This is a genomic window from Anaeromusa acidaminophila DSM 3853, assembly GCF_000374545.1.
Classification (GTDB): domain Bacteria; phylum Bacillota; class Negativicutes; order Anaeromusales; family Anaeromusaceae; genus Anaeromusa; species Anaeromusa acidaminophila.
The window spans coordinates 1-41,249 of sequence record NZ_KB894609.1; the positions used below are offsets into that span (position 1 = coordinate 1).

34 protein-coding genes, 1 tRNA gene and 2 riboswitches are annotated in these 41,249 nt (G+C 50.6%); of the genes, 24 read left to right on the forward strand and 11 right to left on the reverse strand.

Annotated features, from left to right (window positions below; translation table 11 throughout):
• A partial coding sequence (locus tag C508_RS20575; RefSeq protein WP_018704503.1) for a hypothetical protein occupies nucleotides 1–187 on the reverse strand: 187 nt, incomplete at its 3' end.
• Between the two features lie 40 nt (nucleotides 188–227).
• Between C508_RS20575 and C508_RS0115590 the strand changes: the two genes are divergently transcribed.
• Nucleotides 228–518, forward strand: coding sequence for an HD-GYP domain-containing protein (locus C508_RS0115590; RefSeq protein ID WP_018704504.1), 291 nt, complete (start codon nucleotides 228–230; stop codon nucleotides 516–518).
• A 253-nt stretch (nucleotides 519–771) separates the two neighbouring features.
• On the opposite strand, the gene C508_RS0115595 is transcribed toward C508_RS0115590, so the two are convergent.
• The 3 genes from C508_RS0115595 to larAH10 form a co-directional block, all read right to left on the reverse strand.
• Nucleotides 772–4,038: a DEAD/DEAH box helicase gene (locus C508_RS0115595; RefSeq protein WP_018704505.1), complete on the reverse strand. Its 3,267-nt coding sequence runs from the start codon at nucleotides 4,036–4,038 to the stop codon at nucleotides 772–774.
• Nucleotides 4,039–4,130: 92 nt separating this feature from the next.
• Nucleotides 4,131–5,843, reverse strand: coding sequence for a diguanylate cyclase (locus tag C508_RS18925; protein WP_018704506.1), 1,713 nt, complete (start codon nucleotides 5,841–5,843; stop codon nucleotides 4,131–4,133).
• A gap of 144 nt (nucleotides 5,844–5,987) precedes the next feature.
• Nucleotides 5,988–7,301 carry an NPN-dependent 2-hydroxyacid racemase, LarAH10 family gene (gene larAH10, locus C508_RS0115605; RefSeq protein WP_018704507.1) on the reverse strand — a complete coding sequence of 438 codons (1,314 nt, stop codon included), beginning with the start codon at nucleotides 7,299–7,301 and terminating at the stop codon, nucleotides 5,988–5,990.
• Between the two features lie 312 nt (nucleotides 7,302–7,613).
• Between larAH10 and C508_RS18930 the strand changes: the two genes are divergently transcribed.
• From C508_RS18930 to C508_RS0115635, 6 genes are all read left to right on the forward strand, one after another.
• On the forward strand, nucleotides 7,614–8,639 hold the full coding sequence (locus tag C508_RS18930) for a uroporphyrinogen decarboxylase family protein (RefSeq protein WP_018704508.1): 1,026 nt from the start codon (nucleotides 7,614–7,616) through the stop codon (nucleotides 8,637–8,639).
• 228 nt (nucleotides 8,640–8,867) lie between these two features.
• On the forward strand, nucleotides 8,868–9,617 hold the full coding sequence (locus C508_RS0115615) for a hypothetical protein (RefSeq protein ID WP_018704509.1): 750 nt from the start codon (nucleotides 8,868–8,870) through the stop codon (nucleotides 9,615–9,617).
• A gap of 210 nt (nucleotides 9,618–9,827) precedes the next feature.
• On the forward strand, nucleotides 9,828–11,801 hold the full coding sequence (locus C508_RS0115620) for a methyl-accepting chemotaxis protein (protein ID WP_018704510.1): 1,974 nt from the start codon (nucleotides 9,828–9,830) through the stop codon (nucleotides 11,799–11,801).
• A gap of 361 nt (nucleotides 11,802–12,162) precedes the next feature.
• Entirely contained in the window at nucleotides 12,163–13,047 is an 885-nt protein-coding gene (locus C508_RS19660) for a cupin domain-containing protein (RefSeq protein ID WP_018704511.1), read from the forward strand.
• 396 nt (nucleotides 13,048–13,443) lie between these two features.
• Nucleotides 13,444–15,417: a methyl-accepting chemotaxis protein gene (locus tag C508_RS0115630; RefSeq protein WP_018704512.1), complete on the forward strand. Its 1,974-nt coding sequence runs from the start codon at nucleotides 13,444–13,446 to the stop codon at nucleotides 15,415–15,417.
• Nucleotides 15,418–15,567: 150 nt separating this feature from the next.
• Nucleotides 15,568–16,251, forward strand: coding sequence for a type 1 glutamine amidotransferase domain-containing protein (locus C508_RS0115635; protein WP_018704513.1), 684 nt, complete (start codon nucleotides 15,568–15,570; stop codon nucleotides 16,249–16,251).
• Between the two features lie 60 nt (nucleotides 16,252–16,311).
• Here the strand turns inward: C508_RS0115635 and C508_RS18940 are convergent, their stop codons facing one another.
• Together C508_RS18940 and C508_RS0115645 are read right to left on the reverse strand one after the other, a co-directional pair.
• Nucleotides 16,312–16,623 (reverse strand): hypothetical protein, encoded by a 312-nt coding sequence (locus tag C508_RS18940; protein WP_018704514.1) that lies wholly within the window; start codon nucleotides 16,621–16,623, stop codon nucleotides 16,312–16,314.
• 315 nt (nucleotides 16,624–16,938) lie between these two features.
• On the reverse strand, nucleotides 16,939–18,102 hold the full coding sequence (locus tag C508_RS0115645; RefSeq protein WP_018704515.1) for a CdaR family transcriptional regulator: 1,164 nt from the start codon (nucleotides 18,100–18,102) through the stop codon (nucleotides 16,939–16,941).
• A 236-nt stretch (nucleotides 18,103–18,338) separates the two neighbouring features.
• Between C508_RS0115645 and C508_RS0115650 the strand changes: the two genes are divergently transcribed.
• The 8 genes from C508_RS0115650 to C508_RS0115685 all read left to right on the forward strand — a co-directional run bounded on the left by C508_RS0115650 (nucleotide 18,339) and on the right by C508_RS0115685 (nucleotide 26,548).
• Complete coding sequence (locus C508_RS0115650; RefSeq protein ID WP_018704516.1) at nucleotides 18,339–19,484, forward strand: glycerate kinase family protein; 1,146 nt, start codon at nucleotides 18,339–18,341, stop codon at nucleotides 19,482–19,484.
• A 124-nt stretch (nucleotides 19,485–19,608) separates the two neighbouring features.
• Nucleotides 19,609–21,234, forward strand: a complete 1,626-nt coding sequence (locus C508_RS0115655) for an L-lactate permease (protein WP_018704517.1) — start codon at nucleotides 19,609–19,611, stop codon at nucleotides 21,232–21,234.
• 180 nt (nucleotides 21,235–21,414) lie between these two features.
• A complete protein-coding gene (locus C508_RS20875) occupies nucleotides 21,415–22,263 on the forward strand; it encodes a methyl-accepting chemotaxis protein (RefSeq protein WP_018704518.1) in 849 nt (282 codons plus the stop codon).
• Nucleotides 22,264–22,619: 356 nt separating this feature from the next.
• Nucleotides 22,620–23,198, forward strand: coding sequence for a DsbA family oxidoreductase (locus tag C508_RS0115665; protein ID WP_018704519.1), 579 nt, complete (start codon nucleotides 22,620–22,622; stop codon nucleotides 23,196–23,198).
• A gap of 541 nt (nucleotides 23,199–23,739) precedes the next feature.
• Nucleotides 23,740–25,638, forward strand: coding sequence for an ABC-F family ATP-binding cassette domain-containing protein (locus tag C508_RS0115670; protein ID WP_018704520.1), 1,899 nt, complete (start codon nucleotides 23,740–23,742; stop codon nucleotides 25,636–25,638).
• Nucleotides 25,639–25,730: 92 nt separating this feature from the next.
• Nucleotides 25,731–25,901, forward strand: a complete 171-nt coding sequence (locus C508_RS20410) for a hypothetical protein (protein WP_018704521.1) — start codon at nucleotides 25,731–25,733, stop codon at nucleotides 25,899–25,901.
• Nucleotides 25,902–25,966: 65 nt separating this feature from the next.
• A tRNA-Val gene (locus C508_RS0115680) sits at nucleotides 25,967–26,041 on the forward strand.
• 123 nt (nucleotides 26,042–26,164) lie between these two features.
• Nucleotides 26,165–26,548, forward strand: a complete 384-nt coding sequence (locus C508_RS0115685; RefSeq protein ID WP_018704522.1) for a YkvA family protein — start codon at nucleotides 26,165–26,167, stop codon at nucleotides 26,546–26,548.
• 70 nt (nucleotides 26,549–26,618) lie between these two features.
• On the opposite strand, the gene C508_RS19665 is transcribed toward C508_RS0115685, so the two are convergent.
• Complete coding sequence (locus tag C508_RS19665; protein WP_018704523.1) at nucleotides 26,619–28,886, reverse strand: EAL domain-containing protein; 2,268 nt, start codon at nucleotides 28,884–28,886, stop codon at nucleotides 26,619–26,621.
• Nucleotides 28,887–29,236: 350 nt separating this feature from the next.
• Between C508_RS19665 and C508_RS0115695 the strand changes: the two genes are divergently transcribed.
• The 6 genes from C508_RS0115695 to C508_RS0115720 all read left to right on the forward strand — a co-directional run bounded on the left by C508_RS0115695 (nucleotide 29,237) and on the right by C508_RS0115720 (nucleotide 33,040).
• Nucleotides 29,237–29,635: a rhodanese-like domain-containing protein gene (locus tag C508_RS0115695; protein WP_018704524.1), complete on the forward strand. Its 399-nt coding sequence runs from the start codon at nucleotides 29,237–29,239 to the stop codon at nucleotides 29,633–29,635.
• Nucleotides 29,636–29,649: 14 nt separating this feature from the next.
• Nucleotides 29,650–29,928, forward strand: a complete 279-nt coding sequence (locus tag C508_RS18950; RefSeq protein WP_018704525.1) for a CC/Se motif family (seleno)protein — start codon at nucleotides 29,650–29,652, stop codon at nucleotides 29,926–29,928.
• A gap of 198 nt (nucleotides 29,929–30,126) precedes the next feature.
• Nucleotides 30,127–30,648, forward strand: coding sequence for a hypothetical protein (locus tag C508_RS0115705; protein ID WP_018704526.1), 522 nt, complete (start codon nucleotides 30,127–30,129; stop codon nucleotides 30,646–30,648).
• Nucleotides 30,649–30,833: 185 nt separating this feature from the next.
• Nucleotides 30,834–31,106, forward strand: a complete 273-nt coding sequence (locus C508_RS0115710) for a CD3324 family protein (protein ID WP_018704527.1) — start codon at nucleotides 30,834–30,836, stop codon at nucleotides 31,104–31,106.
• 115 nt (nucleotides 31,107–31,221) lie between these two features.
• A complete protein-coding gene (rsgA, locus tag C508_RS0115715) occupies nucleotides 31,222–32,295 on the forward strand; it encodes a ribosome small subunit-dependent GTPase A (RefSeq protein WP_018704528.1) in 1,074 nt (357 codons plus the stop codon).
• Between the two features lie 40 nt (nucleotides 32,296–32,335).
• Nucleotides 32,336–33,040: an alpha/beta hydrolase gene (locus C508_RS0115720; protein ID WP_018704529.1), complete on the forward strand. Its 705-nt coding sequence runs from the start codon at nucleotides 32,336–32,338 to the stop codon at nucleotides 33,038–33,040.
• Nucleotides 33,041–33,249: 209 nt separating this feature from the next.
• Here the strand turns inward: C508_RS0115720 and C508_RS0115730 are convergent, their stop codons facing one another.
• Complete coding sequence (locus C508_RS0115730) at nucleotides 33,250–34,941, reverse strand: methyl-accepting chemotaxis protein (RefSeq protein ID WP_018704530.1); 1,692 nt, start codon at nucleotides 34,939–34,941, stop codon at nucleotides 33,250–33,252.
• Between the two features lie 233 nt (nucleotides 34,942–35,174).
• On the reverse strand, nucleotides 35,175–36,866 hold the full coding sequence (locus tag C508_RS0115735; protein WP_018704531.1) for a methyl-accepting chemotaxis protein: 1,692 nt from the start codon (nucleotides 36,864–36,866) through the stop codon (nucleotides 35,175–35,177).
• Between the two features lie 121 nt (nucleotides 36,867–36,987).
• A riboswitch (cyclic di-GMP riboswitch) is annotated at nucleotides 36,988–37,073 on the reverse strand.
• A 163-nt stretch (nucleotides 37,074–37,236) separates the two neighbouring features.
• Here C508_RS0115735 and C508_RS0115740 point away from each other — a divergent pair.
• Together C508_RS0115740 and C508_RS0115745 are read left to right on the forward strand one after the other, a co-directional pair.
• Nucleotides 37,237–37,644 carry a hypothetical protein gene (locus C508_RS0115740; RefSeq protein WP_018704532.1) on the forward strand — a complete coding sequence of 136 codons (408 nt, stop codon included), beginning with the start codon at nucleotides 37,237–37,239 and terminating at the stop codon, nucleotides 37,642–37,644.
• 1 nt (nucleotide 37,645) lies between these two features.
• Entirely contained in the window at nucleotides 37,646–38,080 is a 435-nt protein-coding gene (locus tag C508_RS0115745; protein WP_018704533.1) for a DUF3887 domain-containing protein, read from the forward strand.
• 38 nt (nucleotides 38,081–38,118) lie between these two features.
• Here the strand turns inward: C508_RS0115745 and C508_RS0115750 are convergent, their stop codons facing one another.
• Nucleotides 38,119–38,736 carry a DedA family protein gene (locus C508_RS0115750; RefSeq protein WP_018704534.1) on the reverse strand — a complete coding sequence of 206 codons (618 nt, stop codon included), beginning with the start codon at nucleotides 38,734–38,736 and terminating at the stop codon, nucleotides 38,119–38,121.
• 198 nt (nucleotides 38,737–38,934) lie between these two features.
• A riboswitch (cyclic di-GMP riboswitch) is annotated at nucleotides 38,935–39,018 on the forward strand.
• Nucleotides 39,019–39,148: 130 nt separating this feature from the next.
• Between C508_RS0115750 and C508_RS0115760 the strand changes: the two genes are divergently transcribed.
• Complete coding sequence (locus C508_RS0115760) at nucleotides 39,149–40,915, forward strand: methyl-accepting chemotaxis protein (protein WP_018704536.1); 1,767 nt, start codon at nucleotides 39,149–39,151, stop codon at nucleotides 40,913–40,915.
• A gap of 94 nt (nucleotides 40,916–41,009) precedes the next feature.
• Here C508_RS0115760 and C508_RS0115765 read toward each other — a convergent pair.
• The coding region (locus C508_RS0115765; protein WP_018704537.1) for an IS3 family transposase at nucleotides 41,010–41,249 on the reverse strand (240 nt) is incomplete at its 5' end.

The following is a 41,249-nucleotide window of genomic DNA, read 5'->3' on the forward strand; positions in this document are numbered from 1 at the left end:
TAGGGTGATCCGGTTTGTTATTCCATTGCCTCCTTGAAGCTTTTATTCTGGGTGGCAAATCTCTTTCTGCTATCCAGTTATATAATGCCTTCCTTGTTGGAAACCCCAAGCACTGAATAACTTTAGTCACGGATTTGCATTGGTCATACAGTGTTAGCGCTCGTTTTTTCTGGCCTTCTGAATACATTTTTCTTGCCCCTTTCAGAATGCCACCCGAGTCCAACTTTTTGTCCGCATCCCCAGGCCACCATGAAAAGTGGGACGGCAGCGGCTATCCGGATGGCTTGGTTGGCGAGTCGATTCCCTTATCCGCTCGCTTGATGGCGCTGGCGGATGTGTATGACGCCTTAATCAGTCGGCGGGTATATAAGGACCCGTATCCCCATGCTACGGCGGTGCGCATGATCGAGGCCGAATCAGGAACGCATTTTGATCCGGTGGTGGTGGAAGCCTTCTTGGCCTCGGAAGAGCGTTTCTTGGAAATCGCCGAAGCGATGCGGGATATAAAACTAGACTAAGCATCGCCTTAGCGCGGTATCTTTGTCGAAACAAGAAGATTCTCGACTCAAAAAAAGACGACTTGCAGGGAAATACGGAAACTCGTTGTGCTCAAACAACCGTATTTCTACTCCTGCAAGTCGTCGCTTTTTTGTCCTGCGGACCGTCTCGCCTCTAAAAGTTTCGCCAAGCACACCTTGCCGGGGCTGGCTTTTCTAAGACAGTATGTTTCTGCGAGCATTAGCTCTCTGGTGTCATGAAAAGTATGGGAACTTACAAGAACAGTTCGCGCAGTTCTGCTTCGCTTAACTTGCCCAGGAAATTTTCGCCCGGCTGAATAACGGAGTCGATCATTTCCTTTTTGCGTTCCTGTAGGGCGTAAATTTTTTCTTCGATGGTGTTTTTGGCGATAAGCTTATATACTTGGACGGATTGCTTCTGGCCGATGCGGTAGGCTCGGTCGGTGGCCTGGTCCTCAACGGCCGGGTTCCACCAGGGATCATAATGAATGACCATGTCCGCGCCGGTGAGATTGAGACCGGTGCCACCGGCTTTTAAGGAGATGAGGAAAACCGATTTTTCACCGCCGTTGAAGGCGTTCACCAGCCGCAGGCGTTCTTGGGCGGGGGTGGCGCCGTCCAGGTAGAAGCAGTCGATACCTTCCTTGGCCAGATGCTGGCGGATAAGATCCAGCATGCCTGTGAACTGGGAGAAGAGCAGCACCCGGTGGCCGCCGTCCAGGGCGTCTTGGAGCAGCTCGTGCAAGAGATCCAGCTTGCCGCTGCCGCCGCGATAATCGTCAAGAAAGAGAGCCGGATGGCAGCAAAGCTGGCGCAGGCGCGTGAGGAGCGCCAGAATTTTGATGCGGCTTTGCTCAAAGCCCTGTGCGGTAAGCTCTTCTTGCATTTCCTGGCGGGCTTTAGCCAGCCAGGCGGCGTAGACCTTGCTTTGGCGCGGCGTCATTTCAGCGCTCATCTTGCTTTCTACTTTCGGAGGCAGCTCCTTGAGTACTTCTTTTTTCAAGCGACGCAGCAAGAACGGACGGATGTGGCGGCTTAGGTTTTGCAGCGCCTCTTGATCCTGGTCTTTGACGATGGGGGTTTCAAAGTGATCCTGGAAGAATTTATGGCTCCGCAAGTAGCCGGGTAAAATGAAATCAAAGACGGACCACAGTTCGGTGAGAGAATTTTCCACCGGCGTCCCGGTGAGGGCAAAGCGCACTTGGGCGGGAATGTCTTTTGCCGCCTGCGCCGCCTGGGTGCCGGGGTTTTTGATATGCTGCGCTTCGTCGAGAATGGCGCAATAAAAGTTGAGTTCCTGGTAATTTTCGATGTCCCGGCGCAGTACGCCGTAAGACGTGATGAAAAGATCCGTATCTTCTAGGTCTTGCAGCGCCTCTTGACGGCTGCTTTGTTGGCCGGCAAGGACGCGCACGCGCAGGTCCGGCGTGAAGCGAGAGGCTTCCTCCAGCCAGTTATAGACAAGAGACGTAGGCGCAACGACCAGAGACGGTCTTGTTTCGCCTTGTTCCTTGGCGTATTGCAAGAACGTCAGCATTTGCAGCGTTTTCCCGAGTCCCATGTCGTCCGCCAGAATGCCGCCTAATTGATGCTGCGCCAGGGCGGTTAGCCAGCGGTAGCCTGTTTCCTGGTATTCACGCAGTTGGGCGTTGAGCTGCTGCGGCAATTCGCATTCGCTTTCTTCAGGGCGGCGGATATCCCGTACTAACTGGCGGAAGCTCTTTTCCCGTTCGACATGCAGAGATTGGCTTTCACGAGCGAGTAAATCCAGGTATAGCGCGCGGTAACGGGGCAGCGTTAAATTGTCTTGCGCTAGTTCTTGTTTGCTCAGTCCCAAGCTGTCTACCATCGCCAGCATCTCCTCGGCAGCGCCTTCGAGTTTTAGAAAAGCGCCGTCTTTGAGACGGTGGTACTGCTTTTTTTGTCGGTACGAAGCTAGAATATCCCAGAGTTCCTTGCGGTCCAGTCCTTCGTGCTCTAACGACAGCTCTACCAAGCCGGTGCTGCTTAATCGAACACCGGCGCTGGCGCTCATCGGGCGTATCTTGAGGCGCAGATCATCAGCGCCGAAGACTTCGGCTTGTTGCTGCAAGGCGGCTAGGCCTTCGTCGGCAAAATGAAAAAGCGCGTCCGGGTGCTCTAGCTGCCAAAACAGGCCGCTTTCCCGAAAGCCTGCCTGGGAAAGCGCTTGACGTACGGCGCTTTCCGCTGCTTCATCCCGCAGCCAGATGGCTCCGGTCTCATCCCGACGCGTCGGAGCGCCTTCTTCCAGGAGCTGCCCGGCGTAGCGGCATTCCAGCCGCGCCGCCAGGCCGGAGCCGTAGCGATCAAGATAGATCTTGGCCTCCAGCGGCTCCCGGCGAAAGCGCTGCTGCAGCGTTGCCGCCACTTGCACCGAACCAGCCGCTTCCAGTTTAGGCATCATGGCGCTGAAAAGAGGCTCTGATTCTTCCAAGGGGATGCGGAGTTCTCGGACTTTATGTCCTTGAAAATGTTCTAACAGCGGCGTCCAGGCCAGGCGAAAGTCTTCGGGAACGGCGTAAATGCTGCCGCCGCAGTAAAGATGGCTGCCGTTACCGGTCAGAAGTTCCCAGGAGGCTTCCGGAGCGTCCAGGCGTACGCTGACGCCTCCCGGAATATCGTCTAAAACAGTGGTGAGAGGAGGCTTGCCTGCAAGGACGGGCGCCGCGTCGTATTCCTTGTCGTTTAAAAGCAGCCGGATAGGAACGTGGTGCTGCTGGGCCCATTGCCAAAATTGACGCTGTTGGGCGCTGTCCAGGGAGAAGCCTCGTTTATTGTGGAACGAAGAGAGCGTATCGTTGGCGGTGAAAAAGCTGCCGCTCCAAGCGCGGCGTTCGCGCTCGCTCTGATAGGCCTCGCGAATCAGCGTGAACAGCTGCCCCGAAATACTGTCAAAGCGCATTGTGCCCGGGGTGAAAGTGAAATTTTTGCCGAACGGATGGGGCTGGCCCCAACAGAAATGCTCCAAAAAGGCAGGTAAGTCTTTCAAGACGTACAGACGGCCTACGCCAATGCTCAGCTCCAGCCAAGTTTGGGAGAGGACGCCGCTTTGGCGGCGGCAGTAAGTAACCGCTAGCTGTACTTCCTGGCTGCCTTTAGTCGTTGCTGCTGTTTGGGCCTGGGGGCGATAATGGGCCAAAAGGGCCGCTTCGGCAGGAGTCAGATTGGGGCTGTGTTGGCTTGCCGCGTCTTCGCCGTCAGGAAGAGAGAGCGCTTCGCGGTGTTGGATGGCTTTAAGAACGGCGACGATGTGCTTGCAGGCGCTATAGCCGTCATAGGCGGGGCAGTTGCATTGGTAATGGAGCATACGCGTGTCGCCCCATGCTTCAACCTTATAAGAGCGGGTGCCTCGGACAACCGCATAATAGCGCTGCTGGGCTGCGTCAAAGCGCAGTCTATCTACGCGGCCTTGGCGGTGATAGGTACAGCCGCGTTGGTAAGCGCTTTCCCAAGAGGCTTCTTGGGAAATGGCTTCGTCGGTTAAATGGAGATTTAGCATGAAATAATCCTCGTTTTCGCAGAATGGGTATCTTTTTATTATAACAAAAAAGCAGACGCCCGTAAGCGTCTGCGAGGAGAAAAGATAGAATTTTAGACAGGGGTGTTGTTATCATGGATATGCTGCCGCAGGAACGAAAAAAACTTCACGTCTTCTTTGAGCATATGATCCATGATTAGATCGTCAATAATAAAGGAAAAGAAAGCCGAAGTGCGGACAGATCCGTTATGGTACGCTTGTATCAACTGGTCGAATTTTGACAAAAGCTTATGGTGAAGCTGGGCGTGCTCGGTTGCTCCCTCGTAATGCAATTTGGTAAGCAGCCGTCCTTCGGAAGAAAAATGGAAATCGATATGTTCGGTAAGTTCTTCCAAATTTTTTTCCGTTTCTATCGAACCGCGTTGGTTCAGAAGACGCGTGGCCAGTTCCAGCAGCTTGCGATGCTGCGTATCAATTTCCCGGCTGCCGCTGTTCCAGGCCTCTTGCCAGTGCAAGTCGACGTTGGTTAACGAGTGGGCATCTTCTACCGAACTAGGCATGACGCGGTTGCGACCGCTTTCTTTGGCGATGTACATAGCTTGGTCGGCGCGTTTGTACCAGCGCTTGAAGGATTCGGCCCGCAAACGCTCGGCAACGCCGAAGCTGGCGGTCGTGCAGCCTGCTACGGCATGGGGATGGGTTTCTAGTTCCTTCCGTAGCTTTTCGGCCACTTGAATAGCCCCGTTGAGATGGGTCTGGGGCATGAGAATGGCGAATTCTTCACCGCCCAGTCGAATTAAAATATCCGCTTGGCGCAGTTGGTTTTTCGCTAACCGCACCGTATGTTTCAACACTTCGTCTCCTACCGGATGCCCCCAAGTATCGTTGACTTTTTTAAAACGGTCCAAATCGAAGATAACCAGTGAAATGGTTTCGTTATAGCGGTCAGCGCGGTCCAGCAGCTCGTCGAGGGTCTGATCCAAGAAATAACGGTTGTAGACGTTGGTTAATTCATCAGTGGTGGCTTGCAGTTTCAGACGATGATTTTGGGCAGTTAAGAGGGCCGTTTGTTCGGATAGCTTTGCGTTGACTTCTTGCAATTCCTTTTCTAAGCGGCGACGCTCACTAGTATCCCGGGCAGAGGCGTAAATGTATTCCCCAATAGGATGAGCGCGCCATTCCAGGTATTTATACTCACCGGTTTTGCAGCGGTAGCGGTTGATGAATTGGTTAAGGGGGATTTCTTCTTTTAACGTTTTAAGCGCGGCAAAGGTGGCGTCTAGATCGTCAGGATGAATGAACTCAGTGACGGATTGTCCTTCTAGTTCGTCCGTGCTGTAACCGAGAATATTTTCGAATTCTTGATTGACCCGTATAAAGCGTCCGTTCTTATCGCCAACGGCAAGCATGTCCAAGTTGGACTGCAAGAACCCTTTGAATTCGATTTCCTGCATCACTTCCTGCGTGATGTCCGTAGAAATGGAAGCGACCGTGTCGGCGTCTAAAGTGAAAAGCGTCGTGCGCAGCCATTTGTCGATGAATTGCGCATGAAAGCTCAGGGTAATCTCTGTTTGGCTTCGGGATGCCTCATCCAAGCTGGAGATGAAACGTTGAGTTCTCTCGCTATGATGGGGGTAAACCTCCAAGAAGCGTCGGCCGATTAACTTGTTGGCGGGTCGCTGGAATAAACGTTCTAGCGTAGGATTTACATGTAAGAGAAGGCTGTCACAGACAGCGCCGGTATCATCGCGGAGCAGCCGGTGGTACGCAATGGCATTGGGAGATCTTTCAAATAGAGTGCGATGATAATGGGACGAAGTGGACATCGTGACGGCCTCCCTTTTGATTGTATGCAATAAAAACGTATATAGTCATTATAGCAGTCTTGCAGGAGAGGATATACTGTTTTTTCCAAAAGGGGGAAATAATAACGCCAAGGACCTAGCAAAGAGGCCTTGGCGTTATTAGGTTTAGCCTACAGAGACTTTGCCGTCTAAAAGGGGCACGGTATTAGCGCCTTGCGGCATGACAATATAGCGGGGGGCGTCGCTGGCACAGCGTTCTTTGGCGATGGCTAAGGCTTCCTCCATGGTGCTTACAGGAATCATGTTGGCTTTTTTTACTAAATTCGCGTTTTGCGGCAGCGTTACCATGATAAAGGTGGCTATGTCGCCGCATTCCATTTCCTTGAGGACTACCCAGCCGGGGATGCCAAAGTTCTTGCGCAAAGCCGCCTCCATTTCCTGGCGGCTGCCGTATTTGAACCAGTCGCTGAATTCCGGCGGCTCGTAGATGTCCGGGCATTCGCTGAGGAGGATCACCACGCCGCCGCGCTTGACGGCATAGTAGGCGTTATCCATGGTTTTGCCGGTTTGGTACAAATTGATGTCCTTAGGAAACCCGCCGGCAGTGGTAATGACGATGTCGCCCTTTTCCGGGATCTCCACGCCGTAAATTTCATCGACCAATTTGGTCCCTTTTTGCCAGGCGGAGACCCAGTTGCCTGCAAAAATGCCCGCAAACTCGCCTTTGGGAGTGGGCACGACATTAAGAATGAAGTCGGGCTTAACGAAGGCGGCAATTTCCATCATGTCTTCATGACATTCATTGCCTTCGGTGCGGCCGGAAAACGCATTGGGGTTCGAACCGGAGGCGCCGCCGGGTGCCAGCGCCCACAGATGGTTCTGGCGGATGGTCTTAATGGAGCTGCAGCCGGGCAAAATGCTTTTGCGGCCGCCGCCGTAGCCTACCATGTAGTGGTAGATAATGCCGCCGGTGAGAATGACTCGGTCGGCTTCCGCCACCAAGCGGTTGACGGAAACTTCGGTACCCCGGCTGGTCTTGCCGAGATACACCATGTTGGCGTCGTCCCAGGCGTCATGATTAAGGACGCGTACGCGGTGGCAGACCGTTTCACCGCAGAGGGTGACGAATTCGCTTTCCGTATTTTGCCGGTGACCGCCGACGACAATAAGCACGGTAATGTTTTCATCCGGCACGCCGGCTAGATTCAATTCATCCAGCAAAAGGGGCAGGACCTGGTCCATATTTTGCCAGGCGCGGGTAATATCACTTACGGTGATGACGACGGTTTCTCCCGGACGAACCAGTTCGCGCAGCGGCGGGCTGTCGATGGGATGAGCCAGTGCCTGGCGTATAGCGCTGGAGACATCTTCAATCGGCGGATAATCGCGGCCTAAAACTTCACAGGCTACCTGTTCGCTGGGCAGAGAAAAAGCAAGTTCTCCTTTGCCGTACTTTAGGGAAAAGGATTTTTGACTCATAATAAAGGCCTCCTTTTTGGGAAAAATAAACGAAAATAATACAGCCAGTCTTCTCGCTGCATTTGCGAAAATCCTGCCTTTTAGAAGGAATAAATACTGGAAGAAGAACCGTATAAAAACGAATGAACTTTCAGTGCGGGAAGTAGACAAAGAAACGGTGCTGGTTTTTTACAGTTGACAGAGGGTTTGACAATATGCTATTATTTGCAAAACCTATAAAACACAGCGCTGATCAGAAACCTGAAGGCCTGACCATCTTGTAAAAGAGATGCTCAGGCCTTTTTCTTTTTGGCAGTGGAAGGAGTGGTAGTCATGCAAAAAGTGGAGAGAGTAAAAGCGGCTCTCAGAGGCCTCCCTGTAGACCGGCCGCCGGTGTCCTTATGGAAGCATTTTCCCGCCGCGGATCGGGATCCGCTGCAACTGGCGCAGGCGCATGTGTCATTTCAGGAGAAATTTGATTTAGACTTCATCAAACTGACGCCATACGACTCCTATCCGGTGCATGACTGGGGCTGCGAAATTCGTTTTTTTGACACTCCTACGGAAGTAGCGGTTCTGCGGCGTCCGGCGATAACGCAAAGCAGTGATTGGCTGAAGATCAAGGCCGTGGATGCAACGCAGGGAGCCTGGGGGCGTCAGGTGCTGACTACGCGCTGCGCCGTGAGCCTGGCCCAAAAGGATGTGCCGGTAGTGCCGACGGTGTACAGTCCGCTGACGGTGGCCCGTAAGCTGGCCGGGGAGCGGGTGGCGCGCGATCTGCGGGAGTATCCGCGTTTAGTTCACCAGGCCTTGGAGGCCATTACGGAAACGACGCTTGCCTTTGTTAAAGAAACACTGCGCGCCGGAGCGGCAGGCATCTTTTTTGCTACCGCCTGCGCCACGCACGATTTTCTGAGCCAGGCGGAATATGAAGCCTTTGGCCGCCGTTACGATTTGCAGGTGTTGGCCGCAGCCGAAGAAGGCTGGTTCAACACACTGCACATCCATGGCCGCAAAATTTTCTTTGATGAATTTCTCGATTATCCGGTACAGGCGCTGAACTGGCATGACTGCCACGAGTATCCGCCGCTGCGCCGAGCCAGAGCCTTAACCGATAAATGCATTTTGGGAGGCTTGGATGAAGAAGGAGCGATTTCCTACGGTTCGCCGAGCGAAGTGATGGAAGAAGTAGCTTATTTCCTTAGTGAAACCGATCTGCGCGGTGTGATGGTGGGGCCTGGTTGCGTAACTATTCCCAACCCGCCGGACAACAACGTAGCCACGGCGCGGCTGGTCGTGGAACGGTATGCTCAAAAAGATCTGTGGAAATACCTTTCCTTTGATTCCGCGGCCTTGTAAAAGCAGCTTGCCAACGAAGCGAAGCCGGGGATTGAACAAGAGTTGCAAGGAGAATCGTAGGGCGTACCCCACAATCCTTCTTGGGATCCTTCCGTGACTCTGGTTCTTTTGTTCAAAAACCGGTTTTCGTGTTTCTCCTGCGGACCCTCTCGTTTCTCCTGTCTTGGCGTTTTCTCCAAAATGCTTTAAAATGAAAATATTGGAAAGCAAATACAAGGAGGAGATGGGATGCTACGGAGATCATGGCGTATTTTTACAATTTTTCTATTGGTGACTTGGCTGCTGCCGGCAGCCTTGGTTGGCGCGGAGGAGCGCAAAGATGAATGGAAGCAAAGCGGTTTTGACTTTAAGACCGTGAAAATGCTGGTAGTAAAGACGGAATTTGGACCGGATGCGGCTGTAGATGATATGCGGAGGCTGGTTTTAAGCGATAGAGTGAGAAATCAGTTTTCCATCAATGAGCGTTTTGCTAAAGCCGGGTTGGCGTTTTTAAGCTATCCAGATTTGGTGAAGAAGGCGGGCGCCAATAACAATGAAAATATGGCGGAACTGGAAAAGAGCGATCCGGCGCATTTTAATCAGCTAATGCAAGATGCTATTGCTTTTTATGCGCAAGGTTTGTTGCAAGTTCGCTTTACGGTGTATAATGATACAATTCGTCATATTCCAGCCTATATGGAGACCTACACTACGACCGAGCGCGTATGCCGGAATAAAACAATAACCGGACCGGATGGAAGACAGACGACGATTGAAGAGTGGGTGGATATTCCGGTGACGAAGATTCGCGAAGTTCCCGCTCATGATGAAATAACGGCGCACACAGGGATCGAAGTGACTTTGTTGGATGCTAAAACCAATCAGCCGGTATGGAAGATGGTCGATAGCCGTGACGCTGTAGGTAAAGATAAGGACGGCATGGTAGATCGGACTTTAAAGCGGGCGGCGGAGCGGTTGGAAGCGCTGAAAAACGGCTGAACTTTAGGGATAGTTGATTATATTAAAGATAAATAATGAATAAAGATTCTAACTGTGTTAAAATAAAAGAAAATAGCAATTAATGCAAAAGCTTGACGAAGCTCAATTTTGCCAGGGTTACTCGCTAACGCTAAGGACTTTTCCTTGTGGTAGGTGTGCCCTGGCTTTTTATTATACAGGTGAAAGGATGAGCAGAAAGGGTGATGCAAGATGAATTTGCGAAATCGGATGATTTTAACCATTTTCTTCCCGGTCATGGCCATTCTCGTTGTGCTTTCTGGGTTTGCTTATTGGCAGGCTAGCACGATGTTGCGAGAAGAGATCAAACTAGAAATGGAAGCCATGGCGGCGCATCGCAGTGCGGAAGTAAATACGCTGATCGTCGGCAAGATGGATCAAATGCAGGCGCTTGTTAACACCTGGAGCGTTGCATTGCCGAATGAAAACGAGTTGCGAGGCGTGCTTACGCAATTGACGAAAAACACTCCTGGCGTGCAGGATGTATTTGTGGCCTTTCCGGACAAGCGCTTTATCGACGGTACGGGCTGGGTGCCGCCGGCCGATTATGACCCGACCGGGCGCGGCTGGTATACGGACGCCGCTAATTCTCAAAAGGTAGTGATGTCTAAGGTTTACATGGACGCCATTACCAAGAAGCCCATTGTGAGCTTATCTATGGCCATCCGGCAGCAAGGTAAAGTGGCCGCAGTGGTCGGCATGGATTTATCGCTGCAGCAAATTAATGACGCCGTGCTCGGCATCAAAATCCGGGATACGGGATATGCTTACTTGCTCAACCAGGAAGGATTTTTTGTAGCCCATAAGACATTGAAGCTAGAAGATAACATTATGCAAATCGAAAATGGAAGCTTGGCTGCAGGGGGGAAAGTATTTTTAAGCGGGAAGCCTTCCTTTAGCGAGTATGTCTTTGGCGGAGTGGAACGGTTTTTAGCCTCCATGCCTATAGGAGACAGCGGCTGGGTGATTGTTTTGGGCGTTCCTAAAGACGAAGTATTTGCCAACGTAAATCGCTTAGCGATGACGATGCTTGGCATTGGCGTGCTTTCGCTGGTGCTTTTGCTGGCCATCGTTTTCTTCATCGCTCGCTCCGTCGCCAATCCGGTGGCGGAAGTGGCGGCGGCGGCCAAGCAGGTGGCTGAAGGCGACTTGCACATGACCTTGGAGCCTACAGACCGCAAAGATGAAATTGGCATTTTGCACAGCAGCTTCGAAGCTATGACTAAAGGGCTGCGGCAGATGGTCGGACAAACGCTGCAGTCGGCGGAACAGCTGGCGGCTTCATCGGAAGAACTGACCGCCAGCGCTGGTCAGTCTGCGGAAGCGGCGCAGCATGTGGCGCAATCGGCCGTTGCCATTACCGAAGGCGCCGGACGGCAGAGCACTGCTGTGACCGAAGCGGCTAAAGTGGTGGAATCCATGTCGCGGAAGATGGAAGAAGTTGCGTCTGTTGCCAGTGCGGTAGCGGCGGCGGCCAATGAAACGACGAAAACCACAGTAGAAGGGCAAAAAGGCTTGGCTTCGGCCATTGAAAGTATGCAGGCGATCGGTACCGGAGCTGAACAGGTGGGCGGAGCCATTCAGGCTCTTGACGCCAGTTCGCAGCACATTTCGGAAATGGTGGCCATGATCACGGCCATTGCCGGTCAGACCAATCTTTTGGCCCTTAACGCCGCCATTGAAGCGGCGCGGGCGGGCGAGCACGGCAGGGGCTTTGCGGTAGTGGCGGATGAAGTCCGCAAGCTAGCGGAGCAGTCGGAAACAGCCGCTAGGGAAATTACCAATTTGATCGCGGAGAATAATGGCAATATCCGGCAAACCGTTGACGTGATGGGCGTGCAGAAGACCCGTGTCGGCGAAGGCGTAGATCGCGTGAATGAAGCGGGCAGGCAATTTGCGGAGATTGCCCGTTTGGTGGAAGATCTGTCCAAGAAGATTATGGGCATTACGACGGTAGCGGAGGCGGTCGTAGCGGACAGCCGCAACACCGTCCGCTCGGTGGAAGAAGTGAAGACCATTTCCGTAACCGTTGTGGGCGAGGCGGAAAGCGTTTCCGCGGCTACGGAGCAGCAAGCGGCGTCTATGCAGGAAATTGCCTCGGCCAGTCAGACGTTGGCTCATTTGGCGCAGGACCTGCAGGCGTTGGTGGGGAAATTCCGGATGTAACGGCAGCTTAAAACAGACCGGGAGTGCAGCAGGGAGGCGCTCCCGGTTTGTTTTTGTTCCTAAGTTTGCAGGTGATTAAATATACAAAAAATTCCTCAAAACTATTAGACAAATGGAAATATATAGATTATAATAAAAACTGCGCACATAGAAACCGGTTTCTAAAAAATATGCTTAAGAAATTACTAACGGAAGCGTGCTGCGTCGCAAAAGAAAGAACCATAGGCGCAGATTATACATAATTAGGTGATTTCTTGACTAGAGAAGGAGGCGGGAAAACGGTTTTTTTCTTTTTTGCTAGTAAATCGGTATACTAAAACGATAAACTAATGAACCAGCTAAAAAAGAGAGGATGAATGAAATGAAGCGTATATTCTTATTCGGCGTATTGTGCCTGATGATGATGACGGGAACCGTTTTTGCCGCGCCAGGGCCGGTAGTAGGAGATAAAGGGCTTTTGGACGCTTCGGCGGACAAAGGACTTTTAATTAATTTGGATGAGTTTTTTGCGGCCCATCAGCCGACCAACGCAGGTCCGCGCGGCGATGAAGTGTTCAAGTCTCCTCGTGTGCAGGCCAGCTTAGTGACAAACCAGGGCAAGTTAATCGGTTTACATTACCATGCGACAGCCGATGAAATTGTTTATGTGCACAAAGGCCAAGGCGAAATGTTTATCGGCGGCAAATGGGTGCCGGTAAAAGCCGGTGAGATTCATGTCAATCCTCGTGGCGTAGTTCATGGAACCCGGGTGACCGGCGATGAGCCTATGGAAGTGATCGGCTTCTTTACGCAACCTCAAGAAAGCGGCAATGATAAAGTATTTTTCCCTGATAATTTCCAAGGCGTAGTGGGTGCGCCGTCTTTGCCGGACGCTTCGTCCAAGGAAGGAATGCTGATTAATCTGGATTCTTTCTATGCGGAACATCCGCTCCAAGCCGGTGCGGCCACTCGTGGCGATTCGGTCTACAAATCTCCTCGCAGTGAACTGGTGTTAGTGCAAAATCACGGTCCTTTGATTGGCCGTCATTTCCATAAATCGGCCGAAGAAATTGTTTTTGTCTATAAAGGCCAGGGTGAAATGTACATTGATGGACAGTGGGTGCCTGTGAAAGCTGGCGATCTTCATATTAATCCTCGTGGCGTATATCATGCTACCCGGGTAACCGGCGGGGAAGACATGAAGGTATTCTGCCTCTTTGCGCCGCCCCAGGCTGGCGGCAACGACAAAGTCTTCCTGGAAAAATAAACAACCAAATACGTTGGCTCCGGCTGCAAAATTACGCTTGCAGCCGGAGTTTTTTTGTTTTAAAGGCGTTGTACTTTGAAAAGTCGCAGCTGTGCGTCGTTTATGTTTAAACATAGAAAACAAGTCCATTGCAAATGGAAGAGAATGGAACGAAATATGCGCTTGTTTCTTGTTTTTATTGTTTTTGTGTAAAAAATGCAGGGAATGCATTGCGTTTTGGAGCAAAAATGGTATAATTGTCCTATCTCCAGTGGACAAAATGAAAAGAAATTCGGTAAAGCAACACGGTTTGCAAGGCAATGTAGCCAAAGCAAATTCGCGTTGCTTTTTTGCATTTTGTCCTTGGTTTCAAGGTAAATGCCTGTAGGAGAGCAGGCGTTGAAGGAGGCGGCGGCTATGAAATTACGGTCAAAAATGATGCTGGCAATTTGTATTCCGGTGATGGTGGTGCTGGTTCTGTTGAGTGGAGTGGCATATTGGCAGGCGAGCCGCGCTTTAACCGAAGAAATTCGTATGGAAATGAGTCAGGCATCCGCCCGCTATGCGGAAGCGGTGCAAACCATTCTGTCGACGAAGCAGGAAACCGTAGGGGCTTTGGCAGCCGCGTGGAGCGTAGGCCTTCCGGCGGACGAAGAAATTTTACGAACCGTAACGTATTTAACGAAAAATACGCCTGGGGCGCAGGATATTTATGTGGCCTTTCCCAGTAAAAAATTTATTGACGGCACAGGCTGGGCGCCGCCGGCGGATTATGATCCGGCGACAAGAGATTGGTTTAAAGACGCTCTTTCCAGTAATGGCGTGGTATTTTCCAAAGTATATGTTGATGCGATTACCAAAAAACCGGTTATCAGCCTTTCCGCCGCCATTCGGCAGAATGGGACGCCGATAGCGGTGCTGGGGATGGATTTGTCGTTGGATGCGATCGGGCAAATGACACAAGGCGTGCGCATGAGAGACTCCGGGCAGGCCTTTATCTTAAACCGCGAGGGCTTCTATGTCGCTCATCCTTCATTGACGTTGAACGATAACGTACTAACGATGGAAAATGGAAAACTGAAGGAAGCGGGAGCCGCCTTTTTGAGTGGTCGTTCCAGTTTTCAAGAGCTTTCTTTTAACGGAGAAGATCGCTTTTTTGCCTCGAGTCCCGTAGGCAGCAGCGGCTGGGCGTTAGTGCTGGAGGTACCCTCTGCTGAGGTGTATCAGCCGGTTCGCGAGTTAGGCTTATGGATGGCGGGCTTGAGTGTGGCGGCTATTCTTTTTCTGGGCTTTGTCTTGATGAACGTGGCGGGTGCGATTGCTAAACCCGTAGCCATAGTAGCTGCAGCGGCGCAGAAAGTGGCTGCCGGAGAGCTGCAGATTCACCTGGATGCCAGCGAGCGCGCCGACGAAATTGGTGTGCTGAATAATAGCTTTTTGGCGATGGTTGCCAGTTTGCGGAAGCTGGTCGGAGAGACGGTTCGTTCGGCGGAAAAATTGGCGGGTTCTTCGCAGGAACTGACGGCCAGCTCCAGTCAAGCAGCGGACGCTTCGCAGCAAGTAGCTCAGGCTGCTGTGGAGATTACAGAAAGCGCCTCGCAGCAGGTTAGCTCTGTAGAAGAAACCGCTTTGGCCGTGGAACGTGTAGCACAGCGCCTGGAAAAAGCGGGGAAATCGGCCGAGGCTGCTTCCGGCGCTGCCGAACAGACGGCTAACACCACGATTGAGGGGCAGAAAGGTCTGGCAGCGGCAGTAGAGAGCATAGACGCCATTGGCAGCGGCGCAGCGCAAGTGGGCAGTGCGATTCAAGAGCTGGACAGCAGCTCGAAGCGTATTTCAGAAATTGTAGATATGATTAAAACCATTGCCGGACAGACCAATCTTTTGGCGTTGAACGCCGCTATTGAGGCGGCGCGGGCGGGCGAGCACGGGCGGGGCTTTGCGGTAGTGGCGGATGAAGTGCGCAAGCTGGCGGAGCAATCGGAGCACGCAGCGAAAGAAATCACAGAGTTAATTGCGGAAAACAATGGAAATATACGGCAAACCGTTGAAGTGATGGACGTGCAAAAATCGCGCGTTGGCGAAGGGGTGGCTCAAGTTCGCGAAGCAGGGAGGCAGTTTGCGGAAATTGCCTCCTTGGTGGAAGAATTATCGGCGCAGGTACGGGATATTTCCGAGGAGGTATCAGGGACCGTGGCGGAAAGCCGTCAAAGCGCCGCAGCCGTACGGCGGATCAAAGATCTTTCCCTGGCCGTGGCGGACGAAGCCAGCGACGTATCGGCGGCGACAGAAGAGCAAACCGCTTCTATGGAAGAAATTGCCGCCGCCAGTCAAACGCTGGCGCAGTTGGCGCAGGAACTGCAGGAATCGGTAGGAAAGTTCCGCATGTAGATCCTGAGCAGTTGGGATCATTCGGAAGTTTCGTTGGTGCTTATTAGTTGTTTCGCTAACAAAGGGCAGGAAAACGCACTTGTATAGGGAAATAAACAATAGGTATGCTGTCATGAATTGATAGCATAGCCGGCGAAAGGAGTGACAAGGATGAATCAAGGCGGAAAACTGCTCATGGTAGTAACGAGTGCCAAGGCAATGGGGGTTCACCGGACCGGACTGTGGTTGGAAGAGTTTGCGGCGCCGTACTTGCTCTTTCTTCAGGCCGGCTTTGAGGTGGTTGTCGCGAGTCCCCTAGGAGGCGAAACTCCTATTGATCCGCGCAGCGTAGCTGTGGGACAGCCGGCAGCTTGGCAAAAGGCAGCCGAGGTATTAAAGAAGACGCGGAAACTCAGCGAAGTGGAACGTGAAGTTTTTGATGCGATTATTTTGCCGGGCGGTCATGGCCCGATGGTGGATTTGGCTAAAGATGAAATCTTAGCGGCGCTTCTCCAGCGGGCGGATGTGGACGGCTGGGTGATTGGCGCTGTCTGTCATGGTCCTGCCGGCTTGGTGCGGGCGCAAAAAGAAGACGGCACGCCGCTGGTGGCTGGACGCCGCCTAACTGGCTTTACCAATGCAGAAGAGCGTATGGTGCAACTGGATGAAGCGGTGCCCTTTTTGCTGGAAAACCGGCTGAAAGAGCTGGGCGCTCATTATGAGCACAGCAAACCTTGGGAAGCGTTTGTCATACGTGACGGCTCCTGGGTGACCGGACAAAATCCGCAATCAAGCGAAGCTTTTGCCAAAGAAGTCATTGTGGCGGTGAAAGAAGCTGCCTGCGTGGAATGCTAACTAAAAATCGGCCCTTTGCTGTTTATAGCAAAGGGCCGATTTCTTACTTTGTCAGAGAATTTATGCTTCTTCTTTTTCGCTCAGCTCTTTCATGGCTGCAAAGCGCTCTTCAGCGGATGCTCCAGACGGCCAAGCTTCGGCAAAGGTCTGAGAATTTTTAAACTCTACGTGCCAGCGAAAAGCGCCGGCTTCGCAGTAGTAAGAAAAAATTACTTTTTCCTCTAATGATTCCGGGACGAGGCCTTCCTCCGTGGTGAGAATGGCGTACGGGCCGTCTTCCGCCGGCTCGTAGCAAAGGGTGGGGCCGTCCTCGGCAAACTCAATGATTTCAAATCCTAAAGGCTGGTAAAAATCTTCAATAACATGGCTCATGTAAAATCCTCCTTTTTCGGGAAGCTATTGCTTGATTCGCGACTCACGCCAAAGCAAATCTTTTACCGTCAAACTTTGTCAAAAAGCCTCGACATAGCACCACTATGTCTGCGTTTTTTTTCGCGTTTGACGAAAAAATCTTTTGCGTTGACGCAAGCACTCATTCAATCATTGGCATCCCACTCTATTATTCCGTATTTGTTCAAAAAATTTGCCTCTTATAACATCACCGTTGCAACCTCCCTTTACTCCCTTCCTACTCCTGCGTACCCTCCCGCGACTCCGATTCTCCTGTTTAAATCCTCGTTCCTTCTCTCATCTTTCTAGTAGCAGCCGGCAGAGTACGGCATGGTCGAAATGATGGCAAGGGTCTAGGCCGGTGGAACTGCGCAGCTTAGCCAGACGGAAGAGCAGTGTATTGCGATGAATGAACAGTTCTTTCGCCGCCAGAGACGTGTTGAGATTTTGCTCCAGGAGGCAGCGCAGGGTTTCTTCCATGTTGAATTTGCGCAAACTGGCTTGATGCAGCGTATCTTGCAGACGTTGCAACGGGAGGCAGTTAGGGCCGGGTGCGTAGCGCAGCGCGTAAGCTGTTAACACAGGAAGCTCTTCGATCGAAGCGATCGGTTTAGCCGGAGTACAGTGGCTAAGCGCAAACAGCGCTTCCCGGTAGGAAAAATGCAGCTGCGCTGTAACGGTGTTGCTGCTGCCAAGGCCGATGGGAAGGGGCGCAATGTGCGGCGGTAATAACTGCCCTAATTCCCGGCTCCATTGAAACAAGGCGTCCAAGGAATCCGGCGCGGAGGTCTGCGTTTCCCTTAAAATGATCAAGCGCTGTTCCAGAAAAACGACAAAATCACGGGGGCCGATGCAGGGGGAAGGCAAGAGCTGCTGCAGGATGTTTTCACGCAGACGGGTGAAGACTAGGTCATATGGGCCAAAGGCAAGCGCTTGCAGGACAAGGGGCGCCGTATCAATGACTACAACCTGGCGCATAAGGGATAAATCGTATTTGAGAAGCTTGGCGGATGCTTGCAAAGAGGCAGTATCTTGCTCCGCTTTTTCCGAGAGCAGCAGGCTGGCGAAGTGCTCGTGCAATTGGGCTTGGGAGCGAAATTTCTCCATTAGCACATCGCGCTCTAAAATTAATTCGGTAACGGCTTTGAGCAATTTCGCGGTGTCGCGGACTTCTTCAGGATGACCGGAAATGCCGACGACGCCGATTACCTGTCCCTCTAAAAAGATGGGCATATTAACACCTGGAAGCGAACCGGGAAACAGATTGACCTCTTCCGGTCGAATCTCCACTGTTTGCTGTTGGGAGATGGCGTCAAAGGCGCCTTTGTGAAAATGACCGATCCGATTGGCTTGAAAAGAAGCAATAATGGTCCCAGTAGCGTCCATGACATTGACGTTTTGCCGCACTAAGGGCATGAGGGAATTGACGACCTGCTGCGCCAGGCCGGGGGTGAGGAGCATGCTGCAAAGCCTCCTTCCTTTATCCAGGCTATGATAGTAGTATTTGGCGATTTTGTCTAAAATCCTGCTAAAATAAAAAAGATATTGCCTATATTTTTACAATTTTATGTGCAAAACTTCTAAAAAATCATTAAAAAATCGTGCAAACCAGACAATTGCCTTCGTCAAGGAACTTAGTATAGAATAAAATAAATAAGTGCTTTCGGAAAATTTAGCTGTTTTAAGGAGGAAAAACCATGCGTGTAATTATTGCGCCGGATTCTTATAAAGGAAGCGTTTCGGCTTTAGAGGTAGCTCGGGCTATGCAGAGAGGCGTAGAAACTGTATTTCCTCATGCAGAGATCCAACTGGTGCCGATTGCCGACGGCGGCGAGGGTACGGTGGAAGCCATGGTCGCCTCCACAGGCGGTACAGTAGTGAAAAAGTCGGTTCAAGGTCCGCTGGGAACGCCGGTGGAAGCCTACTACGGACTGCTGGGCGATAAAGTGACGGCAGTGATTGAAATGGCGGCCGCTTCCGGCTTGCCCTTGGTGCCCAAGGCGCAGCGAGATCCCAGAGGGACGACTACCTACGGGACCGGCGAACTGATTAAGGCGGCCCTGGATGCAGGCGCTAAACGCTTGGTCATCGGTATTGGCGGCAGCGCGACGAATGACGGCGGCGCGGGCATGCTGCAGGCGCTTGGCGTACGTTTCCTTGATGAGACTGGGCAGGAATTGCCTCCAGGCGGCGCTGCGTTAGCGAAGCTGGCGAGTATTGATCTAAGCGGCTTGGATGCTCGTTTGGCGCAGACGGATATTTTAGTAGCCTGTGACGTGGATAATCCTCTGTGCGGTACGCGCGGCGCTTCGGCCGTATACGGTCCGCAAAAAGGAGCTACGCCGGAAATCGTGCAGGAACTGGATGCAGCCTTGGCCCGTTATGCGCAAGTGGCGCAGGAGGTTACAGGCAAGGACGCAGCCAATGTAGCGGGCGCAGGCGCGGCTGGCGGCCTAGGTGCGGGATTCCTCTTTTTTACGGAGGGCCGTTTATGTCCCGGGGTGGACGTAGTGCTGGAAACCGCTAATTTTGAAGAGATGGTGAAAAAGGCGGATTTGGTGTTGACTGGCGAGGGTTGTACAGATTATCAGACCGCTTACGGCAAGGCTCCGGTGGGAGTTTCAGCCTTAGCTAGAGCGTATGGCGTGCCCTGTATCTGTTTGTCCGGCGGTTTGGGAGAAGGCTGCAGCGCCGTGCGTGAAAAAGGCATTGACGCCTTGAGCAGTACCGTGCCTGGACCTTTGAGTTTGGAAGAATGCATGGAGCGCGGCGCGGAGCTGATTGAAGAAGCCGCTGAACGCGTATGCCGCCTGTTGGCGGTGGGGATGGGTCTGAAAAAATAGATAAATTGCCTAATAAACAGGAAACCGTGAACCGTGTTTTTGGACATCTTTGCCAATTGCACTTGTTCACGGTTTTACTTTACAATAATAAATAGTTAGAAAAAACAGAAAAGGAGGTTTTTACATGGATGCAATGGTGGCTGCATTGCCCTTGGTAGTGCTGCTCATCGGCTTGCCGCTTCTAATGAAGCCGGCGGTCAAGGTGGCGCCGGTGGCCTGGGTGGTTACGGTATTGGTGGCTATTTTTTATTTTGGTTTTCCCGCGCAGGTGACGCTGCTGGCGGCGCTCCAAGGGGCTATTACCGGTATCTTTCCTATTATGTATATTCCTTTTGGTGCGCTCGTTGTGTATAATGTCCTCAAAGAAACAGGCTGGATGGACAAGATGCAAGGAGCCATGGCGGCGTTGACGACGGATCGTCGGGCTCAGGCTCTCTTGATTGGTTTTGGTTTCAGCGCATTTCTCGAAGGCATTTGCGGCTTTGGCGCTCCTGTAGCTATTCCGGCCAGTATTTTGGTGGGCTTGGGCTACGATCCCATGATGGCGGCGCTGGTTTGTTTGGTAGCGAATACAGGCCCTGTTCCCTTTGGCTCGCTGGGTATTCCTACGGATACCTTGGTGCTGACTACGCAGTTGGATTTTATGAAGCTGTCCCAGATGACCGGTCGGTTTATGCCGATTCTGGCTTTTATCATGGCCTTTGCTACGGTGTTCTCCATGTCCGGCGTCAAGGGCATGAAAGGCATTATCCCGGCTATTTTAGTAACCGGCTTGTCCTTTAGCATCGTACAGTTTTTGGTAGCCAATTTCCTGGGCGCTACGTTGGTAGATATTTTGGCTTCCATAGCCTGCCTGACGGCATTGGCAGTATATCTTACATACTGCAAGAGTAAAGAAGTGTGGCTCTTCCCCGGCGAAACGCTGCAGCAGGATGCCGGTGCGAAGGAAATTAACTTCAAAGAACTGTTTTTGTCTTGGCTTCCCTATATTTTGCTGGCTATTTTCATTATCGGCGTCAATCTGCCGGGTACGAAAGCCATCTTTGCCGGCAAAGCGCCTGGCTTTGAGTTTTTGCAAATCAAAGCTCTCATTTATAACCCGAATAAGGTGTATGCTTTTACTTGGCTGCAAAGCCCTGGCACGATCATGCTGATTGCCGGCGTGATTGCCTTCTATTTCATGGGTATTCCCATGAGCGCCGTCGGCAGCCAGTTTGGTAAAACCTTTAAACAAATGATCCCTTCTTTTATTGCCGTAGCTTGCATTCTTTCCATTTCCGAAGTGATGAATCTGGCGCTGCCTATCGTGGACGTTAAAACCAAGCTGGTAGTTTGGGCCAGCGCGTCCGGTGTCCCGCAGGCCTCCATGGTGGCGGGCATGGCGAAAAGTATTGTCGGCGTAGTAGATCAGACTTTGTATCCTTTCATCAGCCCGATGATTGGCACCTTGGGCGTCTTCCTGACCGGCAGTAATACCTCTTCCAATGCCTTGTTTGGCATGTTGCAGGTTATTACCGCGCATGGGCTGAATCTGTCGGATATTCTCATGGCGTCCGCCGGCAATGCAGGCAGCACCGCAGGCAAAATGATTTCGCCGCAGAGTATTGTTATTGCCGCGACGGCGGTAGGCCTTTTGGGCAAAGAAGGCCTGATTATGAGGAAAACGATCAAGTATACCATTCCCTATGTTTTATTCTTAGGGCTGTTAACTTGGATGTTTGCCTTTGTCTTCCCCGGCTTGGTGCCGTAAGAGAAACTAGACTAACCGAGCGTAGCGGCGAAGGAAGCTGGCCTTGAAGGCGGGCTTCCTTCGCCTTGTTGTGAAGTAAGGGGCATTTGCAAAGATGCTTTTTACGATAAGATAACTAGAGAGAATTCACAAAACAAGTTGAGCAGGGAGAGCAAGCGGAAAAAGAGAGGGGTTGCAATTATGGCTTGGAATCATCCGGTGCCGCTGGAGTTGGCGCAACGCGTGGTGGAAATGATTCACGAGGTGACTGGGAGCAACGTGAATTTTATGGGCTTAGGCGGCGAGATTATCGCCACTAAGCAACCAGAGCGGCTGGGGAAAATACATAGCGCGGCGGAGAGCATTATGGCCGGACGCGTAGACGAGGTAGCGGTAACGGTTGAAGACGCCGCCAAAATGGACGGGGTTAAAGCAGGCTATAACGGCGCTATTTTATACAAAGGGCAGCGTCTGGGCGTGATCGGTATTACCGGCGACCCCGAAGCGGTAAAGCCGTTGCAAAAAATGGCGGCCATTGTGGTCAATGAAGAAATTGCCAAAGAGCGGGAGCGTCAAGAACGGGAGCAAGGGTTGCAGCAAGTGGCGGCCCAACTGGAATCCGCTACAGGAGAGATGGAGGAACTATATTCTTCAGCAGCGCAAGTCGCCGGACGCTATAGCGAGATGGCGGAAGCTGTAAAGATTACGGAGACGGAATTGAACGATCTAAACCAGGTGCTGGACTATATCCGCAACATTGCCAGCCAAACGAACCTGCTGGGCCTAAACGCCTCTATCGAAGCGGCTCGGGCTGGCGAGCAGGGACGCGGCTTTGCGGTGGTGGCCGATGAAGTGCGTAAGCTGGCTACGTATTCGGCGGATTCTCTGGGTAAGATCAATCAGGCGCTGCAGGCTATTAAAAGCTCGGTGCTGCGAATCGGCGCGGATGTAAGAGGCAACAAGGAAATTACCGAGCGTCAGGAGCAAACTCTGTCTTCTTTAGCGGCGCAAGTACAGGGGCTGCAGCAGGAGCTGCAAAAATTGGTATAGTGAGCAGGACTTCAGCGGCTTTGCGGGGAAATTCCCTGCAAAGCTGTCTTTGCTTTATATCGTGACTTGCGCGGATTAAACTTAGAATGATAAATCGATGTTCGCGCTTTTCACGGTGAATAATAAATTTGAGGGACGTTGCTAACGAATCGCGAAATACACGAAAGACGCGAACGGGTTTTATAATCTGCTCCACTTCTGCTCATCGAACCCACCCGCTACTCCCACTATTTCTGTTGAAATTTATCATTTTCCATAACCCTCGTTCGTACCCTCTCGTGACTCTGATTTTCCTGTTCAATTTCCGATTTTCTTTGTTTTTTCTGTGTTCTGGTTCCAAGAAAAAGGAGGCTCTTATGCGTCGATCGTTGCGAGTAGTTTTTGACTTTGCTTGTCCTTACTGCTATTTGCTTTGGGGTTACGTGCAGGAGTTGCGACGAACTGCGCCGGTACAACTCGAATGGCTGCCTTGGGAAATCAATCCGGATCTGACGTTAGCGGGAAAAGTGCTGCAGCCGGGAGCGTCAGGGGTATCACAGCCGGATCAATTAGGCGCGTCCCTGGGCTTGGTTCCGTCCGCCAGGACCGTGTTGTCTAATACGCACCAGGCGCTGGCGGCGTTGGAATTTGCCAAAGACCACGGCCAAGGCGACGCTTGGCTAGATGCCGTTTTTCCAGCTCATTTTGTCGACGGCCAGGATATCGGCCAACTGCCGGTGCTGCTGCAACTGGCGCAGGAGATTGGTTTTGATGTGCAGGAGTTGGAGGCGGCGCTGCAGGCGGGGCGCTATGACCAGCGCTTGCTGGATAACGAGGCCTATTGCCAGGAGCATCAGATTGAATGGGTTCCTACGGTGCTTTGGGGGCAGGAAAAGCTGCTGGAAGGCGTTATTTCCTTCAGCGTGTTTAAAGACACATTAAAAACATTGTTTTAGGGAAGCACTGTTTCATGCGACGCTCCGTCTTGGTTATTTTCTCTTAGACATAGCACCGCTTTAGAAGAAGTCCGTCTGTCCTTTTGGACAGAGGGACTTTGATTTTTTATTTGACTGCATTAAGCTGAGGAGCCATTGCAGCATCTTTGTATTTGAGACAAGATTTGCGCGCGCCTCGAAAAAGCAGGTTAAGGCGGCAGTTTCTTAACTCGTTGCGCTCAAACAAGCGAAACTTTGATGCGCCTTAGCCTGTTTTTTCGTCCTGCGGACCGGCTTACTCCAATAAAAGTCTCAAATACAATGACCGCTGCCTTCGAAACCTTCCCGCTACTCCCTGTACTCCGGTTAAAACCCGTGCCCTGTTCTTCTCTTGCGTACCCTCCCGTGACTCTGATTCTCTTGTTTCATCTTCATCGCGCCCTCCATCTACTCACTCTACTCCTGTTAAAATTCTCGTTTCTTTGTTTCTGGCTCCATTGTGATTTGGCAGCGCCTTTTGTACAATAGAATTTAGATTTAAAAGAAGACAGAGGGAAAACTCATGCATATCCTTTCCATAGAAAATATGAGCAAACAATACGGCGAGCGTACTCTTTTCGAGGACGTGACCTTCGGAATTGGCGATACGGACCGCTTGGGTCTGATCGGCGTTAACGGCACCGGCAAGACTACGTTTTTAAAAGTGATAGCTGGCCTGGAGCCGCCGGACGAAGGGAAAATCAGCCGAGCCGGCAGCGTGCAGGTGGAGTATCTGTCACAGGACCCGGAGTATGATCAGGAAGGCACGGTACTGCAAGAAGTCTTTCGCGGCGCTTCGCCTATTTTGCAGGTGCTGCGGGAATACGAGGCGGCCTTAGGCGCTGCAGCCGCTTGCCCCGGTGATGAGGCGCTGCAGGCGCAGGTAGTGCGTCTAGGCCAGAAAATGGACGAGCAGAATACCTGGCCATTGGAAAGCGAAGCTAAGACTATTTTAACCAAGCTAGGCATTGATGATTTTAGCGCGCAGATGAAAAATTTATCCGGCGGCCAGCGCAAGCGCGTGGCTTTGGCCGGAGCGCTCATCAATCCGGCGCAACTCTTGATTTTGGATGAGCCTACCAACCATATCGATCATGAAACCGTGGCTTGGCTGGAGCAAACCCTGGCTCGCCGCAACGGGGCGCTGCTGGTCATCAGCCATGATCGGTATTTTTTAGACCGTGTTACTACCGGTATTTTGGAGCTGGATCGGGGACGGCTTTTCCGCTACGAGGGCAATTACAGCCTCTTTTTAGAGCAGAAGGCCGCGCGGGAAGAGCGCGAAGAAGCCAGCGAACGCAAGCGCCAAAACCTGCTGCGTCAGGAGTTGGCCTGGATGATGCGCGGCGCGAGAGCGCGCAGCACCAAGCAAAAAGCGCGTATCGAGCGTTTCGAGACGCTGTCGGCGCAGCAAGCCCTGGGCAAGGCGGCGGCCCTGGATATGTCCGTAGGCTCCAGCCGCTTGGGCAAGACCGTCATTGAAGTAGAAAATCTGAGCCATGATTTTGGCGAAGGCTGCGTTTTGAAAAACTTCAGCTACATCGTCAAGCGAAATGACCGCATTGGCATTGTCGGCGCTAACGGCAGCGGCAAATCGACGCTGCTAAACCTGATCGCTGGTCACTTGGAGCCGCAGGCGGGGAGCGTCAAGGTGGGACAGACCGTTAAAATCGGCTATTTTGCTCAGGAAAACATCGACATGGACCCGCGCCTGCGGGTCATCGAATACATTCGCGAAGAGGCCAACTTTATTGCAACCTTGGACGGCGGCGTTATCAGCGCCGCGCAAATGTTGGAGCGCTTTCTATTTCCGCCGCATCTCCAGGGCGTGTCCGTAGCCAAGCTGTCCGGCGGCGAGCGCCGCCGCCTTTACTTGCTGCGGGTGCTGATGAGCGCCCCGAATGTACTGCTCTTGGACGAACCGACCAATGATTTGGATACGCTCACCTTGGCGGTGCTGGAGGATTATCTGGACACTTTTCCGGGCGCCGTGTTGACGGTATCCCATGATCGCTACTTTCTTGATCGCGTAGCGGACCATATTTTCGCGTTTGAAGCAGGCGGTTCCATTGGCCGTTATCCTGGCGGCTACAGCGATTATCTGGAAGCTCGCGCCCCTCAAGGCGAGATGGAGAAAGCATCCGGCTCAAAAGAAAGCGATAAGACCGACGAGCGCAATCAAAACCGCGCGCCCCGTATGGGCTTCAAGGAAAAACGCGAATTTGATGAAATTGAAGGGGTTATTGCCGCTGCTGAAGGCGAGCTTCGCGCTGTTCGCGCCCAACTGGCCCAAGGAGGCAGTGATTTTTCTCTGTTGCAGGAGCTGACGGAGCGTGAAAAGCAGCTGCTGGCGAGGTTGGAAGAACTTATGGAGCGTTGGGCTTACTTGAGTGAACTGGCGGAAGCCAGTGAGAGCCGCTAAAGGGGCAAGTAAGTTTTAGGCGAGCTTGTGCGAACTGTGATAAAATAGAAAGAGACATAACTAAGCTGTTAACAGCCGGAGCGTGATTGATTATGCATAAGATTACCTATAAATGTCCGAAATGCGAGAACGTTTTTACCGTCGCTTCCAAGAAAGAGCAGCTTAAAGTGGTTTGCGTCCACTGCGGCGAACCGGGCTATCTTTTGGATGAAATTGACGAAGAAGAAACAGATCTTGAAGAAGAGCCGGACCAAGACGAGTGAGGAAATCTCATCGGGGCGATGATCTGGACAAGAAAACATTGTTATGGTAAAATTAAAACCTGTTAGGGGCATTAGCTCAGTGGGAGAGCGCTTGATTCACATTCAAGAGGCCACTGGTTCGAAACCAGTATGCCCCACCATTTCTAACAAGCAAGACTCTCGAGAATTCGAGAGTCTTTTTGTATATAGACGGTGCGAACTAACGGGAGATTGATAGAAAAATTTCAACAAATTACAATTGGTTTTTAGTAAAAGGAGATACAATGAACGAGTCACATGATGAGCGTTACGGAAATTATGCGCAGGAATACTCGCAGCCACGCTTTTTTGAGAAGCTGTGCAAGCAGGCCAAGGTGATTGGCGCTTCTTTGATTTACAAGGCGCTGCAGCTTTTCTATGTCGCCCAGAAGCCGGAAGTTCCGCTGAAGGTGAAAGCGACCATTTATGGAGCGTTGGGATATTTTATTCTGCCTTTTGACGTGATTCCGGATATGATCGTCGGCGTGGGGTATGGGGACGATGCAACGGCCTTGTTGGTAGCGCTGGGGATTGCGCATATGTATATTGACGAAGACGTCCGCGAGCAGGCGAAACAGAAATTGGCAGGTATTCTCGGGGAAGAAGCGTTGCACGGGTTGGATGTATAAACGATAGGTGTATAGAAACAATAACAAAGAACATAAAAAGACGGCGCTGGCCAATGGCAGCGCCGTCTTTTTATGTTTTCAGTAACTGTATCGCCGTAGCGGGCGGTTCTGGACGTCCGAAATAGTAGCCTTGAATATAGTCGCAATGCGTTTGCGCCAAAAAAGAAACTTGGTCGGATTTTTCCACGCCTTCGGCAACTACGACCATTTTCATAGTATGGGCCATATCGATGATGTTTTTAATAATTGAATTCTGCGTAGTATCGTTGAACATCCGGTCGATAAAGGATTTATCAATTTTTAGCGTATTTACAGGCAAGCGGTGCAGATAGGTCAGGGAAGAATATCCGGTTCCAAAGTCATCAAGGGCAAGGCGTACGCCCATTTCACTCAATTTAGCTAAATTGCGCACTACATTGTCTAGAGAGGACATGAGGGCGGTTTCGGTTATTTCCAGCTCGAGCTGTTCGGGGCGAAGGCCGATGTTGGTGATGACGCGTTGGACCATGGTAACAAAATATTCATCTGATAACTGAATGGGCGAGGTATTAACGCCGATTCGAATATGCCCTTGTCCCTGCTCGGATAAGTGTTTTGCAAAGAAGCAGGCTTCTTTTAATACCCACTCGCCAATCGAATGGATGAGGCCGGTTTGTTCCGCTAAGGGAATAAAAACATCTGGAGAGATTTTGCCATATTGCTCACTATCCCAGCGCAACAAGGCTTCAAAGCCAATGACAGTATGATCAAGGACTCGAACCAGCGGCTGATACACTACCGTCAGTTCGCCTTGGTTCAGCGCGGAGCGCAGGGCTACTTTTAAGACCATCTGCTCATAGGCTTCGGTCTGCATGGAAGGTTCATAGAAACGCCAGCAATTTTTCCCTGTCTTTTTCACCGCGTACATGGCGTTGTCGGCATTCTTGAGGATTTCTTCGCGAGTATCGCCGTTTTCGGGATAGAGAGCAATGCCAATGCTTGCGGAGGTCTGCAAGCGAATGGTGTCGGTATCGTATTCATAGGCTAAGGCATGGAGGAGTTTTGAAGCTTTTTTTTCGAGTTCCTGACGTGCTTTTTGGCCAGGTAAAATCACAACAAACTCATCGCCGCCAATACGCGCGACAAAGCCGGAGGCTTTTGTTTCCTCTACAAGAATTGATCCGGACTTAATAATCAAATCGTCGCCATATTGATGCCCTAAGGTATCATTAATTGTTTTTAAATCATCTAGGTCGATAAAGAGGACAGCCCCTGTATGCCCTTCTTTTTGCGCTTTTTCCAGTTCTTCCTTCAACTGTTCGTTTAAATGCTCTCGGTTGGGCAAGCCTGTAAGACTATCATGGAGGGATGCGTAGTGGAGTTTGTTATAGTTGCAAAGCAGCTCCTCTTCTTTGGCTAAGAGCTCTTCGTTTTGAGCGGCTAATTCTTCCTCTTGGGCTTGCAGGTTTTCGTGGGCGAGGAACAACTGGTCATAGTTTATTTTCAGTTTCTTTTTGAGACGGTCTATATACAGTTTGATTGCTATGCCGAGAACAATGAGAGACGCTGCGACGATGAGCAGGAAAAAGAGGATTTTTTCTTGGCGAGCTTTTACATAGCCGTCCGAATGAGTATAGAAAAATTTTAAATACAATTCTTCAAAAACGCCGTTGTCTTTTAATTGATCGAGTTTGTGGTTCATATATTCCACTAAATCCGGGCGGGACTTGCTAACGGCGTAGGCATGCTCGCGGGGAAAGAGATTGGTAACCTGAGGAACAACGATCCCTTTAAGATTCTTAGAAATAATCGTATAATCCATAAGCTGTTGGTTTTCAAAAATCACGTCGATTTTTCCGTCAAGCAGGTCGGGCAGAGCGTCGTCAATATCGTCATATGTTTGGTAAGGCGAGATATGCAGCGTGTTTCGCAAAAGACTTTCCGTGTAGTAGCTTTTGCCGACGCCGACGCGCAGGTCCGCCAAATCTTCTAAGGCTATTTTTCGAAAATGAGCCAGCGTATAGATGGAAACATAGGAATTAAACAAGGGTTTAGTAAAGAGGACTTCTTTTTTTCGTTCCTCTGTGACGGCAATGATGCCTCCAATGTCGATATCGCCTTTTGCCAGCCGTTTATAGACTCGATCCCAAGAGTCAGAGGAGTAGTCGACATCGTAATCGGTGGAATCCAAGACAAGGGTAATTAAGCTGGAATCAAATCCATACAGATACTCTTTGTTTTGAAAGGTGTACGGCGGGTAGTTTTTATCAACTTGATACTTTACGGAAGGCGCGCCAGCGCAAACGGATGCCATCAAGTAGAAGGCAATTAGCGCTAAGACGAATCTTCGCAAAATCATGTTGCATCACCTTTCTGTCTGACTTTTGCAAAGCTGTACCGTAAAGCCATGGCGAGCAGCAGGGGGCGGGTGAAATTCGGTATAAAAGCAAGGAAAGTTTACCCGATATCATATAGTTGGTAGTTTCGCTAAATACATAAGAATACCTTTTGATTGCAGAAGGGATTTTGTATTTATAACTGCCTTTTCGTCGTTGCCGGAGAGCTTCATGGGTGAAGGCTAGGAGTTTTGCGAGAGGCGACAGGAAGTATATTTAAAAATAATAGATAAAAATTATTTGTTGACAATGGACAGCTAGTTCCGTAAGCTATAGATAGTATAGGATGTTTTGAGAGAAGGGCTGCTTATTTATGGATACGAAATTGGTGCTTGTTATTTCAGCCCTTATGCTGCTGGCGGTAGTTGCTTTGGGTTGTAAAACGCAGGCTTCTGCTCCTGAGGGGTATCACAAAATAACAGCGGCGGAGGCAAAGCAGAAAATGGCTGCGAATCCGCAGGCGGTTGTGTTGGATGTAAGGACTGCGGAAGAATACCGTGAAAAGCACATTCCCAAGGCGGTATTGCTGCCATTGGCGGAAGTGAAGGAGAAGGCGTCTGTCGTGCTGCCTGATAAAAACGCGGAAATTCTCGTGTACTGCCGCAGCGGCAATCGCAGCCGTCAGGCAGGAGTACTGCTGGCCGAGATGGGATATGCCTCGGTGTACGATTTTGGAGGCATTCAAGACTGGCCTTATGAAGTGGTTCAGTAGAAGGAGGTGCGACTATGCTTGCGATTACGCCCGAAGCGGCTGCCTATGTTAAAGAAAAGAAAAAACCGATTCATTTAGAACTGCCACCGGAAATCGGCTGTTGCATTCATCTGCGGGAAAAGCCCAGCGTTCGCTTGGGCGTGCCCCATGATCCGCAAAATTATGAGAAGCTTATGCTGCAAGGAATTGAGGCGTTTGTACCCAAAGAGCTGGTGTCGCTTCCTTTAACGATTGCGGTCAATCAATTCTTGGGCTTTCGCAATCTGGAAATCACCGGCTGGAAGCTTGTATGATTGCAGAAAAGAGAAGCTGCGGTTTGGATTAGCGGGACAGTAAGGCTAGCGGCTAATGCAAAAGGACCTGTACTGAAACAACGGTTGTTTCAAGGCAGGTTCTTTTGCATTAACGAGTATTGGCACAGGGTCTGCTACATAAGGTGGAGGTTAAAAGGCTGTTAGGAGTAGCGGCATTACTTGAAGGAGGCAACAAGGATGACAAAGGTGTTGGCAGGACGCATTCTTTTGGCGATCTGCATCGGTATAAGCGGGCTGGATTATTTCGGGCAAACGGGAGCTAGCCCGGTGCTGGGAACTTGGTTTAGCAAAGCCGGCAAAGAAGCTGGAAATTTGGCTATGTACGGAGGGATTGCCGCGGGCTGCTTGTATGTGAGCCGGGAGCTTTTTTCTTGGCTTAAGAAGCGCAAGGAACCGGGAGCGTCTATCGGGGCCGGGTATTTGCAAAAAATATGGGAGCAGTTGCGCGCGTGGCATGTGTTTTTGGGGTATGCCGCCGTGTCGTTGGCTTTTTTACATGGCTATGTAATGCTGATGTATCGCTCGTACAGAATAAACGCTGTTTATAGCGGCGAAGTGGCCGCGGCGGCTGCGCTGCTGCTTTTTATTGGCGGCAATTGGCTCTACAAGAATCGAAGGATGCTAGTTCTGCGCAAGTGGCACAAAACATCGGCGTTGCTTGTGGCTGTGGCTCTTGTCGCGCATAAAATGCTTAAATGAATGAGTGATTCCTAATATTGACAGACGAATTTTAAAGGAATATGCTAAGTCTATACCAGAAGAAAGGGAGAATGACTTATCGTACAAACGCAATCTGTAGTTCGTGCATAGCAAAGGCTATTGCATGAGACTGCAAACTTTGTAATAGCCTTTGCCCAATCCTAAAGAATTTAGGAGGAAGCAACATGGGCTACAAGGCGGCTGCGCAGGTATTGCCGGAGGATTTGCTGCTGGCTGTGCAAGAATATATTGACGGCGAGTATCTTTATATTCCGCGTAAAGAAGGATCGCGGCGAAGCTGGGGGGATACAACGCAAACCCGTCAGCAGACAGCGGCGCGAAACTGGGAAATACGACGGAAACGTCAAGAGGGCTTGTCCCCTCGTCAACTTGCGGAAGCATACTATTTATCACCGAAGACGGTGTATAAAATCTTGGCTTCAAGGGAAGCGGAATAAGCAAAGAGTCGTAAGGAAACGCTTCCTTGCGACTCTCCTTTTTTGTTCTGAAACAAGAGGGAGAACTAATGCGTCCTAAAGATGTGCTATACTGCGCCTAAAAGGGGGGCGCACGATGAACATTTTTTCAATGGAGCAATTGGGCTTGACCGAGATGCAGCGCAAAGCCGCAGACAACATGACGCAGCTTGGCCGCGTAGCGGCGCAATATCGAGACGGCTATACGGTGATAACCGCGACAGGAGAGCGGTCTGCGGTTGTTGCCGGGCGGCTGCGGCATGCAGCTGTGCGTCCGGCTGATTTCCCGGCGGTGGGCGATTTTGTGGCGCTGGAATATGATGCCGAGGGAGCGGCTTTGCTATGGCGCGTGTTACCCCGCCATAGCCTACTGGTTCGCCAAGCGGCGGGAACGGCGGGACAGGAGCAGCTCATTGCGGCTAATGTCGATACGGTGTTTATCTGCATGGCCTTGAACAGCGATTACAATCTTCGGCGGTTGGAGCGGTACTTGAGCTTGGTTTGGAGCAGCGGCGCTACGCCGGTAGTGGTTCTTACCAAAGCCGACGTCTGCGAGGATGTGGAGGGGAAGACGGCGGAGGCTTATGGCTGCGCTTGCGGCGCGAAGGTGCTATGTGTTTCTGCGCTGGAGGGAGACGGCGTCGAAGCCGTGCATGCATATCTGGGGGCGGGAAAGACCGCGGCATTTATCGGTTCATCCGGCGTGGGGAAATCTACCTTGATTAACCGCCTGCTGAAAAAAGAGGTATTGGCCACGGCAGGGCTTCGCAAAGACGAAAAAGGAAGGCATACGACTACGCGCCGTGAAATGCTTTTACTTCCAGGGGGCGGCATTGTGATCGACACGCCGGGCATGCGGGAAATGGCGCTGGAGAGCGGGGACTTGTCTGCAGCTTTTGCGGATATTGAAGTATTGGCGCAGTCGTGCCGTTTTGCAGACTGCAGGCATGATAAAGAGCCGGGCTGTGCGGTAAGGCGGGCGGCGGCAGAGGGGCTGCTGCCGGAGGAACGCTTGAAATCCTGGCGGAAATTGCGCCAGGAGCTTCTCTATGCGGAACTGGATTCTCGCCGCCTGGAAGAGGCGAAAATGGCCGTAATGTTTGCCGACGTTGGGGGCCGAAAAAATGCGCGCCGCCTCATGCAAGAGGCCAGTAAAAAACGTAGGTTTTAAGAGCGGATGGGCGATTGAAAATAATGAAAGAAGAGAGAATATGATTACGCAGGAGTTAACCATTGAGAACATACCGGCCTTATTGTGGGGTGAAAAAAGCGATAAGCTTATTGTTGCGGTGCATGGAAATCAGTCGCATAAGCAAGATGCGCCGCTTGCCTTGTTGGCGCAAGAGGCAGTGCCGCTGGGGTATCAAGTGCTGAGCTTTGATTTGCCGCAGCATGGAGACCGGCAGACGGAAGAAACCTTGTGCAAAGTCCAGCAGTGCGTGTATGAGCTGGGCCAAGTTATGGAGTTTGCAACGCAACAAGCCAAGGAGATTAGCTTATTTGCTTGCAGTATGGGGGCGTATTTCAGTCTGCTGGCGTATGAAGCCGTTCCGCTGCGGCAGAGCTTGTTTTTGTCGCCGGTGGTCGATATGAAGCGGCTTATCGATTCCATGATGTTATGGTTTGACGTCAGCAAGGAGCGCTTGCAACAGGAAAAGGAGATTTCCACGCCCATAGGGCAGACGCTATATTGGGATTACTATTGCTATGTTCAAGAACATCCCATTTTGAAATGGCCCAGTCCGACGGCGATTCTTTATGGCGCAAAGGATACTCTTTGCGAACGAGACGAGGTGGCTTCTTTTGCAAAACGTTTTGGGTGCGACCTAACCGTTATGGCGGAAGGAGAGCATTATTTCCATACGCCGGAGCAGCTTGATTGCTATAGAGAATGGCTAAAACAGCGGCTAAAATAGAAACGCATTATAGTGAAAGCCGGTCTTCTTTTGGGGAAGGTCGGTTTTTTCGATAAGCAAGCTATGCTTTGAAGGCAGTAAAAAGAGAGCTGTCTTGAGATGTGGTTTCTGCAAAACAGAGACGAAAAAATTGGCAACTGCACCGATTGGTTTGCAGCTGCCAGTTTTTTGTTAGTTGCCAGATAATCAATGGTTCTGTTCATTGGACTTTAAAGCTTGAACTTGCGGATAGCAGCCTGCAGCTTTTCTGCCAGCTTTGCCAAGATTTCGCTGGCGGATGCAATTTCTTCCATGGAAGCCGATTGTTCTTCAACTGCGGCGGAAACGGTCTGGGTTTCATCATCAAATTGCCTGCTGATGTGGTCAATATTGTCAATGGAAGCTACGATTTCGTTGCTGCCGCTTTCTATTTGTTGAATGGCTGCCGAAATTTCTTGAACTTGCGCGGAGACTTCCGTTATGCGTAAAACGATTTCTTTAAACGTTTGCCCTGCGGTATCGACAACCTCTGCGCCTACTTTAACTTCTCGAGTTCCGTCATTCATGGCGCTGACGGCGTTGCTTGTTTCACTTTGGATTTCTGAAATCATGCTGGCGATTTGCTGGGCCGCTTCCTGGGACTGTTCCGCCAGCTTGCGAACTTCATCGGCGACAACGGCAAAGCCCCGTCCTTGTTCTCCGGCGCGAGCGGCTTCGACGGCGGCGTTTAAGGCGAGCAGATTGGTTTGATTCGCAATCAGCGAGATCGTGTCAACAATCTGTCCGATTTCTTTTGATTTCTCGCCGAGCTGTAAAACAACCTGTGCCGAAGCGGCAACTGATTGTTCAATGCTGTTCATTTGGTTGATGGCGATTCCGATAGCCTTTTCGCCGTCTGTAGCAGCGCTGGTGGTCTTGTCGGTGATTCCGGCGATGGCGGCCGCTTGGCAAGCAGCTTGCGTAATGCCGCCGGTCATTTTTTGCACTACCTGCGAAGCTGCTTCCACCAAAAGAACCTGCTGCGAAGCGCCGCTGGCTACCTCGCTGATTTCAGTAGCTACCTGTGTATTGGCCTGGGCGGACTGTTCTGCGCTTGCCGTCAACTCTTCGGAGGCAGCGGCTACCTCTTCGGCGGTTTGCGCAATTTGTTTAACCATCGTATCTAGATTTACAATCATGGCGCGCATCGCGTCAGCCAAAACGCCGACTTCGTCTTTGCTTTTGACCGCGATGGCTACGGACAGGTCGCCTGTTGATACGGCGGCGGCAGCAGCCGCCAACTGTTCAATGGGAGTAGTGATCCGGCGAGACACATAGTAGATTACCAGCGCCGCTAGAAGCGCTTCAAGAAGCACAAAAAGGGTGAGACTTTTTTGGAAATCCGTAACCATCGCATCGTAAGGAGCGGTGGGTACGCCTAAGAAAAACATGCCAATTACTTGGCCGCTGGCATCTTGAAGGGGTTCATAAATCGTTTGGTTTTCCATGCCGACAACTAGGGCTTTGCCTACGTAAAGCTTATTGTTTCTCAATACCGTATCGGCGACTGCTTCTGCAGCTACGGTGCCGGTGCCGCGCTTTCCTTCGGCGTTGCGTACGGTTGTGGCTATGCGCGTATCATTAAGGAAGAGGGTAACATTTGTGCCAGTCATGGCTTTTATTTCGTCGATAAGCGTAAGGTCATTGATTAATGTATTTCCTTTAAACAGTTTGCCGTCTTGTTTGCTCCAAGCCCCTGGAATTCGCTGATTGATATACTCTTTGGCGACATTCAGGTCAGAACGAAGCTTTTCCCTAGAGGCGGCAATGATTTTTTCCTCCATTGTGTAAACGGCATAACAACTAATTATGGATGTGCCGAGGATTGTTATGAGCGCAAAGATAGAGACCATTTTCCAGCTAAGACGTTTAAGTAAAAACATACTAAACTACTCCTTTCGTGATGCTTGCTGTTGCATTAAGAAAAGGATATGTAATTATAGATCGCCGTCCTGGAGCTGGAAAATATTAGTGTATTATATTTATTATAAACGATAGAAGAGCGTTGGTGTCAAAGTAATGTTTGAATTTTGAAAAAATACATTACACATGGCTGTTTTTAATAAAAAAGAACTCGGCGTCTGCAGAGCAGGGCCGAGTCCTTTTGTTAAACCTGTTAGGCGAGCTGAAATTTGCCGACTTCTTGACGCAGCTCTTCGGCCATGCTGGCTAAAGCTTGGCTGGAAGCAGCGATTTCTTCGGTGGAAGCAGCCTGTTCTTCCGTAGAGGCGGAGACCGTTTGCGTTTGGCTGACGGCCTGCTTGCTCAGGTGATCAATGTCTTTCATGGCGGAAACCATCTGTTCGCTGCCGCCTGCCATTTGCTGCATAGCGGCGGAGGCTTCCTGCATCTGCATATTAACGGTTTCAACTAGGGAGCCGATTTTATGGAACGCTTCACCGGCGGACTGAACAGCAGTTGAACCCTGTTGGACTAGCTGCGGACCTTCATTCATGACGGTTACGGCTTTTTCCGTATCGCCTTGGATTTCACCGATCAGCATGGCGATTTCTTTAGCGGCTCCTTGAGATTGTTCCGCCAGCTTGCGTACTTCTTCGGCTACGACTGCAAAACCCCGGCCTTGCTCACCGGCTCGGGCGGCTTCAATGGCTGCGTTTAGGGCCAGCAAATTTGTTTGGCTGGCAATACCGGAAATGGTGTCCACGATTTGGCCGATTTCCTGAGAGCGTTCGCCAAGCTGCGCGACAACGGCGGCAGACTGGACTACATTTTCCTCAATTTGCTGCATTTGCGCAATGGCGGCGTCGACCTCACGGCTGCCGACCTGGGCCGCTTGCGCGGCTTCATTGGCTCGGGCGCTGACTTGGTTCGCGTTAGCGGCGGCTTGTTGGATGTTGGCGGACATTTGCGTCATTGTTGCGGCTGTGGTATCTACGGCCTGCAACTGCTGCTCCGAGCCTTGTGCTACTGAACCAATAGCCGCAGCGACATCGCTGCCTGCCTGGGCGGCTTGATCGGCGCTGGCGGTCAATTGCTGGGAAGAGGCGGCCACTTGTTCCGCCGAGGAGCTAACTTGGCGAATCAAATGACGCATGCTTTCCTTCATTTCCTGGAAGGCGGTTGCTAATTGACCCATTTCATCATTAGAACGGACTTGGATCGGCTCAGACGTTAGTTTACCTGCAGCCATTTCTCTTGCGGCCTGCACCATTTGCTGAGCGGCGCGGGAGAGGCCGCGGCTCAAAACTAAGCTGATGGCAATGGAGCCGATAATCAGCAAGGCGTTAACGAAGAGCAGTAGTTGCTGGTTAGTTTGGCCTTTTGCGGCAATTTTATCTTGCTCCATTTTTACGAAAGCTTTAATCATTACAACTAATTCATCAGAATTAGTCTTGGCGGTAGTATAGGGCTGAGCGCCTTGCTGGATGACCTGCTGCAAGGTTGTTTGGTCCTGCGCATCCCGGGCTTGCATGGCGCGTAGCGAGAACGCTTCATAGGCGGCTTTAGCCGGCTTGATTTCACCAATTAATTTTTTGGCTTTTTCCGTTACGAAAATTTGCTCCATGCGCGCCAGTTTAGCATCAGACTCTTTCCGGAGTGCTTCAAATTTACTTTTATCCGCAGCGTCGCCGGTGAGGTTGTATTTGCGCACCGTAGCGGCTTCTTCAATAATATGGGCGGATAGTTCTTCCACTAAGGCTAGTTTCTCCAAATTGATTGTTGTGACATCATGGTACTCGCGGTTCATTTCACCAATTTTGTAGTACGTATACCCGCTCATGAGTAAGGTGGCGATAATTACGGCTGAAAATCCTGCTAAAATCTTTTTTCCAATGGTCAAATTCACTTGGTGTTTCTCTCCTTTTTTTGTTACTGTTGTGTTGGGTAGGAGGCGTCACCATGCATAGTGCTGGAGAAAAAAGAAAAAGACAGGAAAGCCTGTCCGAATAGCAAGTAGCAACTAGCTAGTTGGCGGCGCGGCGATCATAGGCGGTTAGCCCTTAGACCCGTAGCTTTGCGTCCCTATTTTTCAATAGGTTTGCCCTACATTATGATATTGTGATATTTATTAAACAATAGAATGGAATGTTTGTCAATTTTTTTGTGTTCTGTTTCATACATTTGTCACAATAACCGTTTATAATGAGAATAGGCAAAATAAAAATGACGCATAAAGCAGACAATGCGTGCGTGTTGCGGGCAGGAGGAGCTTTGGGATGTTGACGATGCTTTTGATTTTATTGGGTCTCTATGTAGTGTATCGGTTATTTCGCTCGCGTTCGGGGTATAATCAGAATCCTTATATGGGAGGCAATGGCGGTTTTGGCATGGGGGGCATGCTGGGCGGTATGGTGCTCGGGTATTTGTTGTCGCAGTATCTGATTGACCAGCACCAGTATGATATGTGGCGCAATATGGATGATGATGAATTGCGCGAGACCCTTACGTCGAACGGCATTTTAAATGGAGATGAATTTAACGATTTGCTGGGACAGGCGGAGGCGGGAAATCTGCCGGACGTTGCCAATCAAAGTACCTGGGATGAGGGCAGCCAGCAGGATATAGCTTCCAATAGCTTTGACGACTACCAAGATAATGATTTTGGCGGGGATGATTGGGGGTAACATGAAACAATTTAAAACAATGCTGTTGGTGGCGATGTTGATCTTTAGTATGAGTCTTTCTGTTTGTTCTGCAGGCAACCGCTTCGCGGAGCAAGTGAAGGCCGCCGCTGATCCAATAACGGAGAACATTTTACAGGCTGTTAATGAAGATGATTATAAGGGCTTTTCGAAAGACTTTGATGAAAAAATGAAAACAGAGTTGAACGAAAATGAATATCGTAAAGTGATTGCGGCGACGAAAGCGAACTTTGGCAGTTATCTTTCTAAAGAGTTTGTTGCGGCTGAGCTAAACGATACGTATACCATTGTTACCTATAAAAGCAAATTTTCCAAGGAAGCAGCGGAAATCATCATTCGTAATGTGTTGGTCGAACGTGATGGCGGCTATGTTGTAGCAGGATTTTGGATGGATTCTCCGCAGCCGAAAAGCAAATAAAGCAAAACACCTGGCTCTTGGCCAGGTGTTTTTTATCTTTACATGTCCTTGTTGTTATTTGTTTTTTTACCACTAGTGCGCTTCCGCCAAACAAGCAAGGCGATTATAAGTAGCAGAAGGACGCCGAGGCTGACTTGATGTCCGTAGGTAGTAAGAAGATACCAATTTTCGCCGAGGGCGACGCCCAAATAAATTAGAGCGATGGTCCAGGGCAGAGAGCCTAAAACGGTATAGGCGGCAAATTTGCCGAAATTGACTTTGGCAAAACCGGCGGGCAAGGAGATAAAGGTGCGAATCACAGGCAGGAGTCTGGCAAAGAATACGGCTGTCAGGCCATAGCGGTCAAACCAACGTTGCGCTAAGTCGACGTTGGAAGGAGTAGCAAAAAAGTATTTGCCGTATTTTAAAATAAAGGGACGACCGCCGTAATAGCCAAAAGCGTAGGAGGCGATTGATCCCAGCAGCCCCCCGGCAACACCGTAAAAAACTGCTGGCTCGAAGCTTAAGCGGCCCAGATATACCAGATAACCTGCAAAGCCAAAGATCAGCTCGCTGGGAATCGGTATGTTAGCGCTTTCCAAAGCCATTCCTGCAAAAATAGCCCAATACCCCCAGGTGTCAATCGAGTGTGTTACAAATAAAAATAATGAATCCATTCGACGCCCCCGTATAGTGAACAATATAGGAAGAAAACTGCGTAAAATGCTTTCTGCAGGGGTTTGCAAAAATCCTTTAAAAAAGCGGTATTCAGTGAAAATGAGTAAAAATATGAACAATTTAAAAAATAAAAAATTGCCGATGAACACAGGCTATGATAAACTTATAAAAGAATACTGCATCGACTAAGTATAGTAAAAAGAAAAAAGCAAACTCGCTGAAAAACGAGGACGCAAAGCCACGGGTCTAATGGCAGAGCCTATGATCGTCGGGCTGCCGCTTTATAGAGGAGCGTTTGCCACACCTGCTTCTTTTTAGCAGGCCTTTTTTTGTATAAATACGATGCAGCAAAGGAGTTCGGTTTTACTAGTACAGGATCAAGAGTTGGTTGGAAATGGAGTGAGGCATGTTATGACAAAATTGAAGTACCGTTTGATTGCCGCAATGGTGGCTACAAGTTTTGCTTGTATTGTAGTTCTTTCTTGTTATTCGATTATTAGTACTGTTCGCAAGAATAGCCAAGACATCCAAGAGTATAGGACGATGCTGTATGAACAGTTTGACAGGGGGATCAAACTGGAGGTGGAGACGGTCCACAGCTTGGTGCAGCGTATTTACAATCAGCAGCAAAAGGGGCTGCTTTCTGAAGCGGACGCAAAAAAACAGGCGGCGGACATGGTGCGTGATTTGCGCTTTGACAACGGTAATTATTTTTGGATCGATACGGCAGAAGGAGTTAATGTCGTTCTATTGGGACGAGATGTAGAGGGTAAAAGCCGCATTCATTTGGTAGATCCAACTGGTAAAAAATTTATTCAGGAAATCATTGCCAGCGGTTTGAAGGAAGGTGGCGGTTATACAGACTTCTCCTTTCCCAAGCCGAATGAGACAGAGTCATTGCCAAAACGTAGCTATACGATGCTTTTTAAACCATACAATTGGGTGATTGGCACAGGCAACTGGGTGGATCATATTGAAAAAGATGTCCAGGTTAAAGTCGAAGAAAAGCAGCGTCAACTTAGCTATGATATCACGATGACCCTTGTAATTGCCTTGGTAGGATTGGGCTTAGTCAGCGCTTTTGCCATGTATATCAGCCGCAAAATTTCCGAGCCGGTAGTTAAAGTGGCGGAAGGCGTAAAACAGATTGCCGCCGGTGATTTGGGCATTGCGGATCTTGAAGTGGAATCAAAGGATGAAATCGGCCAATTGGCTTATTCCGTTAATGACATGAAGCATCATTTGAAAGAGCTTATTCGCGGCATTGCCAATTCCTCCAGTCAGGTAGCGGCGGCCAGCGAACAACTGACAGCCGGAGCCGAACAGTCGGCGCATGTAGTGACTCAGGTTGCGGAGTCAATTAATGAAGTGGCCCAAGGAGCGGAAAAACAGATGCGGGCGGTTAGCGAGACCTCCAGCGCCGTAGAGCATATCTCCTCCGGCATGCAGCAGGCGGCGGCAGGGTCCGCGCAGGCGGCGGAGCATTCTACGCAAGCAGCTCGGAAAGCCAAAGAAGGCGATTTGGCGGTAGGCCGAGCGGTGACGCAGATGGCGTCCATTGAAAAAACCGTGAATAATTCGGCCCAAGTGGTAGCGAAACTGGGCGAACGTTCTAAAGAAATCGGACAGATTGTCAGCGTTATTTCCGGTATTGCCGGACAGACGAACTTGCTGGCGTTGAATGCGGCCATTGAGGCGGCCAGAGCTGGCGAGCAAGGACGCGGCTTTGCGGTCGTAGCGGACGAAGTTCGCAAGCTGGCTGAGCAGTCGCAAGAAGCGGCGCAGCGTATTGCAGAGCTAATCGGAGAAATCCAAGGCGATACGGATCAAGCGGTGGTCGCTATGAGCGAGGGGACGCGTGAAGTGAAGGTTGGCAGCGAAGTAGTAACCGCTGCAGGCCAGGCCTTTGCGGAAATTACCGAGTTGGTAGCGCATGTTTCCGAGCAGGTGCAGGATATTTCTCAAGTCATGCAGCGTATGTCTCAAGGCAGTGAGAAAATCGTCACATCGGTCCATACGGTTTCCGGCTTGAGTGAAGCGGCTATGGGCGAAGCGCAGACGGTTTCGGCGGCAACCGAAGAACAGTCGGCGTCGATGGAGGAAATTGCTTCTTCCAGTCGGTCGCTGGCGAATTTGGCGCAGGACTTGCAGGAAGCAGTGAGTCGTTTCCGGTTGTAAAAAGAATAGAAAAAACCGTGCAGGGAAATGTTCCCTGATGTGACCCCAATAAGTTAGACTTTATAGCGTATCAGTTTTTACTGGTACGCTATTTTTATGCAGCATTAAGATGAAGCCTGTATTCTAGAGGACTCATCCAACCCAAGGACTGCTTGATTCTTTGCTCGTTGTAATATTTTACATACTTGTTTATTGCATCTTTCAATTCATCATAGCTGTAATAAACGACGCCGTAGTACATTTCTTGTTTCATAATTCCAAAGAAGTTTTCCATTACCGAATTGTCATGACAGTTTCCCTTGCGAGACATACTTTGATATATTTTATTGGCCTT

Bases quoted from the DNA above. Each gene is read 5' to 3' on its own strand.
- C508_RS19665 (WP_018704523.1), bottom strand. From the start codon at position 28,886: ATGATTTTGCGAAGATTCGTCTTAGCGCTAATTGCCTTCTACTTGATG.
- C508_RS20410 (WP_018704521.1), top strand. From the start codon at position 25,731: ATGCATAAGATTACCTATAAATGTCCGAAATGCGAGAACGTTTTTACC.
- larAH10 (WP_018704507.1), bottom strand. From the start codon at position 7,301: ATGAGTCAAAAATCCTTTTCCCTAAAGTACGGCAAAGGAGAACTTGCT.
- C508_RS18950 (WP_018704525.1), top strand. From the start codon at position 29,650: ATGCTTGCGATTACGCCCGAAGCGGCTGCCTATGTTAAAGAAAAGAAA.
- C508_RS0115645 (WP_018704515.1), bottom strand. From the start codon at position 18,102: ATGCTCCTCACCCCCGGCCTGGCGCAGCAGGTCGTCAATTCCCTCATG.
- C508_RS0115655 (WP_018704517.1), top strand. From the start codon at position 19,609: ATGGATGCAATGGTGGCTGCATTGCCCTTGGTAGTGCTGCTCATCGGC.
- C508_RS0115615 (WP_018704509.1), top strand. From the start codon at position 8,868: ATGCTACGGAGATCATGGCGTATTTTTACAATTTTTCTATTGGTGACT.
- rsgA (WP_018704528.1), top strand. From the start codon at position 31,222: ATGAACATTTTTTCAATGGAGCAATTGGGCTTGACCGAGATGCAGCGC.
- C508_RS19660 (WP_018704511.1), top strand. From the start codon at position 12,163: ATGAAGCGTATATTCTTATTCGGCGTATTGTGCCTGATGATGATGACG.
- C508_RS0115630 (WP_018704512.1), top strand. From the start codon at position 13,444: ATGAAATTACGGTCAAAAATGATGCTGGCAATTTGTATTCCGGTGATG.
- C508_RS0115635 (WP_018704513.1), top strand. From the start codon at position 15,568: ATGAATCAAGGCGGAAAACTGCTCATGGTAGTAACGAGTGCCAAGGCA.
- C508_RS0115685 (WP_018704522.1), top strand. From the start codon at position 26,165: ATGAACGAGTCACATGATGAGCGTTACGGAAATTATGCGCAGGAATAC.
- C508_RS0115620 (WP_018704510.1), top strand. From the start codon at position 9,828: ATGAATTTGCGAAATCGGATGATTTTAACCATTTTCTTCCCGGTCATG.
- C508_RS18925 (WP_018704506.1), bottom strand. From the start codon at position 5,843: ATGTCCACTTCGTCCCATTATCATCGCACTCTATTTGAAAGATCTCCC.
- C508_RS0115760 (WP_018704536.1), top strand. From the start codon at position 39,149: ATGACAAAATTGAAGTACCGTTTGATTGCCGCAATGGTGGCTACAAGT.
- C508_RS0115650 (WP_018704516.1), top strand. From the start codon at position 18,339: ATGCGTGTAATTATTGCGCCGGATTCTTATAAAGGAAGCGTTTCGGCT.
- C508_RS18930 (WP_018704508.1), top strand. From the start codon at position 7,614: ATGCAAAAAGTGGAGAGAGTAAAAGCGGCTCTCAGAGGCCTCCCTGTA.
- C508_RS0115670 (WP_018704520.1), top strand. From the start codon at position 23,740: ATGCATATCCTTTCCATAGAAAATATGAGCAAACAATACGGCGAGCGT.
- C508_RS0115695 (WP_018704524.1), top strand. From the start codon at position 29,237: ATGGATACGAAATTGGTGCTTGTTATTTCAGCCCTTATGCTGCTGGCG.
- C508_RS0115665 (WP_018704519.1), top strand. From the start codon at position 22,620: ATGCGTCGATCGTTGCGAGTAGTTTTTGACTTTGCTTGTCCTTACTGC.
- C508_RS0115750 (WP_018704534.1), bottom strand. From the start codon at position 38,736: ATGGATTCATTATTTTTATTTGTAACACACTCGATTGACACCTGGGGG.
- C508_RS0115720 (WP_018704529.1), top strand. From the start codon at position 32,336: ATGATTACGCAGGAGTTAACCATTGAGAACATACCGGCCTTATTGTGG.
- C508_RS0115705 (WP_018704526.1), top strand. From the start codon at position 30,127: ATGACAAAGGTGTTGGCAGGACGCATTCTTTTGGCGATCTGCATCGGT.
- C508_RS18940 (WP_018704514.1), bottom strand. From the start codon at position 16,623: ATGAGCCATGTTATTGAAGATTTTTACCAGCCTTTAGGATTTGAAATC.
- C508_RS0115595 (WP_018704505.1), bottom strand. From the start codon at position 4,038: ATGCTAAATCTCCATTTAACCGACGAAGCCATTTCCCAAGAAGCCTCT.
- C508_RS0115745 (WP_018704533.1), top strand. From the start codon at position 37,646: ATGAAACAATTTAAAACAATGCTGTTGGTGGCGATGTTGATCTTTAGT.
- C508_RS0115710 (WP_018704527.1), top strand. From the start codon at position 30,834: ATGGGCTACAAGGCGGCTGCGCAGGTATTGCCGGAGGATTTGCTGCTG.
- C508_RS20875 (WP_018704518.1), top strand. From the start codon at position 21,415: ATGGCTTGGAATCATCCGGTGCCGCTGGAGTTGGCGCAACGCGTGGTG.
- C508_RS0115730 (WP_018704530.1), bottom strand. From the start codon at position 34,941: ATGTTTTTACTTAAACGTCTTAGCTGGAAAATGGTCTCTATCTTTGCG.
- C508_RS0115740 (WP_018704532.1), top strand. From the start codon at position 37,237: ATGTTGACGATGCTTTTGATTTTATTGGGTCTCTATGTAGTGTATCGG.